The organism is Burkholderia pseudomultivorans (assembly GCF_902499075.1).
Taxonomy (GTDB): domain Bacteria; phylum Pseudomonadota; class Gammaproteobacteria; order Burkholderiales; family Burkholderiaceae; genus Burkholderia; species Burkholderia pseudomultivorans.
In genome coordinates this window covers 54,999-111,566 of sequence record NZ_CABVPP010000014.1, presented here as the reverse complement: position 1 = coordinate 111,566, position 56,568 = coordinate 54,999, and the positions used below count along the sequence as shown (strand labels likewise).

Here is a 56,568-nt window from a genome sequence, read left to right as displayed (position 1 = left end):
GGATCTCGCGACGCGTCGCTCCAGTCACGTCGATCGCACCACCGAGCAGTTCCGCCAGCCCGCGTTCCCGCGTTACGGCGAGGTATTTGTTAATCTGGCCGCGACGCATATCTCCATCGATCAACAGCACGCGCTTATCTGACATCGCAAACAACCCGGCCAGGTTCGCAGACACGAACGACTTGCCGACCCCAGGTGCAGGTCCGGTCACCATCACCACATTGTTGCGAGCGTCCAGCAACGAGAATTGCAGAGAGGTTCGCAAACTGCGAAGACTTTCGATGGCGGGATCGTCGGCGTGAGCGTTGACGAGCAGCAGCGACCGGCCAGCTGAATTATCGAGTTGGCCTGCAAGTTCAATTTGCGCCCTGCTATGAGGAACTGTCGTGATCACATTAAGGCCGCTATGCACTTCAAGCGCATGGGGATCCGTGACACCACGGAACAGCGTCTCGCGCAGTGCTGCGAGCCCGATACCGACCAGCAAACCCAAGATGCCCGATGCCGCAACGACAAGCAGCTTTTTCGGCTTAACAGGGCGTTCAGGCTGATAGGCCGTGTCAACGAGGCGTACGTTACCGATCTTGCCTGCCTTGAGCAGACGAAGCTGCTCGATGTTATTGCGCAAAGCAAGGTACAGATCGGTATTCACGCGCACATCACGCTCGAGCCGCAATTGCCCCTGCTCCTCAAGCGGCATGCTCTTGATGCGATCGGTGATCTGATCGAAGTTTGCCTGTACCGCGTTGATCTGGTCGTTGATTGCAACGACTGCAGGATGCGAGTCGCCAAATCGAGTCATCAACTCTTGGCGCTTTTGACGCAGCTCGAGCAGCTTGGTTTGAGCATCTGCCGATTGCTGGAGAATGATCTTGCCTTCAGCATCGAGCTGGAGGGTCGCATGCTTGTGACGATAGTCGTTGAGGAGCTCTTCCGAAGTGTCGAGTTCATGTCGGCGTTGCGGCTCCTGAATCATCAGGAACTGCAGCGACTGATCTGCCTGTGCTGCTTTGCGCTCCGCGTTCTGCTTCACATACTGATGGCCAAGTTCGTTCAGGGTTTTGGCCAGCAGCTCGGGATCGTCGCTCTGCAACGACGCGGAGATCACGTCCGAATCCTTGCCGAGCGATTGGACCTTCAGATTCTTCTGGAGCTCATCGATTGTTTGCTGACGGGAATATCGCTTTAGCAAGAACACGGCACCCGATTCCGCAGAGATGGACCGAACGTTGATCTGCAGCGCCCCACCACCAAATCGGATCGTTTCAAGCTTGCCCACCTTGCCGCGCACAGGCTGGTCGAGCCCATCGCCGGCCAGACTGTATTCGTCGTTACCCAAGTACGTCAGCGTATATTTGTGCTCATACAGATCAGACGGCACGTCGAACGTATCGACGTCGATCGATTCCCGCCCCCACGTATAGCCGCCCATGCCGAGAAAACCAGGACGCGACAGCGACTTTGAATGCCGGGAGATCCAGCCACCAATCAACGGGAAGCGCTTCGGCTCCGCCGTGATGTACAGCTTCAACGTATCGACGGCTCCGGACACGACGAGCCGCGAACCGAGAATCTGAGTTTCCGTATCGGCAGAGGACTTAACGTCGAAAATCGAAGACAGGTTGCCGAGCAGACTTTTCGCCGAGCTGTCCGGGCTGTCTTCGATCTGCGTGACAATGTTCGACTCGTAGATCGGCGTCGCAAGAAAGGCATAGAGCCCTCCAATCAACACAAACAGCGCAGCGACAATCGTAATCAGCAGTCGATTTTCGACGAGCAGATCCAGAACGCCGGTGAGGTCGATAGTGTCGGATTCGTTGTTCGGATCGTTGACGGGTTGATGAGTTGAAGACATGGTGACGACACATACTAGCGAGTTTCAAAATGCCGGCTACGTTCTTGCCGGCATCGCGGGCGACCGAATCATCCGAGTCCAATCGCGCGAAAGTCCTACGAGAGCGAACGAATCCTGGAAATCCAGCCGGACACCCCCTTCTCGATCAGTTGGCCGCTTGCGGCGAACTCTGCCTCGCTCCCCTTGTAGGGATCGGGCACGTCGAATCCTTCAAAGTGGCCGATGCGGAAGACACGGCCAAACGCGAATGGATACTTCTGCTGCACGACGCGCCGCTGCTCCTCGTCCATGACGAGAATCAGGTCGACCTCCTTACAGTGCGACGTCACAAGCTGGCGAGCCCTATGCGCTCCGATATCGATGCCCTGATCCGCCATCAACGAAACGGCATATGGCTCCGCAGACCGCCCGACAAGCGCAGACAACCCTGCCGACTCCACTCGCACGCCAGGTAATTGCGTACGCAACAGCCCCTCCGCCATCGGACTACGACAGATGTTGCCAATGCATACGACAAGGATCGATGCAACCATCAGTACCCTCCCACCGCTGCACGCCCGACGCTCGCCCCGGTAACACTCGGCAGTAGCAGCGACATCACGCGGCTCCAGCGAGTCAGTCCGGTTGCATCGACATAAACCACATCTTTCGGCTTCAACTGGAAGTGCTCGGCAAGTGCGAACCCGACTGGGGACGAACTGTCCAGCTTGAATACATCCGGCTTCGCAGGGTCCGGCGTTGCACGAATCACGTAAATCGCAGCCGGCTCAGCACTGGTCGGGTTCACGCCCGAGGCTGCACCAATCGCCTCGTTGAGCGAGAGCCGCCCGTCATGAAGGGAGACCGAGACCGGCCGCGAAACTTCACCCGTCACCAGTACCTGGTTGTATGTTTGTGGCGGAACACGCACGACGTCTTGGTCGGCGAGCATAATCTTCGACGCGTCGATTTGCTTTTCCGCAAGCTCAGGCAAGTTGATCAGATACGACTTGCCGCCACGCAGCAACTGAATCCGGCTGGTGTCCCCCGATCCGGGCACCACACCGTTTGCTTCGCTGAGCGCCTCGGCAAGCGACATCGGAATATTGGTGATCGGCTTGACGCCAGGCTGACCAACTTGCCCTTCGACGAAAATCCGCTTACTACGGTAAGCGATGACACTGACCGTCAACTGCGGATTACGCAAATATGGAACCAGTATCTTCTTCAAGTACGCCTGAAGTTGAGATGCCGTTTGCCCAACCGCTCGAACTTTGCCGACGTACGGATATTGAACAGTGCCGTCATCTCCAACAACAAAGCCCGGGATGGATTGCGTACTCAGTCCGGGGCCGCTCGGCAGCGTGCCCGCCGTATCACCAATCGTGTAGGTTAGGTTCGGTACCACCAGTTCGGGGTGATCCCATGCAATGATCGACAGCACATCACCGGGCCCAATCTTGTATGGCTTGGGCTCGCCCAGCAATTGCGTGACGCCGCTGCTTTCAGCCTCGCGCGCGGCTTGCTGCTCACGCACCAGCGCCGGCGTAATTTGCTGAACTTGGGGAACGGATTGGGCGTCGCCCGGGTCAACTGGCTTATCGGCTTGGAACCGCATACCCGGAGAGAGCGCGCAAGCACCGAGCGTCGTGGCCAAACATGCAGCGGTGAGCGTGACTCTTAAAGATCGGAGAAGCAACATGAACGATGAATCGATGGAAAGCGAGCGTATCCGACCTCGGATGGCACGCGATTATTATCAGTAGCAAGACGTCTAACGGATTCGCAGCACGAGGCCATCACCGATAGACAAGCAACGGCGGGAACCCGCCGGCTTGGCAATATCGTCCGCAGCGGATGCGCTGCCTATCGGCACTGCCCCCTCACGTCGGGAGTCTCCCCACGGAGATTGAGGAGGCTCATCTACCCCCACACATCTCGCCATCAATAGGGGACAAACCACCCCGACATAAACCGGTCGCATGCCAACCCCCTTCGCCCGCAGGCGCAAAGGCGCGTATCCCCGGGCTGCGTGCATGCTATCCGGGCGCACATTCTACGTTCATCCCTGTGCACCAATTGAGTCGCCCAGCTGCATGTTGCGCCCACACCACATCCCCGTTGCGAATAATGCCGCACAGCGAGGGGCACCCTTTCACCGCAACCAAATAGGGTCTCTGAACTTGACTATGGACGAGTACAGCCACACGTACACCACGGCAAAAAGTACCGCAAACCCCGCGAGCAACTCGGGATCATCCCAAAACAGCGTTGCCGGCGCAACAGCAAGGATGTTCAGCACCCACAAATACGATGAGGTCCGCGAATTGCAGATTAGGCGCGCATGCAAATTAGACTGATCCAGTTCTCGCCCGACAAATCGATGAAAAATGAGCGTATGCAAGTGGTCGGCATCAGGCGCTCCGACCGGCAAGCCGCGCAAAATCCGCCGTCGGTAGATAGAAAACAGCGTCTCAAATACCGGATAAAAAGTCACAAGCAGCGCATAAAGTGGCGAAATACGCGAATTGCGAACAGTGAGCAAGATCAGCAATTCCGCAGTTACAAATCCAATAAAATACGCCCCACCATCACCGAGGAAAACCTGAGCAACAGGGTAATTCCAAAGCAAGAAACCCAAAATCGCACCAACCATTGCCAGCGAGACAGCGACAACAAGAGGATCATCAACCTGATGAGCAACAAAACCGATGGAGGTTAGAATGACGATCGACACAACCGATACCAAGCCATTCATTCCATCGATAATATTGAACGCGTGAACCACGCCTGACACTGCAAAGACCGTAAATACCGTCGCAATGGGCGCGATTACCAGCAAGGCGTCGACATACGACACACCCACTCGACCAACCACTGCCTTCAGAGCATAGCAAGCGATCAACGCAGCGATCGCAGATCCAATAAGGCGCGCCCGGGCACTGACCCGCTTCGTCAAATCTTCGGTTATACCGAAGACGACCACGGGAACTGCACACCCCATCAGAACGAAATATTCGGCGCTGATCGTACGATGGATAACGAAGCTGACGACCGCACCAGCGAATACCCCCGATATCACGGCAATTCCACCCACCCGTGGAACTGCGATCGCGTGCACCTTTTGAACCCCATCCAAGTCCCGATCCATCGACAGGCGCGCATGCAGATGTTCATATCGAACAATCAACAAGGCCACGACAAATGAGATCACGAAAGAAATTAAAAGCGTCTCCATCTAACCCATCCGATTAGCAAGCTACCCTAGCCAACACCCAACCATCAATCAACCCTTGCCGGCAATTTTTACTTCATCAAAAATCATCAAAAAAACACACGACAAGACTTCAATTAATCTGCATCACACTCTCTATATCGCATTCCAGAAAAAGAGACGCAAACCGAAAAGCAAAAGGCCCACCACCACGCCGCGACACATGGCGCAACCCAGAAAATCAGGACAATCACAACAAAAAAGGAAGCGCTAACTCACCCGCAACCTCATCCGCCCTTTGCATCGAAGTCAATTGAGAAAAGTCACCCAATCGCGACGATATTATCCAGGGCGTATGACATTCATACAGTCGAACACTCACAAGCCAATCCATATCCCCCGTGCATCGCCCCCGCGCCTGGACCGCAAATTCAACGCCCAAGCTTTCGCAACCTGACATCCGAAATACTCAATCAAAATCGGTGCATTGACAAACCGACTCCGGTCTAAGGCTTATACCACGAGGATCTCACACTACAAGAATGGTGAGCATACTAGCCCCATACGGCGACCGGAGAAATTCGACACCTTCGGCTGACCGACATATGCGGCGATATTATCCTTCACTTACTTGCCACCGCCGGGATACAGCCCAAAATCATCGCTAGAGATCACCAAGAGACATCGGCGAAAGCCCGCACCTCACCTTCGGCGCCCAAACGATGACCATACTTTATCGTCGACCACCTCTGGCTTGCGCCAGACAGCGAATCGGTCAGTGAGATTGGATTTTCCACCCCTGCTCCGGCCCTCAAATAAATCATTTTGTCTGTCTTCTAACATTAGGCACAAGCGCAACCCATGCAAGAAGCGGGCCACTCTCCTGACCCGCCGCCTCACCCTCTCCGGAGTTGCAGAACTCGCGGAAACTCTGCCCCTCGGTGGGATTTTCACACACAATTGCGACTTCCATCGATCGACAGCCCGCGAACAACAGCATGTTACGTAGCGCGCAACGTAACGTCCGGCGTAACATACCGCCCCCGTAACCAGCAGTAAGGCCTGGAGCCTCCCCCTGCTGGCACAATTTTGCTTACACGCGATAAAAATCACATCACGACCGGAATTCGCATCATTGCGTCCGGTTCACCAGTAGCGAGGATTATTCGAAGAGGCTTACATTACAATTGCCGACGGGATATTACGCGGCTACATACCACTACGCAAGCGAAATTGCGCAACAGCCGCTCACCAGGTAAAAATTAGGTTCATCACGGATTAGCGTGAAGGCGGCGCCCAAAAGGAAAGCGGTGCCCGAAGGAATAGACCGGTTGTGCGACCAATCAGACGACTCCAACGACCACCGCTTTCATGGCCGATCATAAACTCGACCTCCCGTTCTGGAAAGGTTTTACCGTTTCCGAATTCGAACGTACGCCCGGGGTGACGCGCGTCACCTTGCTGCCGCATATCGGTCTTGCCGCGCACTGCTCGGGCTGCGGCCAGCGCAGCGAGCGCGTGCACGAACACGGCTGGCGCACGATTCGCGACCTGCCGATGTTGGGCGATGCGGTCTGGCTGCGCGTGCGTTTGCGTCGGGTGCGGTGCGACGGCTGCGGGCCGCGCATTGAGCGCGTGAGCTGGCTGGATCGCCACGCCCGGATCACCCGGCGCCTTGCGGAATTCGTCGCGCATTGGCGCGAGAAGCTGCCGGTCGCCCACGTCTGCCAGCTCTCAGGGCTGCACTGGGAAACCGTCCGGCGTATCGATGCAAAGCGCTTGCAGGCGCGGCTTGATGCGTTGCCCGAGGCGCAGCCGCGCCGGCTGGTGATGGACGAATTCGCGCTCTACAAGGGCCACCGTTACGCCACGGTGGTGATGGATGCCGACACACGCCGGGTGTTGTGGGTCGGCGAAGGCCGCAGCCGGGAAGCGATTCGCCCGTTCTTCGACTGGCTCGGCATCGAGCGGTGCGCGTGCATCGAGGCCGTCGCGATGGATATGAACACCGCGTTCGATCTGGAGGTGCAACAGCACTGCCCGAGTGCGCGTGTCGTGTACGACCTCTATCACGTGGTCGCCAAGTATGGTCGGGAGGTGATCGACCGGGTGCGCGTCGACGAAGCCAACCGGCTCAAGCATGATCGCCCGCAGCGGCGCGTGGTCAAACGGGCGCGCTGGCTATTGCTGCGCAACCGCGAGAATCTGTCGGCCGAGCACCAGATCAAGCTACACGAACTGCTGGAAGCCAATCAGGCCCTAATGACCGTCTACCTGCTCAAGTCAGTGCTCAAGGAACTCTGGCAGCCGATGAGCGCGTGGCAATGGCGTCGCGCCTGGCGCAACTGGCTGGCGCAGGCCCGCGCGAGTGCCATCGAACCACTCCAGCGCTTTGCAAACAAGTTGGCCGCGTACTGGCGAGGCATTCTCTCCCGCGTGCGCTGGCCGATGCACACCGGCCAGCTCGAAGGCATCAATAACCGCATCAAGGTCATGAAGCGCATGGCCTACGGCTATCGCGACAGCGCCTACTTCTTCCTCAAGATCAAGGCCGCCTATCCCGGCAATCCGTGAAGAACCAGAAATTACCCCCAGAATCCCATCCTTTGAGCCAACTCACTTCTTCTTGCACTGGATCGACCGGCCTCAACGATGACTTTTCGCCATACCCTTGCATCTACTGGCGCCCACCTTATGCAACATTTAAATTCAAATTTCATTCGAATCTAAATAAGCATGATTTTTATTTATAACCAAAAACCAACTTCAATTCCGCCTCGACGTCACTCTCACATACTTAATTTGCCCCCCTCCCCAGGGACGGGCAGAGGCGTGCCATTACGCATTCACCGAATACAGCCGGCGAGCACCGCCGTGCCAGCCCGCACAATGGCTCGCGTCGTCATTTCGTCAGGAGAACAATCATCCGCCAGTGGATTCAATTGAGCTGGCAGCGAAATATCTGGCTTTTGAAAAAATATGAAATAAGCATTGAACGCGATCCGCGCCGGTCAAGCAAGACTTACCCGCTGCAGCAGCAAACAGCCCAATCGCACGCTCCGCGACGAGCAGAGCCAAACCCGTTGTAGTCGCAAGATAATGCAGTGCTAGAGTTCACCGCCTTACCCGAGTGAGTACCTCCGAAGAGTTACATCACAAATAAGCGCCCGCCCCGGAAAAGGCTATCGAAAGATTTCCGACCCAGCGGAGGCTCGAACGCCCCCTTCACACCACCCATGAAACCATCACGATTGCCACCAACCGACCAAGACAACCTCATAGACGATGCAACGCCACCCCAAACGAAAAACCCCTTGATCCTTCCGGATCAAGGGGTTTCGTATTTTGGCGGAGAGGGTGGGATTCGAACCCACGGTACGGGGAAACCGTACGCCTGATTTCGAGTCAGGTACATTCGACCACTCTGCCACCTCTCCTTCCTTACTGCATTTCCCGGTTGGTCGTTTCCGGGAAAGAAAAGATTATAAGACGATCTCTTCTTGGCTCGCAAGCCCTTTTTTGCAAATTTTTTGCGAGGGCTGCGGAAATTCGTCGCCGCGCGCTTACGACGCGTGTGCCGGCGCGTCGATGCGCTCCATGCCGCCCATGTACGGACGCAGCGCCTCGGGCACCGTGACCGAACCATCGGCGTTCTGGTAGTTCTCGAGCACCGCGACCAGCGTGCGGCCGACCGCGAGACCGGAACCGTTCAGCGTATGCACGAGTTCCGGCTTGCCCTGCGCGTTGCGGAAGCGCGCCTGCATCCGGCGCGCCTGGAACGCCTCGGTGTTCGAGCAGCTCGAAATCTCGCGGTAGGTATTCTGCGCGGGGAGCCACACCTCGAGATCGAACGTCTTCGCAGCCGAGAACCCCATGTCGCCCGTGCACAGCGTGATCACGCGGTACGGCAGGCCGAGCTTCTGCAGGATCGCTTCCGCATGGCCGACCATCTCGTCGAGCGCCGCGTACGACGTTTCCGGCGCGACGACCTGCACCATCTCGACCTTGTCGAACTGGTGCTGGCGGATCATTCCGCGCGTATCGCGGCCGTACGAGCCGGCTTCGGAACGGAAGCACGGCGAATGCGCGGTCAGCTTGATCGGCAGCGCCGACGCTTCGACGATCGAGTCGCGCACGGTGTTCGTCAGCGAGATCTCGGAGGTCGAGATCAGGTATTGCGTGACCGTGTTTTCCGCGCCGCCCTTCTCGACGCGGAACATGTCGTCGGCGAACTTCGGCAGCTGGCCGGTGCCGTACAGGATCTCCGGGTTCACGATGTACGGCGTGTAGGTCTCGCTGTAGCCGTGCTGCTGCGTGTGCGTGTCGAGCATGAACTGCGCGAGCGCGCGGTGCAGGCGCGCGATCGGGCCGCGCAGCATCGTGAAGCGCGCGCCGGCGAGCTTCGCGCCCGTCTCGAAATCGAGGCCGAGCGGCGTGCCGACGTCGACGTGATCCTTCACGTCGAAATCGAACTGGCGCGGCGTGCCCCAGCGGCGCACCTCGACGTTGTCGGTTTCGTCCTTGCCGACCGGCACGCTGTCGTGCGCGATGTTCGGCATGCCCAGCATCAGGTCGGACAGGCGCTGCTGGATTTCGTCGAGCTGGGTCGCCGACGCCTTCATCTCGTCGCCGATTCCGCCGACCTCGGCCATCACGGCCGACGTGTCCTCGCCCTTCCCCTTCATCGCGCCGATCTGCTTCGACAGGCTGTTGCGGCGCGCCTGGAGCTCTTCGGTACGGGTCTGGATCGCGCGGCGTTCCGCTTCGAGGGCGGAGAACGCGGCGACGTCGAGGGTGTAGCCGCGATCGGCGAGGCGCTTGGCGACGCCGTCGAGGTCTTTGCGCAGCAACTGGATGTCGAGCATGGGAGGACTTGGAAAATCGTTGTGTAAGACGGGAATTCTAACGCACGGCGCGGCCGCCAACGCGTCGGCCCGACGGACGATGCCGGAAAACCACCGGTCGTGGCAGTATCGCACTGCCGGTGCACGTTGGGTCCACCGGCAAGCGGCGTGGCGCGGCTCCGGCGTACCGGCCCCGCGCCGGCCGATCGACAAACAGGAAACCCCGATGGCCATCGAACTCGACAAGGACGTACGCGACCGTGCGATCGCGTCGCTGCAACGCTATTTCACGGAAAACATGGACGAGCCGATCGGCAATATCCAGGCCGGCGCGCTGCTGCACTTCTTCGTCGAGGAAATCGCGCCGGCGATCTACAACATCGCGATCGCCGATGCGCAGGAACGCCTGCATGCGCGCATCGCCGAACTCGACATCGAATGCCACGAGGAACCGTTCGGCTACTGGAAAAAGCAGCCGGGCCGCAAACGCTGACGCACGCATCGTCGCCCACGCGCGGCAGCGGACAGCCGCCTTTCGCACGCCACGGGCGTCGCCGGCGGCGACAACCCCGCGGCGCCGCGCGCTAGTCCTTCTTGCCGGCCTCGCGATCGAGCTCGCGCAGCCACGCGAGCTTGTCCGCGATCTTCGATTCGAGCCCGCGCGGCACCGGCTTGTACCAGCGCGGCTCGCGCATGCCGTCCGGCAGGTACGTCTCGCCGGCCGCATAGGCGTTCGGCTCGTCGTGCGCGTAGCGGTACGCGTGACCGTAACCGAGCTCCTTCATCAGCTTGGTCGGCGCGTTGCGCAGATGCACGGGCACCTCGCGCGACTTGTCCTGCTTGACGAACGCCATCGCCTGGTTGAACGCGTTGTAGCCGGCATTGCTCTTCGCCGCGCACGCCAGATAGATCACCGCCTGCCCGAGCGCGAGCTCGCCTTCCGGCGAGCCGAGCCGCTCGTAGGTCTCGGCCGCGTCGTTCGCCATCTGCATCGCGCGCGGGTCGGCCAGGCCGATGTCCTCCCACGCCATCCGCACGATCCGGCGCGCGAGATATTTCGGATCCGCGCCGCCGTCGATCATCCGGCAGAACCAGTACAGCGCGCCGTCCGGGCTCGACCCGCGCACCGACTTGTGCAGCGCCGAGATCTGGTCGTAGAAATTGTCGCCGCCCTTGTCGAAGCGCCGTGCGTTCAGCGTCATCGCGCTGCTGACGAAATCGGCGTCGATCGTCGTCACGCCGGCCGACGCAGCCGCCGTCTGCGCCTGCTCGAGCAGGTTCAGGAAGCGCCGCGCATCGCCGTCCGCATAGCCGACCAGCGTGTCGACCGCCTTGTCGTCGAACGCGAGGCCGTCGAGCGCGATCTCCTGCGCGCGCCTGAGCAACTGGCGCATCTCGTCGTCGTTCAGAGACTGCAGCACGTACACCTGCGCCCGCGACAGCAGCGCCGAGTTCACCTCGAAACTCGGGTTCTCGGTGGTCGCGCCAATGAAGGTCACGAGCCCCGACTCGACGAACGGCAGCAGCGCGTCCTGCTGCCCCTTGTTGAAGCGATGGATCTCGTCGACGAACAGGATCGTGTGGCGGCCGGTGCGGTTCAGCGTGTCCTTCGCCTGCTCCATCGCCTCGCGGATGTCCTTCACGCCGCCGAGCACCGCGGACAGCGCGATGAACTCGCAGTCGAACGCCAGCGCGGTGAGCCGCGCGAGCGTCGTCTTGCCGACGCCGGGCGGCCCCCACAGGATCATCGAATGCGGCTTGCCCGATTCGAACGCGAGCCGCAGCGGCTTGCCTTCGCCCAGCAAATGCGTCTGGCCGATCACCTCGGCGAGCGTCTTCGGCCGCAGCGCCTCGGCAAGCGGACGGCGCGGCTCGACTTGAAACAGGTCGGACATGAACCCTCGCTCCACTTCAAACGGTAGCGGCCGAACGCGGCCGCCGGACCCGACATTATGACAGCCGCACGCCGCCGCCGCCGTGCCCGGCGCCCGGTGCCCGGCGCCCACAAACAACACGGGCCTGCCGTTGCCGGCAGGCCCGTCGGGAAAACGCGGCGCGCGGCGCCGGTCAGCCGTTGATCACGTCGGCGCCCTTCGGCACGACGAACTTGAAGGTATCGGCCTTCAGCGGCGGATTGGTCTGAATGTTCGTGAACGTCAGCAGCGTGACGTTGCCGAACACGTCGTGCAACTCCATCGCGGCGAGCGTGCCGTTCCTGAAGCCGATGCCGATCCGCTGGAACTGCGTGTCCTGCGCCTTCGGCAGCATCTCGAGCCAGTCGATGCCGCCCTTCTCGCCGGCATCGCGCAGCGTGTAGTTCTTGTCGAGATCGTTGCTGCCGAACAGGATCGCGGCCGGGCTCGCGCCGAGTGCGCCGTTCAGCTTGCGCTCGGTGACCTGGTTCAGGTCGCGGTCGTACACGTACAGCTTGTCGCCGTCGGCCTGCAGCACCTGCTGATACGGCTTCTGGTACGTCCAGATGAACTTGCCCGGACGCGAGAACACGAACGTGCCGCTCGAATTGTCGTTCGGCTTCGGCGCGGCCTGCGCGGCGCTCGCGCCCTTGCTCGGCGCCTTGACGATCTGCTGCGTGAACTCGCCCTTCGCCGCACGCACCTGCGACACGAAGGCCCTCAACTGCTCGGTGCCGCTCGCGAACGCATGCGTGGCCGCGAGCATCAGCGATGCGCCGGCCAGCGCCGCGCCGAACCAGCGCCGCGTCGAACGAAGGGACATTGCGAACGAATGTTGCTGCATATTGCGGTTTTCTCCCTGGATGGCCGGCGCCGCGAGCGCCGCGGACTCATTCCGCGTCGCGCGCCGGCACAAGAATTTCGCGGTTGCCGCTCGACGACATCGCCGATACGAGCCCCGACTGCTCCATCTGCTCGAGCAGCCGCGCCGCGCGGTTGTAGCCGATCCGCAGATGGCGCTGCACGAGCGAAATCGACGCGCGGCGGTTCTTGATGACGATCTCGACCGCCTGGTCGTACAGCGGATCAGACTCGCCGCCGCCTTCGCCGGTTCCCGCGCCGGCCGAGCCCTCGTCGCCGTCGGCGGTGCCGCCTTCGAGCAGGCCCTCGACATAGTTCGGCTCGCCCTGCTCCTTGAGTTTCTCGACGACGCGATGCACCTCGTCGTCGGCGACGAACGCGCCGTGCACGCGCACCGGCAGGCCGGTGCCCGGCGGCAGGTAGAGCATGTCGCCCATCCCGAGCAGCGATTCGGCGCCCATCTGGTCGAGAATCGTGCGCGAGTCGATCTTCGACGACACCTGGAACGCGATCCGCGTCGGCACGTTCGCCTTGATCAGGCCGGTGATCACGTCGACCGACGGACGCTGCGTCGCGAGGATCAGGTGAATGCCGGCCGCGCGCGCCTTCTGCGCGATCCGCGCGATCAGTTCCTCGACCTTCTTGCCGACGACCATCATCAGGTCGGCCAGCTCGTCGATCACGACGACGATGTTCGGCAGGCGGCCGAGCGGCTCCGGATCGTCCGGCGTCAGGCTGAACGGGTTCGGGATCTTCTCCTCGCGCTTGGCCGCGTCGTCGATCTTGTTGTTGTAGCCCGCAAGGTTGCGCACGCCCAGCTTGCTCATCAGCTTGTAGCGGCGCTCCATCTCGGCGACGGTCCAGTTCAGCGCATGGCCGGCCTGGCGCATGTCGGTGACGACCGGGCACAGCAGGTGCGGAATGCCTTCGTAGACGCTCATTTCGAGCATCTTCGGATCGATCAGGATCAGGCGCACCTGCTCGGCGGTCGCCTTGTACAGCAGCGACAGGATCATCGCGTTGATCCCGACCGACTTGCCCGAACCGGTCGTGCCGGCGACCAGCAGGTGCGGCATCTTCGCGAGATCCGCGCACACCGGCTTGCCGCCGATGTCCTTGCCGAGGCTCAGCGTCAGCGCCGACGACGCGGCCGCGTAGACCTCGGAACCGATGATCTCGGACAAATGCACCGTCTGGCGGCGCTGGTTCGGCAGTTCGAGCGCCATGTAGTTCTTGCCCGGAATCGTCTCGACGACGCGGATCGACACGAGCGACAGCGAACGCGCGAGATCCTTCGCGAGGTTGACGATCTGGCTGCCCTTCACGCCGGTGGCCGGCTCGATCTCGTAGCGCGTGACGACCGGGCCCGGGTACGCGGCGACGACGCTCGCCTCGACGCCGAAGTCCTTCAGCTTCTTCTCGATCAGCCGCGACGTGAATTCGAGCGTATCGGCCGAGATCGCCTCCTGCGCCTTCGGCGCGGGATCGAGCAGCGACACCGGCGGCAGCGTCGAGTCGCCGGGCAGGTCGGTAAACAGCGGCACCTGGCGCTCGCGCTCGACGCGCTCGGACTTCGCCGGCGTGACGACCGGCGGCACGATGGTCACGGGCTCGTGATCCTCGATGCGCACGCGCTCTTCCTCGACCTTGCCTTCGCGGCGCACGGCCGCGGCCTCGCCGAGGCGGCGGTCGCGCTCGGCCTCACGGCGCAGCTTCGCGACGTTGACGGCGGACAGGATCGCGCCGCCGACGCGCTCGGACACCGACAGCCACGAGAAGCGGAAATACAGCGACAAGCCGATCGCCAGCGCGATCAGCAGCGCGAGCGTGCCGCCCGTGAAGCCCAGCGCGTGCGACACCGCGCCCGCGACGGCCTCGCCGACGACGCCGCCCGGCGCGCGCGGCAGCTGCACCTTCAGCGACCACATCCGCAGCGCCTCGATGCCGTCGCACGCAAGCACGACCAGCACGAACGCGAGGATCTCGGTCAGCCAGCCGATCGGCCGCTCGGGTTCTTCGGCGAGCGCCTCGTGGCGCGTGATGCGGCGATAGTTGACCGCGATGCGCCGCGCGAGCGGCACGATCAGCCAGTAGGCCGACAGGCCGAACAGCAGCAGGATGATGTCGGCCGTCCATGCGCCGACGCGGCCGGCCCAGTTCGAGATGTGGTCCACCTGCGCGGCATGCGTCCAGCTCGGGTCGCGCCGGCTGTAGCTCAGCAGGGCCATCACCAGAAACGCGCACAGCGCGACCTGGAGAATCCAGCGGATCTCCGTGAGGAGCTTCGACATCCGGTGCGGCAACGCCTGTGCCTGAGCGGAATAAGGAGCTTTTGCCATGAATCCGTATAAAGAGAACGGGCCGCGCATGCCGCGCGCCCGCCTGTCGTTCGATCCCGCTTATTGTAAACGCTGCATCGGTCGCTCAAGTGTAAATGACGGTTACATCCGCGGGCGGGGCTGCCTGGCCGGCCGGACGACCGCGCCGACGCCTGCGGCAACGCGCCGCGCGAGGCCGCGCGATCGCGCTGGCCGCCGGTGCCGTCTGCCGCGCTTTGCCGGCGCGGTCGGTCCCACCAGAAACCCGAACGCTATCGCCGCGATTGAAACTCTCGTTCGGCAACGCAGCAACGGGGCCTTTATAATGCGCGTCTGATACCCATCTATGACGGCATCCCGGTCGACACCGACCGCCGGCGAGCCCTACCCCGGCCGCCACGGCCGCCTTTTACGGATTTCGCACATGTCCACGCCCAAACACGCCAAAGTCCTGATTCTCGGTTCCGGCCCCGCCGGCTATACGGCCGCCGTCTATGCAGCCCGCGCCAACCTGTCCCCGGTGCTGATCACCGGCATCGCGCAAGGCGGCCAGCTGATGACCACGACCGACGTCGAAAACTGGCCGGCGGACGCGAACGGCGTGCAGGGCCCGGAACTGATGGCGCGCTTCCTCGCGCATGCGGAGCGCTTCAACACCGAGATCGTGTTCGATCACATCCACACCGCGAAGCTGCACGAGCAGCCGATCCGCCTGATCGGCGACTCGGGCGAATACACGTGCGACTCGCTGATCATCGCGACCGGCGCGTCCGCGCAGTATCTCGGCCTGCCGTCCGAGGAAGCGTTCATGGGCAAGGGCGTGTCGGCCTGCGCGACCTGCGACGGCTTCTTCTATCGCGGCCAGGAAGTCGCGGTGGTCGGCGGCGGCAACACGGCCGTCGAGGAAGCGCTCTACCTGACCGGCATCGCGAAGAAAGTCACGGTGATCCACCGCCGCGACAAGTTCCGCGCGGAGCCGATCCTGATCGACCGCCTGCTGGAGAAGCAGAAGGAAGGCGTGGTCGAGATCAAGTGGGACAGCGTGCTGGACGAAGTGACCGGCGAGGATTCGGGCGTCACGGGCCTGCGCATCAAGAACGTGAAGACCGGCGCGACCGAAGACATCGCGGTGCAGGGCCTGTTCGTCGCGATCGGCCACAAGCCGAACACCGACCTGTTCCAGGGCCAGCTCGAGATGAAGGACGGCTACATCCTGACGAAGAGCGGCCTGCACGGCAACGCGACGTCGACGAGCGTGCCGGGCGTGTTCGCCGCGGGCGACGTGCAGGACAACGTGTATCGCCAGGCGATCACGAGCGCCGGCACGGGCTGCATGGCCGCGCTCGACGCGCAGCGCTACCTCGAAAGCCTGCACGACAAGAAGTAAGCCGAGCCTGTTCGCGCCGGGCGCTACAATGGCGTCCGCTGCCGCGAAGCAGGCCTGGCCGGAGCCGCTGCCGTCGCGCAGCGGCTTTTTTGTGCCCGCGCGCCCGAACGCGCCTGCCCTGCGACCGAATCATGGCGAAGAACCAGCCCCATCCGAGCGATCCCGCGAAGCGGCAGATCGCCGCCCGTCCCGCGAACCCCGCGCCCGCCACCCCGCCGCCCGCCGCCGATCCCGCCGCGCTGCGCGGCCAGGGCCTCGCCGCGCTCGGCGCGTTGCGCAAGACGCTACAGGGCGAAGCCGAACGGCGCGAACGCGCGCGCGTCGAAACCGCGAAGGCCGCGCGCCAGGCCGAGGCCGATGCGAACCTGTTCCGCAACGAGATCGGCGCGATCCAGCCGCTGAACGCGCCGCCGCGCGCGGCGTCCGGCCGCACGCCGCCCGATCCCGTGCCGAAGCAGACGCAGCGCGACGAGGAAGCGGTGCTGAGCGCGACGCTGTCCGACGAATTCGATCCGGAAACGCTGCTCGACAGCGACGAGTCGCTGTACTACCACCGCCCCGGCGTGAGCCGCGACGTCGTGCGCAAACTCCGGAGCGGCGCGTGGATCGTGCAGGCGCAGCTCGACCTGCACGGGATGCGGCGCGACGAGGCGCGCGACGCGCTCGCCGAATTCATCCGCGAAGCCGGCAAGAAAGGGCTGCGCTGCCTGCGCGTGATCCACGGCAAGGGGCTCGGCTCGATCGGCAAGGAACCGGTGCTGAAGGGCAAGGTGCGCGCGTGGCTCGTGCAGAAGGAAGAGGTGATCGCGTTCTGCGAGGCGCGCGGCCACGACGGCGGTGCGGGCGCGGTGCTCGTGCTGCTGCAGCCGCTCGCGGCGCCCGGCGAGCGGGGGCCGCGTGCCGCATCCTAGGCTGACGCTCGCGATCGCGATCCTCGAGGCGATCGCCACGCTCGCGTTCGCGATTTCGGGTTTCATCGAGGCGCGCAAGAACCGCCTCGACTCGGTCGGCACGTTCGTCGTCGCGCTGGCCACCGCGTTCGGCGGCGGCACGCTGCGCGACATCCTGCTCGAACGCCGGCCGTTCTACTGGGTCGTGCACGACGACTACGTGATCGCGATCTTCGTGCTCGCGCTGTTCGCGCCGTTCGTGCTGCGGATGCTGTCGCGACTGTCGGCCGAGCGCGTGCTGCTCGTCGCCGATGCGATCGGGCTCGGGATCTTCAGCATCTCGGGCACCGCGATCGCGCTCGACGCGGAAATGCCGCGCTTCATCGCCGTGATGATGGGCGTGATCACCGGCGTGGTCGGCGGGATCATCCGCGACGTGCTGTGCAACGACATCCCGCTGATCCTGCGCGACTCGCGACCGTACGCGACCTGCGCGTTCGTCGGCTGCTGGTTCTACCTGCTGCTCGTATGGCTGCAGTTCGACTCGGTGTACAGCGTGCTGCTCGCGACCGGCTTCACGCTCGTCGCGCGGCTCGCGACATTCAAGTTCGACGTGCGGTTGCCGCACTGAGGTCAATTTCCACCTGAAATGCGCGGGGCCGTTTCGACGGCCCCGTTTCATATGCGACGCTGCTCGCACTGCGAGGCAATCTGTTAGACACGGTTTTTTACAAATAGCTTTCAGCGATCGATGTGCCGTGCTACGTTCTGCCGACGCAGATAAATGCACGGAATCGACATGACGATCCTTTACGCGGTAGTTGAAGATGATCCGTTGGACAGTGGCGGTCGGGTCCTTGAGGGCGGTCGATGCACAACAATCATGGGCAGCGACGGTAAGCACCGGAGAATCGCGTTCCTCGGACAACGTGCGTGGTGCGACGCATGCGGGAGCACTGGAACGATCGAGGCCGCACCCGGGACTCTCAACGCCAACAGGATGCGCGACTTTACGTCTGCCGGGAGGCTTCAAGCCCTGAGTGGCGACTGGGTTCGATGCCGTTGTGAACGTCCACCCCGGATCATCTCCGTTTACGGGCGCAAATGGAAAATAAGCTGCGCGCCAAACCCTATCGGAGTGCAGCCCGTTGCCGCTGCAACGCCCGTCACAGCGGCATCTACGCCGCAAGCTTACGACGATCGCTTCGTACTTCGCGATATTGCAGGGAATCCACTGAACAACGTCGCTTATGCGTTGCAGCGTGAAACCGGGGAGTTTGAGTACGGCAAAACCGACGCGCACGGTCAAACGCACCTGCTCGCGGCCGTACCGCACGCCGAGAACATCACGATCTATCTCGCAGAATAGCCATGCCGGGACATACTCATATCTCGCCCGGCGGCAACCGATACAAGCGCGTCGCGGCACACACAACGACCCCAACAGGCGATACTTCACCGAAGATCGTCGTTGCGCAATTCAAAACATTCTGGAAAACACTCCGGGAGTGGACCGACGCGGACATCGACGAATACCACCGCACCGTCGAGCAACTGGCACGACAGATCCAAACGGAAACGTACTGGGATCGAAAAGGAACAACGCGCGCGAATAGATTTACGTGCGAGGACTTTGCGCTACGGATACTTATCCAGTTCTCCGCATTGAGAGGATTGCCGATCAAGCTGACAACCGGGGTGCGAAGTTATCGGAATGTGGAAATCTACGGCGAATCCGAGCACCACCGATACGATTCGACAATGTACGGTTATGCCGATATGGTGTCGCTAACTTTCGGCGCACCGGACATACAACGCACCGGTTCGAACACCACGCGACTTCAAACGCCCGAGTCGATCCTTCCTGGGGATATGCTGGTTCAGGCCAATGATCGGGCAGGTATCGGACACCACGTTCAATTGGTCACACGTGTCTCGCCGTCGTCGATTTCGATCATGCAGGGGAATTCGAGTGGCGCGATCGTTCGTCCGTTGACGACAATCATGCGGATAATCGGACGCAATCGTGCCGATCCACAAAACGCCAGTTACGCAGGTATGCGAGTCGAGGAGGGTCGCTATACGCTCAGCACAAGTGGGTGGGACTACAGAAACAACACGACGGGCGCCGAAGCCCAGGACTTTCTGAGGCAGTTCCAGCTATATCGCTGGAATTTCGCCGAATTCAACCGGTAGCCGAGGTGCGGAGATGCGGCCATTCTTTTCGGTAATCGCGGACAGCGACCTGTTCGGCACGCTCGCGCTTGTTTGCCTGCTCGTCGCCGTAGCGGGCCTGTTTTCCCGGGTGCGCGAGTCGAAGTTCTATTTTCCGGCCGTCTTCGTGTGCCTGCTGTTCATTCCCGTGCTGCATGCGATTGGTTCGTATTTCCTGTCGCAGCCGAGTCCCTGATCGCGACCTCTTCCCGGTGCATCGGCGAAGGACGCCGCCGTCATGGCGAAGCCAGCGCCGCCACCGGAGCCGGGGGCAATCGACGAGCGTCCCGATCAAATACGCCTCGGACGCATCGCCGATACCCCAAGCCCATTCACATCACGCGATCCGCTCTTCCGACGCCGGGTCGAACAACACCGCCTTCGACACATCGAACAGCAGCGACTGCGTCTGCCCCGGCTGCGGGTTCGCGGCCGGATGCACGCGGCTCACGATGCGCTTGCCGTTCACCTGCGCGAACACGTGCGTGTCGGGCCCGGTCGGCTCGGTCACGTCGACGCGCACGTCGACCGGCTGCAGTCGCGACGCCTCGCCGTTGTGCGCGCTGCGCGCGTCGGTGATGCGCTCCGGACGCAGCCCGAGGATCACTTCGCGGCCGACGTGCGACTTCAGCTTCGCCGCATCGAACGGCAGGTTCAGCGCGCTGCGCGCGAGGCCCGTGTCGATCTCGAGCGCGATCCCGCTGCCCTGCTCGACCAGCTTGCCGTTGATGAAGTTCATCGGCGGCGCGCCGATGAAGCCCGCGACGAACAGGTTCGACGGCGAGTCGTAGATCTCCTGCGGCGCGCCGAACTGCTGGACCACGCCGTCCTTCATCACCGCGATCCGGTCGCCGAGCGTCATCGCCTCGATCTGGTCGTGCGTCACGTAGACGATCGTCGTGCCCAGACGCTGATGCAGCAGCTTGATTTCAGCGCGCATCTCGATGCGCAGCTTCGCGTCGAGGTTCGACAGCGGCTCGTCGAACAGGAACAGCGCCGGATCGCGCGCGAGCGCACGGCCCATCGCGACGCGCTGGCGCTGGCCGCCCGACAGCTGGCCCGGCTTGCGGTCGAGCAGGTGCTGGATCTGCAGCATCTGCGACACGCGATCGACGATCTGCTGCTGCTCGCTCTTCGGCACCTTGCGGATGTTCAGGCCGAACGAGATGTTGTCGCGCACCGTCATCGACGGGTACAGCGCGTACGACTGGAACACCATCGCGATGTCGCGGTCCTTCGGCGACAGGTCGTTGACGACCTTGCCGTCGATGCGGATCTCGCCGCTCGTGACGGTCTCGAGCCCGGCGATCATGTTGAGCAGCGTCGACTTCCCGCAGCCCGAACCGCCGACGAGAATCAGGAACTGGCCGTCCTCGATGTCGATGTCGACACCCTTCAGGACCGGCACCCCGTTCGGGTAAGTCTTGTACACGTCACGGATGGAAAGGCTTGCCATGCTGTGAATCCTCTGTCTCTGGTGTCGGCCGAAGCGCGCTGCGCGCGCTCCGGTCCCGTGCAAGGTTCGGCGCGCATCCCGCGCCGCGTCCGGTTCGTTGCGATGCGCCGCGCGTCGCCCGCGCGGCAGCTCGGTCGTCTTCAGCCCTTCACCGCGCCCGCCGTCAGGCCGCGCACGAAGTAGCGGCCGGCGATCACGTAGACGAGCAGCGTCGGCAGCGCGGCGATGATCGCGCCGGCCATGTCGACGTTGTATTCCTTCACGCCCGTCGACGTGTTGACGAGGTTGTTCAGCGCGACCGTGATCGGCATCGAGTCGACGCCGGAGAACACGATCCCGAACAGGAAGTCGTTCCAGATCTGCGTGAACTGCCAGATCAGGCAGACCATGAAGATCGGCAGCGACACCGGCAGCAGGATCTTCGTGAAGATCGTGAAGAAGCCCGCGCCGTCGATGCGCGCGGCCTTCACGAGTTCGGCCGGCACGCTCACGTAGAAGTTGCGGAAGAACATCGTCGTGAACGCGATCCCGTACACGACGTGCACGAACACGAGGCCCGGAATCGTGTTGGCGAGCCCGAACATGCCCTGCAGCCGCGCCATCGGCAGCAGGATCACCTGGAACGGAATGAAGCAGCCGACCAGCATCATCGTGAACAGCGCGTCCGCGCCGCGAAAGCGCCAGTGCGTGAGCACGTAGCCGTTGAACGCGCCGATCAGCGACGAGATCAGCACGGCCGGAATCACCATCTGGATCGAGTTCAGGAAGAACGGCTTCATCCCGTCGCAGCGCACGCCGGTGCAGGCCTCGCTCCACGCCTTCACCCACGGCGCGAAAGTCCAGTGCGTCGGCGGCGTCAGCAGGTTGCCGGTGCGCAGCTGGTCGAGATCCTTGAACGACGTCGACAGCATCACGTAGATCGGGAACAGGAAGTACAGCGCGAACAGGATCAATGCCGCGTAGATCACCGCCCGGCTGATGGTCATCTTAGGCTGCATTGCGCGTGCTCCTCGATTCCATATACATCAGCGGCACGAGCACCGCGACCACGGTCGCCAGCATCATCACCGACGACGCCGCGCCCAGGCCCAGCTGGCCGCGGTTGAACGAAAACGTGTACATGAACATCGCCGGCAGCGACGACGACGTGCCGGGGCCGCCGGCCGTCAGCGCGACGACGAGGTCGAAGGTCTTGATCGTGATGTGGCAGAGAATCAGCAGCACCGAGAAGAACACCGGGCGCATGCTCGGAATCACGATCTTGCGGTAGATGGTCGGCAGCGTCGCGCCGTCGACCTGCGCGGCCTTGAAGATCTCCGCGTCGACGCCGCGCAGCCCCGCGAGGAACAGCGCCATCACGAAGCCGGTCGACTGCCACACGGCCGCGATCACCACGCAGAAGATCGCCTTGTCCGGATCGTCGAGCCAGCCGAACGAGAAGCTCGTCCAGCCCCAGTCGTGCATCACCTTCTCGAGGCCGAGGCCCGGGTTCAGGATCCACTGCCACGCAGTGCCCGTGACGATGAACGACAGCGCCATCGGATACAGGAAGATCGCGCGCAGCGCGCCTTCGTTGCGGATCTTCTGGTCGAGCAGGATCGCGAGGAACAGCCCGAGCGCGACGCAGATCGCGATGAACGGAATCCCGAACCAGCCGAGGTTCGCGGCGGAAGTCCACCACACGTCGTTCTGGAACAGGTCCGTGTAACGGCCGAAGCCGTCGAATTCGTAGTTCGGCAACAGCCGCGAATTGGTCAGCGACAGATAGCCGGTGATCAGGATGAAGCCGTAGATGAACACCACGGCGATCGCGACGCTCGGCGCAAGCACGAGCTTCGGAATCCAGCGATCGGCGAACGCCGACATCGGCGACGTGCGCCGCGCGGCGGCAGCGCCGGATCCGTTTCCGCTAAGAGGGGCAGCCACTTGATTCGACTCCTGGAACGAGGGCGGCGCAGGCCGAAGCCGGCGCCGGACACGGCACGGGCCCGCAGGCGAGCCCGTTTGCTGCACATGCAAGAACGCCCGGCCGATCCAGCGCGTGCGGCCGGGCGCCTGTCGCGCGTTACTTCACCTTCGCGGCTCGCGCGAGCGCGGCGACCGCGCTCTTCGAATCCTGCTGCGAGTTCATGAACTTCGTGACGACGTCGGTGATCGCGCCGGCCGTTGCATCGCCCTGCGCCATCCCGTGCGCGAGCGACGGCACGTAGCCGCCCGACTTGATCGCGGTCTGCTCGTCGGCGTACGACTTCTTCGCGCAGTCGTCGAACTTGTCCATCTTCACGCCGAGGCGGACCGGGATCGAGCCCTTCAGCAGGCTGAACTGCTCCTGGAAGTCCGGCGTCATGATCGTCTTCGCGAGCGCGAGCTGGCCCGGCGTCGCGGCCTTCTGGCCCTTCTGCTGGAAGAACACGAACGAATCGACGTTGAACGTATACGCATTGGTCGTGCCCGGCACCGGTGCGCAGATGTAGTCCTTGCCCGCCTTCTTGCCGGCGTTCTCGAACTCGCCCTTCGCCCAGTCGCCCATGAACTGCATGCCGGCCTTGCCGTTGATCACCATCGCGGTCGCGAGGTTCCAGTCGCGGCCGTTGCGGCCCGCGTCGAAATAGCCCTGGATCTTGCGCACCGTGTCGAACACCGACAGCATCTGCGGCGAGGTCAGCGTGGCCTGGTCGAGATCGACGAGCGCCTTCTTGTAGAAGGCCGGCCCCTGCGACAGCACGACGTCTTCCCACAGCGTCAGGTCCTGCCACGGCTGGCCGCCCATCGCGACCGGCTGGATGCCCGCGGCCTTCAGCTTGTCGGCGACCGCGAAGAACTCCGGCCAGGTGGTCGGCACCTTCGCGCCGACCTTGTCGAGCGCGGCCTTGTTGAGGTACAGCCAGTTCACGCGGTGCACCGAGAACGGCGCGGCGACGTAATGGCCCTTGTACTTCATGATCTTGTCGATTTCGGGCGGCAGGTTCTGCTTCCAGTCGCCGGCCACGGAATCGATGTTGACGAGCACGCCCTGGTCGGCCCAGTCCTGGATCAGCGGCCCCTTGATCTGCGCGGCCGACGGTGCGTCGCCGCTGATCACCTTGGTCTTCAGCGCGGTCATCGCCGCCGCGCCGGCGCCGCCCGCGACCGCGAAGTCCTTCCACACGTAGCCTTCTTTCTGTACGTCGTCCTTCAGCACGCCGACGGCCTTCGACTCGCCGCCCGAGGTCCACCAGTGCAGCACCGTCACATTCTCGGCCGCCTGCGCTGCCGCGGCGCCTGCCATCAGACCTGCGGCGCACAGCGCACCCATGATCGAGCGAACTTTCATTACCTATCTCCTCCAGACTGAATCAACTCGTGAAGTTCCCTCACCGGGAACGGCTTCTTGACGACGACGGGGAAATCGAGCCGCGAGACGCGTGTCGCGCACGGGGCCGATGACCGGCCGGGCTCTTACAGAAAGCGTGACTTGAGATTCAACTGCGTGTCTCCTCTTTGTGTTTCTGGCTCGCCGCGGTGCGGCACGAGCCCGGGGGCCGGCGGCGCGCGAACGATGCGCGCCGTCAATGTCCGATAACATTCGGCACAAGGCGTTCCCGGCGACGAAGCCCGCGCGTTGCATCGGCCGCGCTTCATTTTTTCTTCGTCCGGGTGCTACCCCTTTCGGCGGATTGTAGTTAAACTACAAATCAGTGTCAAAAATATTTTTATCGCACTACGGATCGCTTCCCAGCTACTTCAAACCGGGCGGAGACACATGCATACCGATTCCAGCTTTACCTTCGTACTTTTCGGCGGCACCGGCGATCTGTCGATGCGCAAGATCCTGCCTGCGCTGTTCGAAGCGCACCGCGCGCAGATGCTCGCGGAAGGCGGCCGGATCGTCGCCGTGGCGCGACACGAATCGGATCGCGCCGGCTATCTCGACTGGGTCGACACGCATGTGAAGCCGCACGCGGCAAAAGCGGCCGGCAAAGCCTTCGACGAAGCCGCGTGGAAGTCCTTCCTCGATCGCATCGAATACGTGAAGCTCGATCTCGGCCGCGCGGAGGATTACGTCGTGCTGCGCGACGCGATCGCGTCGCTGCCCGGCATCCGCGTGTTCTACCTGGCGACGGGCCCGTCGCTGTTCGTGCCGATCTGCAAGGCGCTCGCGTCGGTCGGGCTGAACGAAGGCTCGCGCATCGTGCTCGAGAAGCCGCTCGGCTACGACCTGCGTTCGTCGACCGCGATCAACGATGCGGTCGGCGAGATCTTCGCGGAAGGCCAGATCTACCGGATCGACCACTACCTCGGCAAGGAACCGGTGCAGAACCTGCTCGCGCTGCGCTTCGGCAATGCGCTGTTCGAGCCGCTGTGGCGCCGCGAATGGGTCGAGAGCATCCAGATCACGATCGCCGAGGAGCTCGGCGTCGAGGCGCGCGGCGATTTCTACGACAATACGGGCGCGCTGCGCGACATGGTGCAGAACCACCTGCTGCAGCTGCTGTCGATCGTCGCGATGGAGCCGCCGCATTCGATGGACTCCGACTCGGTGCGCGACGAGAAGCTGCGCGTGCTGCGGGCGCTGAAGCCGGTCGATCCGCGCGACATCGGCAAGGTCGCGGTGCGCGGCCAGTATCATGCGGGCGTGATCAAGGGCGCGCAGGTGCCGGCCTACGCGACCGAGCCGGGCGTGAAGCCCGACAGCCAGACCGAGACCTTCGTCGCGCTGAAGGCCGAGATCGAGAACTGGCGCTGGGCCGGCGTGCCGTTTTTCCTGCGCACCGGCAAGCGGCTCGCGGACCGCGTCGCGGAGATCGTCGTCAACTTCCGTCCGGTGCCGCACTCGGCGCTCGGGCCGACCGCGCTGCGGCCCGGCTCGAACCGCCTCGTGATCCGCCTGCAGCCGAACGAAACGATCCGCCTGTACTGTCTCGCAAAGCAGCCCGGCGAAGGGATGAATCTTGCCAGCGTGCACCTCGACCTCGCGTTCGACCAGTTCTTCAAGGAAGGGCAGATGGAGGCGTACCAGCGCCTGCTGCTCGACGTGATCAACGGTCGTCTCGCGCTGTTCGTGCGGCGCGACGAGCAGGAAGCCGCGTGGCAGTGGGTCGAGCCGATCCTGAACGAATGGGCGCGCTCGCTGAAGCCGCCGAAGCCGTACGCGGCGGGTACGTGGGGACCGGCCGCGGCGAGCGCGATGCTCGCGCAGCACGGCACGTGCTGGCTCGAGGAAGAGAACTGAGGTTTGCCGCCGCCGCGGCCGCGCGCCCGAACGCGCACGGCGGCGCGCCCCACGATTCGTACGATTTGAACAGACAAAGCAGTCCGGAGGAGATGTGATCGAGATCCACGCTTTCGACACCCAGGAAGCGCAAAGCGAAGCGCTCGCGCACGCCGTCGGCGACGCGCTGCGCGCCGCGCTCGCCGGCGCCGCGCGGCCGACGCTCGCGGTGTCCGGCGGCACCAGCCCGCGCCCGTTCCTGCAAACGCTGTCGCACGCGCCGCTCGACTGGGCCGGCGTCGACGTCACGCTGGTCGACGACCGCTGGGTGCCGGAGCACGACGCGGCCAGCAATGCGCAGCTCGTGCGCGACACGCTGCTGCAGCATGCGGCGGCCCCTGCCCGCTTCCTGCCGCTCGTCGACACGCGCACCACGCTCGACGCGCACGTCGCCGCGCTGAACGCGAACCCCGACTATCGCGTGCCGGACGTCGCGGTGCTCGGCATGGGCGAGGACGGCCACACCGCGTCGATCTTCGCGGACGCGCCCGAATGGGACCGCGCGATCGCGACGTCCGAGCGCTTCGTCGCCGTGCATCCCGGCGCCGCGCCGCACGCGCGCGTGAGCTTCTCGCTCGATGCGCTCAAGCGCGTCGGGCGCCTGTTCCTGCTGATCGCGGGCAGCCGCAAGCGCGACGTCCTCGACGCCGCGGCGGCCACGCTGCAGAAGAACGCGATTTCTCAACTGGCCAACGACAAGGGGACCAAGCTCGATGTCTACTGGTGCGCAAAGTAAGGCCGTCGTCGCGGGCCAGCATGCCGACGGCCCGCGCCTGCTCGCGGACGTCGGCGGCACCAACGCGCGCTTCGCGCTGGAAACCGGGCCGGGCGAGATCACGCAGATCCGCGTCCATCCCGGCGCCGACTATCCGACGATCACCGACGCGATCCGCAAGTATCTGAAGGACGTGAAGATCAGCCGCGTGAACCACGCGGCGATCGCGATCGCGAATCCGGTCGACGGCGATCAGGTCACGATGACCAATCACGACTGGAGCTTCTCGATCGAGGCGACGCGCCGCGCGCTCGGCTTCGACACGCTGCTGGTCGTCAACGATTTCACCGCGCTCGCGATGGCGCTGCCGGGCCTGACCGACGCGCAGCGCGTGCAGATCGGCGGCGGCACGCGCCGCCAGAACAGCGTGATCGGCCTGCTCGGCCCCGGCACCGGGCTCGGCGTCTCGGGGCTGATCCCGGCCGACGACCGCTGGATCGCGCTCGGCAGCGAAGGCGGCCACGCGTCGTTCGCGCCGCAGGACGAGCGCGAGGATCTGGTGCTGCAGTACGCGCGCAAGAAGTTTCCGCACGTGTCGTTCGAGCGCGTGTGCGCGGGCCCCGGCATGGAGATCGTCTATCGCGCGCTCGCCGCGCGCGACAAGAAGCGCGTCGCCGCGACCGTCGACACGGCCGAGATCGTCGAGCGCGCGCATGCAGGCGACGCGCTCGCGCTCGAGACGGTCGACTGCTTCTGCGCGATTCTCGGCACGTTCGCCGGCAATATCGCGGTGACGCTCGGCGCGCTCGGCGGCGTCTATATCGGCGGCGGCGTCGCGCTGAAACTCGGCGAGCTGTTCACGCGCTCGCCGTTCCGCGCGCGCTTCGAGGCGAAGGGCCGCTTCGAAGCGTATCTCGCGAACATCCCGACCTACCTGATCACCGCCGAATATCCGGCGTTCCTCGGCGTGTCGGCGATCCTTGCGGAGCAGTTGTCGAACCGCTCGGGCGGCGCGTCGTCGGCCGTGTTCGAGCGGATCCGCCAGATGCGCGATGCACTCACGCCGGCCGAGCGCCGCGTCGCCGATCTCGCGCTGAATCACCCGCGCTCGATCATCAATGACCCGATCGTCGACATCGCGCGCAAGGCGGACGTCAGCCAGCCGACCGTGATCCGCTTCTGCCGCTCGCTCGGCTGCCAGGGGCTGTCCGACTTCAAGCTGAAGCTCGCGACGGGCCTCACCGGCACGATTCCGATGAGCCACAGCCAGGTACATCTCGGCGACACGGCCACCGACTTCGGCGCGAAGGTGCTCGACAATACGGTCTCCGCGATCCTGCAGCTGCGCGAGCACCTGAACTTCGAGCATGTCGAGAACGCGATCGAGACGCTGAACGGCGCGCGCCGCATCGAGTTCTACGGGCTCGGCAACTCGAACATCGTCGCGCAGGACGCGCACTACAAGTTCTTTCGCTTCGGGATCCCGACCATCGCGTACGGCGACCTGTACATGCAGGCCGCGTCGGCCGCGCTGCTCGGCAAGGGCGACGTGATCGTCGCGGTGTCGAAGTCCGGGCGCGCGCCCGAGCTGCTGCGCGTGCTCGACGTCGCGATGCAGGCCGGCGCGAAGGTGATCGCGATCACGTCGAGCAATACGCCGCTCGCAAAGCGCGCGACCGTCGCGCTCGAAACCGATCACATCGAGATGCGCGAATCGCAGCTGTCGATGATCTCGCGGATCCTGCATCTGCTGATGATCGACATCCTCGCGGTCGGCGTCGCGATCCGCCGCGCATCGCCGAACGGCGAACTGTCCGAAGCCGTCGCGCAGGCGAAGGCGCGCGCGAGCGACGACGAAACCGCCGACGTGCTCGACTGGCTGAGCCACGGCGCATCGCCGGCGGTGAAGGACGTCACGCGCGACTGAGCACGCGGCGCCATGCCGCGTCGCACACCCGCCGGGTGTCGCGCCCGGCGCCCGCAGCCAAACAAAACGCCACCGGCGCATCGCGCACGGTGGCGTTTTTTCTTCGGCCGCGGCCGGTTCAGGCGCCCGCTTTCACCGGCCGGCCGTGCCAGCGCAGCACGAGCACGCGCCCGACGAAACACAGCACGCCCGACACGCCGATCGTGACGCCCATCGCGAACGGCGTGCCGTCCGCGAGCGCGCCGATTGCGACGCTCGCCAGCGCGCCGAGCGCGAGCTGCATCGCGCCGAACACGGCCGCCGACGCGCCCGCGTTGTGCGGATAGCGATGCATCAGGTCGGTCGTGCAGTTCGCGGACAGGATCCCGACCACGCCGACCACGAAGAACAGGCACACGACGATCGACCAGAGCCCGCCCCACCCCGTCAGCGCGACGAGCGCGACCGCGAGCGACGCGACGCAGCTCACCAGCGACGCGGCCGCGATGATCCGCAGCGAGCCGATGCGGCCGACCAGCCGCGTGTTCGCGAAGTTGCCGATCATGATGCCGACGACGTTCAGCCCGAACAGCAGCCCGTAGTGCTGCGGCGACACGTGGAAATACTCGATGTACACGAACGGCGTCGCGGTGATGTACGAAAACATCGACGCGAACGCCATCCCGCCGCACAGCATGTGGCCCCACGCGACCGGATCGGACAGGATGCGTCCGTACGCCGCGAACGACGCGAGCACGGCCGCGCTCTTGCGCCGCTCCTTCGGCCAGGTCTCGGGCACGCGCAGATACGCGGCCGCCGCGCACAGCGCACCGAACGCGGCGAGCACGACGAACACGCCGCGCCAGCCGGCGAAACGCAGGATCTGCCCGCCGATCAGCGGCGCGAGCAGCGGGCCGACCGCGGTGACGATCGCGACCATCGACAGCACCTTCGCCGCGTCGGTCGGCTCGTGCGCGTCGCGCGCGATCGCACGCGCGAGCACCGACGCCGCGCCCGCGCCGAGCGCCTGCAGGAAGCGCACCAGGATCAGCATGTCGATCGAGCCCGCGACGAAGCAGCCGACGCTCGCGAGCGTAAACAGCGCGATGCCGCCGAGCAGCACGGGGCGGCGGCCCCAGGTGTCGGACAGCGGGCCGTACAGCAGCATGCCGATCGAGAAGCCGGCCATGAAGCTCGTCAGCGTGCGCTGCGCGGCGCCGGGGCTGACCGAGAAGCCGTCGGCGATCGACGGCAGGCTCGGCAGGTACATGTCGGTGGCGATCGGCCCGCAGGCGGCGAGCGCACCGAGCAACAGGATCAGCCGGGCATCGGGCCGGCGCCGGACAGCGTGTGACATGGGAATCCGGGATGAAGCCCGCGCGCATCGGGGCGCGCGTGGCGGTGAAGACGGCAGACGGCGCCAAGGTCGGCGCGATCAGGCCCATGATTGTACGCGCAACTTGTTTACACAACCGGCGCGACACCCGCACGCGATCGGGCGCGGATTCGATTAAGCTTGCTTTCCTTGTCTGAACAATCTGCCGCACGACCGAACCGATGACCGCCTTCCTGCTGATCTGGAGCCCCAAGAAATGGCCGTGGCCCGAACTGCCCGACGTCGCCGCACGCGTGAAGGCCGGCGAGGCCGTGCACGACGTATGGGGTTGCGGCTTCGCGCGCAGCATCCTGCCGGGCGACCGCGTGTTCCTGCATCGCGTCGCGAAGGAGCCGAAAGGCGTGTTCGGCTCCGGCTACGTGACGCGCGCGCCCTATGAGGTGCCCGATCCGGCGACCAAACGCGGCTACCGGCTCTGCATCGACTTCGTGTACGACTGGCTCGTCGACGGCCATCAGGAAGTCGTGATCCCGCGCGACGCGCTGCGCGTGCATCCGTATTCGGTGCAGACCTGGGACGCGCAGACGTCCGGCACGTCGATCAAGCCGATGGTCGAAGGCCCGCTCGAGAAGCGCTGGGCCGAGCTGACCGGCGGCCGGCGCAAGCCGCCGCGACAAGAGAAGGGATAGGCGACGCGATAAGCGGGTCGCATCGGCTTTTCGGCGGACCGGCTGTACCCCTGCGCCGCCCAGCCCGCAACAGCGTCGCTGCGCAAGCGCCCCGCCCTTCCGCCTCCCGTCGACGCACCGGATCGCCCAATCCCGCCCGCGCCGAAAGGCCGCAATCCCGCCCGCGGGCCCGCCGCGCGCGTCTCCGGTACAATCGGACGATCGTTCCGCCCAGGCGCCGGCCCGTGCACAGGCCCCGCGCCGTTCTCTCGCAGGTTTCGCTCATGTCCAACAATCAGATCCTCTTCGAACGCGCCCAGAAGACCATTCCCGGCGGCGTCAATTCGCCGGTGCGCGCGTTCCGTTCGGTCGGCGGCACGCCGCGCTTCGTCGCACGCGCACAAGGCCCGTACTTCTGGGATGCCGACGGCAAGCAGTACATCGACTACATCGGCTCGTGGGGCCCGATGATCGTCGGCCACGTCCATCCGGACGTACTCGACGCCGTGCAGAAGGTGCTCGCCGACGGCTTCTCGTTCGGTGCGCCGACCGAAGCCGAGATCGAGATCGCCGAGGAAATCTGCAAGCTGGTGCCGTCGATCGAGCAGGTGCGAATGGTGTCGAGCGGCACCGAGGCCACGATGAGCGCGCTGCGCCTCGCGCGCGGGTTCACGGGCCGCAGCCGCATCGTCAAGTTCGAGGGCTGCTACCACGGCCACGCGGACAGCCTGCTCGTGAAGGCCGGCTCGGGCCTGCTGACGTTCGGCAACCCGACCTCGGCCGGCGTGCCCGCCGACATCGCGAAGCACACGACCGTCCTCGAATACAACAACGTCGCCGCGCTGGAAGAAGCATTCGGCGCGTTCGGCGACGAGATCGCCGCGGTGATCGTCGAGCCGGTCGCCGGCAACATGAACCTCGTGCGCGGCACGCCGGAATTCCTGAACGCGCTGCGCGCGCTGTGCACGAAGCACGGCGCCGTGCTGATCTTCGACGAAGTGATGTGCGGCTTCCGCGTCGCGCTCGGCGGCGCGCAGGCGCACTACGGGATCACGGCCGATCTCACCTGCCTCGGCAAGGTGATCGGCGGCGGGATGCCGGCGGCTGCATTCGGCGGCCGTCGCGACATCATGGCCCACCTCGCGCCGCTCGGCGGCGTGTACCAGGCCGGCACGCTGTCGGGCAACCCGATCGCGGTCGCCGCGGGCCTGAAGACGCTGCAGCTGATCCAGGCGCCCGGCTTCTACGACGCGCTGACCGCGCAAACGAAGCGCCTCGCCGACGGCCTCGCGGCCGAAGCGCGCGCGGCCGGCGTGCCGTTCGCGGCCGACTCGATCGGCGCGATGTTCGGCCTGTACTTCGCCGAGCGCGTGCCGACGAGCTTCGCCGAAGTCACGAAGAGCGACATCGAGCGCTTCAACCGCTTCTTCCACCTGATGCTCGACGAAGGCGTGTACTTCGCGCCGTCCGCGTACGAAGCCGGCTTCGTGTCGAGCACGCACGACGACGCGGTGATCGACGCGACGCTCGCGGCCGCGCGCCGCGCGTTCGCGGCACTCGCCGCCTGACCCGGGCCAACGCGCATGTTCTCGGATATCGACTTCGCCCACATGCAGCGCGCGCTCGCGCTGGCGGCGCGCGGCATGTATACGACCACGCCGAACCCGCGCGTCGGCTGCGTGATCGTCAAGGGCGGCGACGTGATCGGCGAAGGCTACACGCAGCCGGCCGGCCACGACCACGCGGAAGTGCAGGCGCTGAAGGATGCGCGCGCGCGCGGCCACGACGTCGCGGGCTCGACCGTCTACGTGACGCTCGAGCCGTGCAGCCATTTCGGCCGCACGCCGCCGTGCGCGAACGCGCTGATCGACGCGCGCGTCGCGAAGGTCGTCGCCGCGATGGAAGACCCGAACCCGCAGGTGTCGGGGCGCGGCCTCGGCATGTTGCGCGACGCGGGCATCGACGTACGCTGCGGGCTGCTCGCGCATGAAGCGGGCGAGCTGAACATCGGCTTCGTGTCGCGCATGACGCGCGGCCGCCCGTGGGTGCGAATGAAAAGCGCCGCGACGCTCGACGGGCGCACTGCGCTGCCGTCCGGCGAAAGCCAGTGGATCACCGGCGACGCCGCGCGCCTCGACGGCCATGCGTGGCGCGCGCGCGCGTGCGCGATCCTCACCGGCATCGGCACCGTGCGCGAGGACAACCCGCTGCTGACCGTGCGCGGCATCGACACGCCGCGCCAGCCGCAGCGCGTGCTGGTCGACAGCCGGCTCGAGCTGCCGCTCGACGCGCGACTGCTAGAAGGCGCGCCGCTGCTGATCTTCTGCGGTCAACTCGACGCTGCCGGCGAAGCGCGCGCGGCCGCGCTGAAAGCGCGCGGCGCGGAGATCGTGCCGCTCGCGAACGCGCACGGCAAGGTCGACCTGCCCGCGATGCTGGCCGCGCTCGGCGCGCGCGGCATCAACGAACTGCATGTCGAGGCCGGCCACAAGCTGAACGGCTCGCTGCTGCGCGAACAGTGCGTCGACGAACTGCTCGTCTATCTCGCGCCGAGCCTGCTCGGTGCCGACGCGGCCGGCATGTTCGATCTCGCTGCGCCGGCGAACCTCGACGCGCGCACGCGGCTCGTGTTTCACCAGATCGAGCGGATCGGCGACGATCTGCGGATCCTGGCGCGTTTTGCGCCGCCCCCCGCCACTCATTGAACGGAATCGTCACGATGTTTACCGGAATTGTCGCGGCCGTCGGCCGCATCGAATCGATCACTCCGCTCGGCGCATCGCCCGAGGCGGGCGTGCGCCTGTCCGTGCAGGCCGGCGGACTCGACCTCGCCGATGTCGCGCTCGGCGACAGCATCGCGATCCAGGGCGCGTGCATGACGGTGATCGAGAAGACCGACGCCGCGTTCGACGTCGAGGTATCGCGCGAAAGCCTGAACCGCACGGTCGGCCTCGCTGAACCGGGCGACGTCAATCTCGAGAAGGCGCTGCGCGCGCACGACCGGCTCGGCGGCCATATCGTGTCGGGACACGTCGACGGGCTCGGCACCGTGTCGCGCTTCGCGCCGGTCGGCGAATCGCACGAACTGCGCATCGTCGCGCCGCGCGAGCTCGGCCGCTACCTTGCGTACAAGGGCTCGATCACGGTCAACGGCGTGAGCCTGACCGTGAATTCGGTCGAGGATCTGGCGGACGGCTCCGAGTTCTCGATCAACCTGATTCCGCATACGGTCGAGGTCACGACGCTGCGTCATCTGAAGGCCGGTGACAAGGTCAATCTCGAGGTCGATATGATTGCGCGGTATGTGGAGCGGATGCTGTCATCGGCAACGCCCACACAACGTCGCTGACCGCTGCGGGAAGCAGCGTTCCGCGAGCACTCGCCCCATCGGCAACTGGGTAACTCCTTGGGCCCTTTGCGACCGTCGCGTCGCGTATCAGCCCTTCGGTCCGCTCAAAACGGACTACGCCGCGGCAACTCGCGATCAGGCGCCCACTCCCCCATCGCTGGCCAGCTCTTTCAATGCTCGCTCCGGCGACACGGGGCCCTTGTAAAGCGGGCTGCATGGTGTGCGCGCCAGTTTTAGCGACAGGTCGATGAGTTCGGTCGGTTTGCCGTGGGCGCGGTAGGCTTCAGCGAGATGTGCGAACTCCGTCATGATGCCAACAACGCTGCGATTTTGCGTCTTCGCGTATTTGACGACCTGCATTTCGCATACTTCCGAGTCGATGAACGAACGCGGCACTCCGTGGGCGGCCAGTATATCCACCAGCGCCCCCGGAAGCCTAACCGCTAGACTAGCCACCGGAGCCAACGGCATAAGCACAGGCAATAGCGTCCGCTCATTCACAAGCATCGCAACCTGCGGCCGCCATGGCAAAACAGTTGCATACCAGTTACCAAGCTTCGTGGTGCTACTTCCTACCTCGAGCACCTCAGGATTCAGGCGTTTGAGCAACTTGTGAGTGCAGTAAAGACACAGCATAGAAAAAGGGAACAGTCCTACCAAGAGAAGATGTACGCCGAGCGAACAAGCGTGGTTCGGCCCGGCCCGCTCGCCAGCGCATGCCCTTGAAATTATACGCAGGTAGCGTATAATTCGCCAATGCACGCGACCTTCATCGAACTGCCGCCATTTTCCCGTGAACGCGAGAACTACCTCGCGGATGATGAGTACGCGTGCTGCAGAAAGAGCTGTTGGCTAATCCCGAAGCCGGTGACTTGATCAAGGGAACCGGCGGTCTGCGGAAGCTAAGGTTCGCTGACAAACGCCGCCAGAAAGGCAAACGCGGTGGCCTACGAGTGATCTATTACTACTGGGTTAGCGGTTATCAATTCTGGTTGTTCACGCTGTACGACAAGGATGAAATGGCAGACCTAACCAGTGACGAGCGGAAAGCCTTCGCGAAGCTACTGGAAAGAGAGGTCACGATACGGAGCAAGCAATGAAGAAGCGAAATCTGTTTGCTGAATTGACTGAGGGTCTCGACGCCCTTGCTGCCGAGCGCAAAGAGAAAATCACACTGCGCAAGATCAAGGCCGAGGTGCCCGATGCGCTCGACGTCTCGCCGGCCGAAATCAAGGCTGTGCGCGAAGCATCTCACGCATCTCAAGCTGTCATGGCCCGAAGCCTGCGCATCAACGTGCGCACGTATCAGAATTGGGAACAAGGCAAGGCCAAACCCAACGCACAGGCCGCCACGCTGATCCGACTGGTCGCCAAGCACCCGGAAACGCTTCAGATGCTGAAAACGCTCTGAATGATGTCCGATTGCAGGCGCCGTCCAGCATCGCCTGTCATCGTCTCGTTACAAGCAGCGCGACACGACGGTATTGCTGACGGTATACGAGTAGCCTTTCTCGCCCCACCTATTTGGGACGTGGCTTTCCAGCCAGACTCAACATAATCGCGCGGTATGTGGAAAGGATGCTGTCGACCGCGCCCGATGGCGACAAGCCGTTGAAGTAATACGGCGTTCGGCCGGACCGGGTCGTCTCGTTGCGATCGACCTCGGCCCCTGTTGCGGGACGGCGTGCGTGACCATATGCCGTCGTTTTCCGCGCCGCATATATATAGAGCGATCGGGCTTCCGGAAAACGGCTTGCCCCGCCCGGCCCGATCCCCTGGGCGCCGACGCTCGCCTCCGGACAGCCGCCGCCATTCCCTGATTCCCGCAAAGGCCACAGCCGGCACTGCCGGCTGGCTCGCCTGACCTCACGCCGGTCAGGCTCCCCTCCTGCCTGTCGTTGCCCAAACCCGCCGCACCCGGGTTTGCATACCTCCGCTGCCGGCGGATCGACTCGACGCGCGCCAGAACACCTGCCCGTCGAAACCCGCATCGACAGTCGCCCCTCGACGATCGTCGCGCAAAACCACGCTTGCCCGCCCCGCCTTCAGCACCCGAAAGATCGTTTCACATTACGGAACCATCTCCGGATTTCCGTCGCTCCGCGCCCGCGCATTTTTTGGAAAGCCTGTTCCAAATCACGACATACTCGACCTATCTCATTGAAAAATAAAGAACAAATTAGTCCTATGTCTTATATAAGACATCGCCTTCACGCATCGAAAAGCCCCTACAATGCAGTCATGCAGTTCGCTGCGACAGACGTGGCAGTCCACTCGATCCGGTTCTCAAACACGCTTTCTTCTCAGGAGATTCACATGGCCCAGTATCAGGACGACATCAAGGCAATTGCCGCTTTGAAAGAAACGCACGGCAGCGCATGGGATGCGATCAATCCCGAGTACGCCGCCCGCATGCGCGCGCAGAACAAGTTCAAGACGGGCCTGGACATCGCCCGGTACACGGCCAAGATCATGCGCGCCGACATGGCCGCCTACGATGCGGATCCGTCCAAGTACACGCAATCGCTGGGTTGCTGGCACGGCTTCATCGGCCAGCAGAAGATGATCTCCATCAAGAAGCACTTCAACAGTACCGAGCGCCGCTATCTGTACCTGTCCGGCTGGATGGTCGCCGCGCTGCGCTCCGAGTTCGGCCCGCTGCCGGACCAGTCGATGCACGAAAAGACCGCCGTCAGCGCGCTGATCCGCGAGCTGTATACGTTCCTGCGCCAGGCCGACGCCCGTGAGCTGGGCGGCCTGTTCCGCGAGCTGGATGCCGCCGAAGGCGCTGCTGCCAAGGCCGCGATCCGGGAAAAGATCGACAACCACGTCACGCACGTCGTGCCGATCATCGCCGACATCGATGCGGGCTTCGGCAACGCCGAGGCGACCTACCTGCTCGCCAAGCAGTTCATCGAAGCGGGCGCATGCTGCATCCAGATCGAAAACCAGGTGTCCGACGAGAAGCAGTGCGGCCACCAGGACGGCAAGGTCACCGTGCCGCACGAGGACTTCCTCGCGAAGATCCGCGCGATCCGCTACGCGTTCCTAGAACTGGGCGTGGACGACGGCATCATCGTCGCGCGCACCGACTCGCTGGGCGCCGGCCTGACCAAGCAGATCGCCGTGACGCGCGAGCCGGGCGACCTGGGCGACCAGTACAACTCGTTCCTCGACTGCGACGAGATTTCGGCCGACGCGCTGGGCAACGGTGACGTCGTCATCAAGCGCGACGGCAAGCTGCTGCGTCCGAAGCGCCTGCCGAGCAACCTGTTCCAGTTCCGCTCCGGCACGGGCGAGGCACGCTGCGTGCTGGATTGCGTGACCGCGCTGCAAAACGGCGCCGACCTGCTGTGGATCGAAACCGAAAAACCGCACATCGCGCAGATCGGCGGCATGGTCAGCGAGATCCGCAAGGTCATTCCGAACGCGAAGCTCGTGTACAACAACAGCCCGTCGTTCAACTGGACGCTGAACTTCCGTCAGCAGGCGTATGACGCGATGAAGGCCGCAGGCAAGGACGTGTCGGCGTACGACCGCGCCCAGCTGATGAGTGTCGAATACGACGACTCCGAACTGGCCGCGCTCGCCGACGAAAAGATCCGCACCTTCCAGGCCGATGCATCGCGCGAAGCCGGTATCTTCCATCACCTGATCACGCTGCCGACGTACCACACGGCCGCGCTGTCGACCGACAACCTGGCCAAGGAATACTTCGGCGACCAGGGCATGCTCGGTTACGTGGCCGGCGTGCAGCGCAAGGAAATCCGTCAGGGCATCGCGTGCGTCAAGCACCAGAACATGTCCGGCTCGGATATCGGCGACGACCACAAGGAATACTTCAGCGGCGAAGCAGCGCTGAAGGCGGCGGGCAAGGACAACACGATGAACCAGTTCTGATCCCGGTCATCCGCCGCACGAAACGCCAACCTGTTCACACGGGTTGGCGTTTTTTTATCCGGCGGCGGCACGCATTGAAAGCCGGCCCGCCCGGGCATCGACCGGAACTCGCGCCCGGCGCTTCGTGTCTATCGGCTCTCGCCGATCCGATCAGGAGCCTGCGTGACAGTCGCCCGCCCCGATTCCACGCAACCTCGCCGCTTCACCGTCGACGACCTGCTGTCGCTCGACGATTTCCAGCGCAGCTATGGCCGCACCTGCGCGCTGTCGCCGGACGGCGGCTCGATCTGCTTCGCCGTCATCCGTCCGCTGGGCGACGCGCTGCGCTTCGACCGCCCCTACCTCGGCGGCCTCGATCGCGCCGAGCTGTACCGGTTCGTCTTTGCCGAGCGCACGCTGCGCCGGCTCGCCGGCGACGTGCGGACCGGCCGCGCATGCGGGTCGCCGTCGTGGTCGCCCGACGGACGATGGATCGCCGCGGTCGCGCTGTCGGCCGACGACGACGCCGCGCACGCGGTGCTGATCGATCCGGCGACCGCGGCCGTGACGCCGATCGCGACCTCGCGCAGCCTCGACCTCTCCCCGCTCGATCGCGACGGTCCGTTCATCTGGCTCGCGGACGGCCGGGTCGCGCTGCCGCTGCTGCCGCAAGGCGCCACGCCGATCGCGGCGCACCTGCACCGCCGCCTGTTTGCGAACGCGCGCCATGCATGGGAAGCCAACGCGCTCGGCCGGCGGCCGACGGCCGATGTGCTCGACAGCCGGTCGTTCGCCGGTGCGTCCGACGAACGGGCGCCCGACTGGTGGGCGTTCGACCCGGTCGCCGGCACGCTGCGCGCGCTGTCGCCGGACGAGTGCGCGCAGGCCGGGCTGTCGAGCGCGTCGACTCCGGACGAACCGCCCACCGCGCCTGACGACGACGACGGCGACGCACAACCGCCGGCCGCCGCCGACGGCGTACGCCGCGAACGCGTGCCGCCGGAACCGGACCGCCGATATGCCGCGTGCATCGAACACGGCCGCGACGCCACGCGGCTGACGGTGCGGCCGGCCGACGCGCAAGACGACGCGACGGTCGTATTCGAAACGAACCGCCAGCTGGCCGGCATCGCGACCGGCACCGCGCATCGGCTTCCGTGTCGCGGCGTGGAACCGGGCCGCCCGCGCTTCGTCGACGTGCTGCTGCCGCCCGATTGCGCGGGCGCGCCGCTGCCCGCGGTCGTCTGGGTGTATCCGCACGAGAAAACCGCGCGCCGTCCGCACATGTTCCACGAACCGGACTGCCCGCTGCCGTTCAACCTCCAGTTGTTCGCCGCCCACGGCTTCGCCGTGATCGACGTCAACATGCGCAGCGTGCTCGGCGTGGACCCCGCATCGATGGCGGACAGGATGCTCGACGACGTTCGCGCGGCCGTCGACGCGGCGGTCGACGCCGGATACGTCGATCGCGACCGGCTGCACCTGTACGGCCACAGCCTTGGCGGCTGGGCGGCGATGATGCTGCTCGCGCACACGCCGATGTTCCGCTCGGGGATGTCGAGCGCGGGCATCAGCGACGCGGCCGCGCTTTACGCGTCGCTCGATCCGCGCCTGCGCTACGAAACGGGCGGCGACGAGCGCCCCGAGCGCTTCGGGCTGCCCGGCAAGACGCTCGCCGACAACAGCTGGCGCCTCGATGCGGCCCCGTGGAGCCGCCCGGACGCCTATCACGCGCTCAGCCCGGTCATGCATGCGGCACGGATCACGACGCCGCTGCTGCTGATTCACGGCGATGCCGACTACGTGCCGCTCGAGCAAAGCGAACGGATGTTCGCGGCGCTCACGCATCTGAAGCGCGACGTGCGGCTGATCCGCTACTGGGGCGACGATCACGTGCCGCAATCGCCGGCCAACCTCGCGGACCGGCACCGACGGATGATCGACTGGCTGCGGCACGCGTGACCGCCGGCGCGTTGCACCGCCCCCGGCCGAACGGCCATCGACGCGCACGCGACACGCGGCCGCGCTAAGATGCGACGACAGCGGTTCCGACGCCGCAACGCATGGCGCGCCGCCGCTCTCTTCCACAAGGAGTCGTTCCCATGTCCATCTCGATGTACCAGGCCTCGCTGCCCGTGCTGATTCGTGGCCTGACCAATCTGCAGCACATCCTCGGCAAGGCGCAGGCGCACGCGGCCGAAAAGCAGATCGACCCGTCGGTATTCGCCGGCGCGCGCCTCTATCCGGACATGCTGCCGCTCGTGCGCCAGGTGTACATCGCGACCGACACGGCCAAGGGCTGCGCCGCGCGGCTCGCCGGCGTCGAGATCCCGAGCTATCCCGACGTCGAGCAGACCTTCGACGAACTGCACGCGCGCATCCAGAAGACGATCGACTACCTGAAGAGCTTCGACGCCGCGCAGATCGACGGCAGCGAAGCGCGCCAGATCGTGCTCAAGATGCGCGTCGGCCCGATCGAATTCACCGGGCAGTCGTACCTGCTGAACTTCGTGCTGCCCAATTTTTTCTTCCACGTCACGACCGCGTACGACATCCTGCGCCACAACGGCGTCGAGCTCGGCAAGCTCGACTACCTCGGCGGCCGCAACGAGCACGCGTGACGCCCGGCCGGGCGCGGCCCGGCACCGCTGCCGCCCGCGCCAGCGTGCCGGCGGCGCAGGCGGCAGCCCCCTCGAACCCGCCGCACAGGCCGGCCGGAGCGCGTTCCGGCGCATTCGCGGGCCGTGCGCGGCCCGCGCCAGCCGAAACGCCGTCCGGCTAGCGTAAAATACGCACTTTCCTCTTTCTCGCCCCCTTATGACGCTCGCCTCCACGCCCGACATCATCGCCGAGCTGAAAGCCGGCCGGATGGTGATTCTCGTCGACGAAGAAGACCGCGAAAACGAAGGCGACCTCGTGATCGCCGCCGAATTCGTCACGCCGGAAGCGATCAACTTCATGGCCAGGTACGGCCGCGGGCTGATTTGTCTGACCTTGACGCAGGAGCGCTGCAAGCAGCTGCAACTGCCGCTGATGACCTATCGCAACGGCACGCAGTACGGCACCGCGTTTACGGTCAGCATCGAAGCGGCCGAAGGCGTGACGACCGGCATCTCGGCCGCCGACCGCGCACATACGATCGCCACGGCGGTCGCGCACGACGTGCGTCCCGAGCACATCGTGCAGCCGGGCCACGTGTTCCCGATCATGGCGCAGCCGGGCGGCGTGCTGGTGCGCGCCGGCCACACCGAGGCCGGCTGCGACTTCACGGCGCTCGCCGGTCTCACGCCGGCCGCGGTGATCTGCGAGATCATCAAGGACGACGGCACGATGGCGCGCCTGCCCGACCTGATCGAGTTCGCGCAGCAGCACGACCTGAAGATCGGCACGATCGCCGACCTGATCCATTACCGCAGCCGCACCGAATCGATCATCGAGCGGATCGCCGAGCGCACGATGCAGACGGCCCACGGCACGTTCCGCGCGGTGCTGTACCGCGACCAGCCGACCGGCTCGCCGCACATCGCGCTGGTGCGCGGCACGCCGTCGCCGGAGCTCGACACGCCGGTGCGCGTGCACGAGCCGCTGTCGGTGCTCGACCTGCTCGAAACCGGCGTGTCGACGCACTCGTGGACGCTCGACGCCGCGATGCGCGAGATCGCCGAACGCGACCTCGGCGTGATCGTGCTGCTCAACTGCGGCGACACGAAGGAACATCTGATCGACGTCTTCAAGGCGTTCGACGAGGAAGAGAAGGCCGCCGCGCTGAAGCGCCGGCCGGTCGATTTCAAGACGTTCGGCATCGGCGCGCAGATCCTGCGCGATGTCGGCGTCGGCAAGATGCAGGTGCTGTCGAATCCGCGCAAGCTGGGCAGCATGTCCGGCTACGGCCTCGAGGTCACGGGCTTCGTCCCGATGCCGGGCGCCGAAGCCAAGTCCTGCCCGGCGCCGCACGCGTAACCCGCCACGGCGCTTTCGCCCTATAACCGTTCCTCCTAACCACGGACCAGATCATGGAAATCGGACAATACCAACCGAATCTCGAAGGCGACGGCCTGCGTATCGGCATCGTGCAATCGCGCTTCAATGAGCCCGTGTGCAACGGCCTCGCCGACGCGTGCGTCGAAGAACTGGAACGCCTCGGCGTCACCGGCGAGGACGTCCTCCTCGTGTCGGTGCCCGGCGCGCTGGAAATCCCGCTCGCGCTGCAGAAGCTCGCCGAAAGCGGCCAGTTCGACGCGCTGATCGCGCTCGGCGCGGTGATCCGCGGCGAGACCTACCACTTCGAACTCGTGTCGAACGAAAGCGGCGCGGGCATCACGCGCATCGGCCTCGACTTCAACCTGCCGATCGCGAACGCGGTCCTGACGACCGAAACCGACGAGCAGGCCGTCGCGCGCATGACCGAAAAGGGTCGCGACGCCGCCCGCGTCGCGGTCGAGATGGCCAACCTGACGATGGCGCTCGACCAGCTCGGCGACGACGAGGATGAAGAAGAGGACGAAGACGACGAAGAGGAGCGCGCATGAAGAAGAGCGCCCGCCGACAATCGCGCGAGCTGGCGACGCAGGGCCTGTATCAGTGGCTGCTGTCGAACGCGTCCTCCGGCGAGATCGACGCGCAACTGCGCGGCGCGCTCGGGTACGACAAGGCTGACAAGGCGCTGCTCGACGCGATCCTGCATGGCGTGATCCGCGAGCACGCAACACTCGTCGAAGCGCTCACGCCGTCGCTCGACCGCCCGATCGACCAGTTGTCGCCGGTCGAGCGCGCGGTGCTGCTGATCGCGACGTTCGAGCTCACGCACCACGTCGAAACGCCGTATCGCGTGATCATCAACGAGGCAGTCGAGCTCGCCAAGACGTTCGGCGGCTCCGACGGCTACAAGTATGTCAACGGCGTGCTCGACAAGCTCGCCGCGAAGCTGCGCCCCGCCGAAACGCAGGCGCGCCGCAACGGCTGATTCCGCTGATCTGGAACGGGCGCGCATGCGCCCGTTTTTTCTTTTGTCCCGCCCTCCCCGTCCCACCCGATGAATACCACCGCCGAGTCGCTCGTCAAGCTCGCGTCACGCGTCGACGCGATCCAGCCCTTCTATGTGATGGAACTGATGAAGGAGGCACAGCAGCTCGAGTCCTCCGGGCGCGATGTTATCCACATGGGGATCGGCGAGCCGGACTTCACGGCGCCGGAGCCCGTCGTCGAGGCTGCCGCCGCCGCACTGCGGCGCGGCGTCACGCAGTACACCAGCGCGCTCGGCATCGCGCCGCTGCGCGAAGCGATTGCCGCGCACTATGCGCGCGCCTACGGCCTGACGATCGGCCCTGAGCGGATCGTCGTGACGGCCGGCGCGTCGGCCGCGCTGCTGCTCGCATGTCTCGCGCTCGTCGGCCGCGACGACGAAGTGCTGATGCCCGACCCGTCGTATCCGTGCAACCGGCACTTCGTCGCGGCGGCCGAAGGCCGTCCGGTGCTCGTGCCGAGCGGCCCCGACGCGCGCTTCCAGCTGACTGCGGGCGACGTCCGCACGGGCTGGAACGACCGCACGCGCGGCGTGCTGCTCGCGTCGCCGTCGAACCCGACCGGCACATCGCTCGAGCCCGACGAGATGAAGCGGATCGTCGAGGCCGTGCGCGCGCGCGGCGGCTTCACGATCGTCGACGAGATCTATCAGGGGCTCAGCTACGACGCGCCGCCCGTATCGGCACTGTCGTTCGGCGACGACGTCGTCACCGTGAACAGCTTCTCGAAGTACTTCAGCATGACCGGCTGGCGGCTCGGCTGGCTCGTCGTGCCGCCGGCGCTGGTCGGCACGTTCGAGAAACTGTCGCAGAACCTGTTCATCTGTCCGTCCGCGCTCGCGCAGCATGCGGCGCTCGCCTGCTTCGAACCGGCCGCGCTCGACATCTACGAAGCGCGCCGCATCGAATTCAAGCGCCGCCGCGACTTCATCGCGCCCGCGCTCGAACGGCTCGGCTTCACGGTGCCCGTGATGCCGGACGGCGCGTTCTATGTCTACGCGCACTGCGGCGGCGTCGCGCACCCGGCGGCCGGCGACAGCGCGGCGCTCACGCAGGCGATGCTGCACGACGCGGGCGTCGTGCTGGTACCGGGGATGGACTTCGGCGTGCATGCGCCGCGCGACTATATCCGGCTGTCCTATGCGACCGCCTACTCGCGCCTCGAAGAGGCCGTCGAGCGGCTCGCCACGCTGTTCGGGCAACGCTGAACCGCCGCCGCCCGCACGCCGGGCCAGACCATGCGCGCAAAGAAAAAGGCACCGCTCGGTGCCTTTTTCAATTTGATGCCGCCGGAACCGCGCGTTACGCGCCCAGATCCGAATGATCGTCGTGGGCCTGCTTCACCGTGTCGACGCTTGCGTCGGCCTGTTGCGGCGCCTTCGGCGCGGCCGTCTTCGCCGACAGCGGCTGCGCGGCGTCGAGCGTCGCGTGCACGCGCTTCGCGCCGCCCGCGGCCGCTGCCGTCACCGCGGCGGTGACGATCGGCTTGGCCGGCTGCGCCGGCGCCTGCGGCGCATTGATCGGCACGCTGCGGCCGCGCGACACGTCCCGCAGGCGGCTGCGCTCGGCCATCACCTTCGCGCCGTAGGCGGTGTCGTCGGGGTTGGTCGAACCGTTGTACAGGCGCAGGCCGTTCGCGAGCGAGCCGCCGCGCGCGATGCAGTCCTTCAGCACCAGCGCGCCGACCTGCAGGTTCGCGAGCGGCTGTAGCGCGGTGTCGGTGCCGCCGAAATACTCGAACTTGTCGGAATGGACCTTCGACATGACCTGCATCAGGCCCTGCGCGCCGACGCCGCTTTCCGCGTACGGATTGAAGCCCGATTCGATCGCCATCACCGACAGCAGCAGCAGCGGATCGAGACCGACGTCGTGGCCGGTCTGGAATGCCGCCTTGACCAGCTGGCCGAGCGGCTCCTGGGCGACGCGATAACGGCGCGACAGATAGGTCGCGACCAGCGCCTGTTCACGGTTCGACGCGAGCGCGCGATCGTCGCGCGCATCGGCCGGCACGCGCTGGGTCGGGATCAGCTTCGCGAGCGCGACGGGCGACGTGCCGCTGCGGGCCGCGTCGGACGCATCGTTCTGCGCGGCGGCGTCCGGCGCGACGTCGAGGCCGACGGCCAGCGCATCCGTTTCGGGGCCGTCGTCCTGCTGCGGCTGCGCGCCGGCAGGCGCGAAATTCGGCAGCGGATGGCCGGTCAGCAGACGGGCCGGCCCGGCCTGCACGGCCGCGGACACGACCGGCATCAGCTTCGCGGCGAGCGTGCCGCGCACGGTCGGCAGCAGCCACAGCGCAAGCGCGACGGCAACAGCGCAACAACCGACAACGCTGAATAGATGGTGACTGACACGCGTCCCGCGACGCAGCACGTTGCGCACGAACTGCGCATGCTGCTCACTGGGACGCCACGATAACCAAGCGTTCATTCAGATCATCTCCCATGAACATGACTCATGCGGCTCGCTCAGCTCGATGGCGAGACAGATGACGCGCCGCGGAATCACGACGCCGCACGCCTTGGTTGGGGCGTACGGGCATCGGGGAAACGGTATAAGTACCGTTCGAGGCCACGGTGTAGGACTGGGCCGGCGCCTTCGCACATTGGGCGAGGCGGGCATACGCGGTGGCACCCACGCAAAAAACCAGCGTCAGGAGGCGCTGGCCGGGACTACGACTAAGACCGTCGAATACGCCGTGCAGGTTGCGGCGGACGGTGACGCGCTGCGTCAAAGATCGGTGATTGGCGGCTCAAAGCCTTTACCCTGCAGCCAATGTGAGCGGATTCTAGCAGGGTTTTATAGATCGTCAACACTATAAACCGTCAAATCTATAACAAAAAGTAATTTACGATCCCCCTTCAGATCGCCGGCCCCGTGCCGAAGGGGGTTTGCGCGCGATCGACTTTTTTCTCGTTCGGGCGGCCGCGCGGCGGCCCGGGTAAAATCGTCGGTCGATTCGGGGCCGCAGCCGGCCGCTGCGCCCGCCCATCGCTGCCCGTCATCCGGGCAGCCCGGACCTTGTTCATGAAATACAAAGACTTACGCGATTTCATCCAGCGCCTCGAGGCGCTCGGCGAACTGCGGCGCGTCACGCAGCCCGTGTCGCCCGTGCTCGAAATGACCGAACTGTGCGATCGCGTGCTGCGCGCCGGCGGCCCCGCGCTGCTGTTCGATGCGCCGACCGGCTATGCATTCCCGGTGCTCGGCAACCTGTTCGGCACGCCGCGGCGCGTCGCGCTCGGGATGGGCGTCGACGCGGGCGACGACGCCGCGCTCGACTCACTGCGCGATCTCGGGCGCCTGCTGTCTGCGCTGAAGGAGCCCGATCCGCCGAAGAGCCTGAAGGACGCCGGCAAGCTGCTGTCGCTCGCGAAGGCCGTGTGGGACATGGCGCCGAAGTCGGTGTCGTCGCCGCCGTGCCAGGAAATCGTCTGGGAAGGCGCCGACGTCGACCTGCACAAGCTACCGATCCAGACCTGCTGGCCCGGCGATGCGGGGCCGCTCGTCACGTGGGGCCTGACGGTCACGCGCGGACCGAACAAGCCGCGCCAGAACCTCGGCATCTACCGCCAGCAGTTGATCGGCCGCAACAAGCTGATCATGCGCTGGCTCGCGCATCGCGGCGGCGCGCTCGACTTCCGCGAATTCACGCTGCGCAATCCCGGCAAGCCGTATCCGGTCGCGGTCGTGCTCGGCGCCGATCCGGCGACCACGCTCGGCGCGGTGACGCCGGTGCCCGATTCGCTGTCCGAATACCAGTTCGCGGGCCTGCTGCGCGGCAGCCGCACCGAACTCGCGAAGTGCCTGACGCCCGGCGTCGATCTGCAGGTGCCGGCGCGCGCGGAAATCGTGCTCGAAGGCTTCATCCATCCGCAGCAGGGCGCGCCTGCACCGGCGCCGGCCGGCGCACCGCCGCGCCCGGCCAGCACGTACGAGCACGCGCTCGAAGGGCCGTACGGCGACCACACCGGCTACTACAACGAGCAGGAGTGGTTCCCGGTGTTCACGGTCGAGCGCATCACGATGCGCCGCGACGCGATCTACCACTCGACCTACACCGGCAAGCCGCCCGACGAGCCGGCGATTCTCGGCGTCGCGCTCAACGAGGTGTTCGTGCCGCTGCTGCAGAAGCAGTTCGCGGAGATCACCGACTTCTACCTGCCGCCCGAAGGCTGCAGCTACCGGATGGCGATCGTCCAGATGAAGAAAAGCTACGCGGGCCACGCGAAGCGCGTGATGTTCGGCGTGTGGAGCTTCCTGCGGCAGTTCATGTACACGAAGTTCATCGTCGTCGTCGACGAGGACGTGAACATCCGCGACTGGAAGGAGGTGATCTGGGCGATCACGACGCGCGTCGACCCGGTGCGCGACACCGTGATGGTCGACAGCACGCCGATCGACTATCTCGACTTCGCGTCGCCGGTCGCGGGCCTCGGCTCGAAGATGGGGCTCGACGCGACCAACAAGTGGCCCGGTGAAACGAATCGCGAATGGGGCCGGCCGATCGAGATGGACGCAGCCGTGAAGGCGCGCGTCGACCGGCTGTGGCAGGAGATCGGACTGTAAGCCCGCGCGGCCGGCGCGTGCCGGCCTGCCTGCCGCCTTCCCCATATCCCCACCCCGCTACGAACGACGATGAGTTTCCCGCCCGCCTCGATGCTGTCCGACGGTTTCTTCCTGTCGCTGTCGCTGTGTCTCGACATCGGCCTCGTCAATGTCGCGATGCTGTCGCTGACGCTGTCGCACGGCTTCCGGCCGGGCTTCTGGCTCGGCGTCGGCTCGTGCGTCGGCGATCTCGTCTACGCGGCGCTCGCGCTCGCGGGGATGGCCGTGCTGCTGCAGTTCGAGGCGGTCCGCTGGATCGTCTGGATCGGCGGCGGCGCGGTGCTGCTGTTCCTCACGTACAAGATGGCGCGCGAAGCGCTGACGCCGGCAGCCGGGCCCGCCGACGACGCGGACGCCGCGCCGCCGCCGCGCGCCAGCGCCCGGCGCAGCTTCATGCGCGGGATGCTGCTCGCGATGTCGTCGCCGAGCGCGATCCTGTGGTTCGCGGCGGTCGGCGGCGCGCTGATCGCGAAAGCCGGTGCGACCACGCCGGCGACGGCGTCGGTGTTCCTGTCGGGTTTCTTCCTCGGCGGTCTCGCGTGGACGCTGTTCATGTGCACGCTCGCGAGCCAGGGCCGCAAGCGCGCGGGCGCGGGGCTGATGCGCGCGTGCCATGTCGCATCGGCGCTGCTGTTCGCGTATTTCTCGTACAGCGTGATCGTCGGCGGCTATCGCGACCTGATCGCGCACGCGGCCTGAGCGGACGCGCGCGGGCCGCGCCCGCGGCGGCGTCCCCAATGAAAAACGGCGCAGCGCCCCTCGCGGAGCGTTGCGCCGTTTTGCCGCGCGCGGTCAGGCCGCGGGGGACAAATCAGCGACGCCAGTAGCCGTGGTGCCAGCCGCGATGCCAGTACGGACGGCCGTAGTACCCGCCGCCCACGACCACCGCGGGCGGGCCGTAGTAGGCAGGCGCGGGTGCGTAGTAGACCGGCGGCGGCGGCGCGTAGTACACGGGCGGCGGCGGTGCGTAGACGGGATAAGCGGGTGCGACCGGAACACCGATGCCGACCCCGATCGACACGTGGGCCTGCGCGGCGCTTGCGGCACCCAGGCCCAGCGCGGCGGCGGCAATCAACGGAATGAGCTTTTTCACTTCGATTCTCCTGCTGGAGCGGTATTTTAGGCGCTCCTGTCGGCAACGGCGGGCGTGCACGTCGCATGAGAGCAATGTAGCGAAAACGCACCCCGCGCGTGTCGTGCATTTGTTGCAAATTGCAATTGCACGCGGCTGCGATCGCGCTGCGGCGCGGCTTCCGGAGCACGCGACGCCCGGCGCAGGCCGCGCAGTTTCGTCCGGTCTGACATATCGCGGCGACCTCGCCGGTCAGTCTTACCGGCCGCCACGCGCGCGCGGGCCGCGCTTCCGTAATGAACGATTACAAATTTGAGACAAGACGCCGACAATTCAAGACGGCGACCGCCACGAATGTTTCGGGGTCTGATTCCGTAAGCTCGCGCGAGCGCCGGGCCGCCGCACCATTCCTGCGATACTGGCGGCTGTCCCGCTTTTCGCTTCCCGTGCTGCCATGTCCCTCCCCGACACACCCCGCCTCGGCTTCATCGGCGCCGGCCGCCTCGCGCGCTGCGTCGCGCGGCGCTTCGCGCAGGCCGGTTTTCCCGTCGTCGCGGTCGCGAGCCGCAGGCCCGAGTCTGCGCGCGCGCTCGCCGCGCACATCGACGGCTGCATCGCGGTCGACACGCCGCAGCAGGTGGTCGACGCCGCCGACCTGATCTTCCTGACCGTGCCCGACGACCATCTCGGCGCGACCGCCGCCACGCTGCGTTTCGACGCGGCGCGCGCCGCACGGCAGGCGCTCGTCCATTGCAGCGGCGCGTCGGCCGTCGACCTGCTCGATCCGGCGAAACGGCAGGGTGCGGCCACCGGCGGCTTCCACCCGCTCTACCTGTTCGGCGGCAGCGATGCCGATCTCGCGCGCATCGACGGCTGCTCGGTCACGATCGAAGCCGACGGCGCGCTGCACGCGACGCTGCTGCGTCTTGTCGCCGCACTCGGCTGCCATCCGCTGTCGATCCCGGCCGGCGGCCGGATGCTCTATCACGCGGCCGCGCATTATGCGGCGAGCTTCGCGCTGTGCGGACTCGCGGAAGCGGTCGAGCTGTGGCGCGGCGTCGGCTTCGACGAGCAAGCCGCACTGCGCGCGCTGCTGCCGATGCTGGCCGGCACGATCGAGACCGCCCGCGACAAGGGACTCGCGAACGCGCTCGCCGGCCCCGTGTCGCGCGGCGATACGGGCATCGTCGAGCGGCAGCTCGCGCTGCTCGACGCGCGCGGCGGCGATCATGCGACGCTCTATGCGCTGCTGACGCGCCGCGCGATCGCGCTCGCGGCGAAGCGCGCGGTGCCGCCGGCATCGCTGCCGGCGCTGGCCGAAGTCGTCGAGGCGTCGCTCGCGCGCGCGGCTGCGCGCCCCTCCCCGCCGCGCGACGAGGCGTGATAAGGTGTCGGCCGATGCGCCGCCATCCGGCGTTGGCGGCCGCACGCTACTCGACTGTATAAAAAGGATGCCAACGATGTTCGGCGAGATCGCCCGTTTTCTGCTCAATACCGTCTTCACGCTCTTCGGCGCCGCGCTGATCCTGCGCGTGTGGATGCAGGCCGTTCGCGTGCCGCCGTACAACCCGGTCACGCAGGCCGTGCTGCAGGCCACCAACTGGCTCGTGCTGCCGCTGCGCCGCGCGATCCCGGGCGTGCGCGGCATCGACTGGGCCAGCGTCGTGGCCGCGCTGCTCACCGCGCTCGTCTATGTCGTGCTGATGGTCGTGATGGCCGGCTTCGATCCGGCCGCGGTGATCGCGACGCTCATCGTCGTCGCGCTGCTGACCGTCGTGAAATGGGCGCTCAATCTCGTGATCTGGATGACGATCCTGATGGCGCTGCTGTCGTGGCTCAACCCGCGCTCGCCGGCGATGCCGATCCTCTACCAGCTGACCGCGCCGTTCCTGAACCCGCTGCGCCGCATCATCCCGAACCTCGGCGGCATCGACCTGTCGCCGATCCTGCTGTTCGTGATCGTGCAGGTGCTGATCATGATCGTCACGCGCGCGGCCGTGTCGCTGACGATGTTCGGCATCTGACGCGACGGCCGGCTCCCGCCGGCAGCCGGCCTTACGGCTGCGGCCCGGCCGGCGCGTGCAGCGTGTCGATCACGCCGAAGCGCGCCGGAATCAGCGCGTAGCACACGCGCACCTTCTCGTGCGACAGCCGCTCGAGCAGTTGCTGCGCTTCGTCCTCGGTGACGATGAATTCGACCTCGATCGCAAGCGTGCCCTGCAGTTCGAAGAAGCGGTCCTCGTGCAGCACGCGATGCTGACCGAATCCCGCCATCGCGCGAAACGCGGAGCCGCCCGCGATCCCCATCCGGTTCGCTTCTTCGAGCAGCCATTCCCACAGCGGCTTCCGGTGCAGGCGATGCTGCTCGTGCACGTAAAAGCGCAGAAAAACCCTGTTCATCGCTCCCTCCGGTGCCGCCCCGCTCAGGCTGCGGCGAGCCACGCACGCGCGGTCCACATGCCGAGCGCCGTCAGCGTGAACGATCCAGTCAAGTGTAGGGCAGCCACTGCAATTGCCCATCCGAATTCGCCCTGCAGCGCATGCGTCATCACCTCGACCGAATAGGTCGAGAACGTCGTGAGGCCGCCGAGGAAACCGGTGATCACGAACAGGCGCCACTCGGGCGGCAGCCCGACGCGGGTCGTGAACACGACGGCGGCGACGCCGATCACGTAGGCACCGAGCAGGTTTGCGGCGAGCGTGCCGAGCGGCACGGCCGGAAAGAATGCGTTGAGCGCGAGGCTCAGAAACCAGCGCAACAGCGCGCCGAGCCCGGCGCCGACGAAGATCGCGACGATCGAATAGAACAAGGACGCTCCCGGTCGTTGAGGCGGCTGCGTTCGGCCGCCGGGCTCCGGTCGCCCGGAGCGGTGCGCATGCCCGCGCGCGGGGCGCGCACGGGCGGCGTAGCCAGAACTGTATGCGGATTCGCGGCGCGCCGGCAACGGCGGCGAGCCCGCGCATGCGTGCAGCGCCGCGCAATGGCCATGCGGGATCGACGCAACCGGCATCGCATGTTTCGGCAATCGCCGCGCGTTCGCACGGCCGCCGCTATTCGCGGCGCCACGCCGCGTCGAGCGCCGTCAGCGTCGCGAGCGCGCCGCCCTTCAGCCCGATCGCGTCCGCGCGGCGCGCGTGGGCTTCGCGTGCGTTGATGCGGATCACGTCGGCGCCGAGCCGCTCGCTCGACAGGCGCACGGTCGGGATCGCGGTACCCGCGCCGATCTCGACGACCGCCACGCGCCCCGCTCGCGCGAGCCAGTCGTTCAGCGCGCGCTCCTGTGCGTCGTAGCGGGCGCCGAGCCAGCCCGAATCGCCGAACATCAGGATGTTCGGCCGCGCGAGACCGCCGCAGCGCGGACAGCGCGGCGGCGCCCCGACCAGCCGGCACGCGGCTTCGTCGACGTCCGGCACGAACGACGCGGCATCCCACGTTTGATCCGAACACGGTCGCAGGCATTGCAGCGCGTGGATCGACCCGTGAATCTCGACGATGCGCGCCGGATCGAAGCCGGCTGCCTGGAACTGGCCGTCGACATTGCTCGTCAGCACGAAACCGCCGTTCGGCATCGCGTCGATCCAGCGGCGCAGGATCGCGAAGCCCGCGTGCGGCACCGTCGACCGATACAGCGAAAGACGGTGCCCGTAGAACCCCCACGCGAGCTGCGGGTGCGCGCGAAACGCCTGCGGCGACGCAATCTCGTGGAATTCGAAACGCTCGTGGCGCAGCGCCGGATACGCGCGCCAGAAGCCGTCCGTGCCGCGAAAATCGGGCAGCCCCGAATCGACGCCGAGGCCGGCGCCGGCGGTGACGAGCAGCGCGTCGGCGCGCGCGAGCGCCGCGACCGCGGACGCGACGAGATCGGCCGGCAACGGCGCGGCAGGGGCGGTTGAATCGGAAGGCGACATGATGATTCGGCAGAGGGCGTGGCACGTTGCGCGAGCGCGCGTCGCGATCATACGCCGGTTCGCGCGCGGCGACGCACGTGCAACGCATGCCGAACGTGTGCACCGCTGCGACGCTGCCGCGCAGTGCAGCGCCGTCGCCCGACCGGCTCAGTCCGCCGCCACGGCGAGCGGCAACGATACCCACTCGCCGATCATCGGCACATGCCCGCGCCGGTGCACGGCGAGCGCCGCCGCCTCGAGCCGGCGCAGATTGGCGGCGATTCGCGCGGGGGCGCCGTCGGTCCCGCTGCGATACGGACCGGCGACCAGCACGAGCTGCGGCGTCATGCCGGGTGCGCACTCGCGGTTTCCCGCAGCGCGACGTATTGCAGCAGCATGATCGTCTTCGCATCGACGATCTCGCCGCGCTCGACCGCATCGAGCGCCGCCTGCAGCGGCATCTCGACGACCTCGAGATCCTCGCCCTCGTCCGCAACGCCGCCGCCGTCGCCCGTGCGCAGCGACGCATCGTATTCGCCGACGAAGAAATGCAGCTTCTCCGTCACGGAGCCCGGGCTCATGAACGCCTCGAACACCTTGCGCACGCCGCGCACGCGGTAGCCGGTTTCCTCCTCGGCCTCCGCGCGGATGCGCGCGTCGGGCGTCGCGTCGTCGAGCAGGCCGGCGGCGGCTTCGAGCAGCATCCCGTCGTGCCCGTTGACGAACGCCGGCATCCGGAACTGCCGCGTCAGCAGCACGTCGCCGGTCGTCGCGTGGCGCAGCAGGATGGTCGCGCCGTTGCCGCGATCGTAGGTCTCGCGGCTCAGGCGCTGCCACGTCCCGTCGCGGCGCAGGAAATCGAACGTCACCTTCTTCAGCACATACCAGTCATCGGACAGCACCGTCGTATCGACGATGCGCACGCGGTCCCGCGTGGCGGTCATGGCGGTCTCCCATTCGACAAGAACCGGCGCCCATGGTAACGTGCAAATTCGTGCAACTTCAAGAAATTTCGTGCAACCGCGATGCTGACGACTCAACGCAAGAAAGCGATCCTCGATGCGCTCGCGCGCGACGGCCAGGTGCTGGCCGTCGAACTGAGCGCGCAATTCGGCGTGTCCGAGGATACGGTGCGCCGCGACCTGCGCGAACTCGCCGCCGAAGGGCTGCTGCAGCGCGTGCATGGCGGTGCGCTGCCGGCGTCGCCGGCCGTTGCGCCGTTCGCGCAGCGCGAGGCGCTCGAAACCGCCGAAAAACGGCGCATCGCCCGACGCGCCGCGCAAATGATCGGCCCCGGGCAGGTCGCGATCGTCGACGGCGGCACGACGTCGGCGCTGCTCGTCAGCCAGTTGCCGGCCGACCTGCGCGCGACGATCGTCACGCACAGCCCGAGCGTCGCGGTCGCGCTGGCCGCGCATCCGTCGATCGACGTGATCCTGATCGGCGGGCGGCTCTACAAGCATTCGATCGTCGCGGTCGGCGCCGCGGCGATGGAGGGCATTGCGCGCATCCATGCGGACCTGTACTTCATGGGCGTCACCGGCGTCCATCCGGTCGCCGGGCTGAGCACCGGCGACTTCGAGGAAGCGGCGATCAAGCGCGCGCTGGCCGGGCGGGCCGCCGAGACGGTCGTGCTCGCGTCGCAATCCAAGCTGCGCGCCGCATCGCAGTTCGTGATCGGCGACATCACGCTCGCGCAGACGGTCGTGGTTGAGAAGGAAACCGATGCCGCACTGACGCAGCCGATCGAGGCGGCCGGCGTGACGGTCGTGACGGCCTAGCGGCGCAGGCATGCGGGCGCGCGGGTCGGTCACGGTCACTGACATCCGCGCCGACCGGCCGTCAGCCTGCCGACAGCGACTGCTTGCTAACATGGGCGCCCGCCCAACCGCCACGCCCTGTCCGTCCGATGCCCCTGTCCCCCGTCACGCCCCCGCCGGCGCCGCCCGAAGGCGACGCGCCGCCGCCCGGCATGCTCGCGTTGTTCGTCGCGTTCGCGCAGATCGGCCTCACCAGTTTCGGCGGCGGGCTCAGCGGCCGGATCATGCGCGACTTCGTGCACGAGCGGCGCTGGCTCGACGAAGAGGCGTTCCTCAACGGTCTCGCGCTGTCGCAGGCGCTGCCGGGCGTCAACGTGAAGAATCTCGCGATCTGGATCGGCTACCGGCTCGCAGGATGGCGCGGCGCGGTGGCAGGCTTCACCGGCATCATCGCGCCGCCGGCGGTGCTGATCGTGCTGTTCGGCGTCGCGTTCTCGCGCGTCACCCGCTTTCCGCTCACGCATGTCGCGCTCGCGGGCGCGGCAGCCGCAGCGATCGGGCTGTCGGTGTCGATGGCGATCACCGCCGTGCGCCGCCTGCCGCGCCGTGTGCTGCCGTTCGCGGTGATGGCGCTGACCTTCGTGTCGGTCGCGGTGCTGCACTGGCCGCTCGTGTGGACCGTGCTGATCGGCGGCACGCTGAGCGTCGCGCTCGAATACCGCCGCGCTGCGGCCCGTGCCGGGAGCGACGGCCGATGAGCGTCGCGCAGCGCTACGCCGCGCTGTTCGGCGTGTTCGCGCCGCTGTCGATCGCGACGATCGGCGGCGGGCAGGCCATCATCGCCGACATCCAGCGGCAGGTCGTCGACGTCCATCACTGGATGACGGCCACGCAGTTCGTCAACGACTTCGCGATCGCGCGAATGGCGCCGGGCCCCGGCTCGCTGCTCGCGACGCTGATCGGCTGGCAGGTCGCGGGGCCGTGGGGCGCGGTGATCGCGACGCTCGCGCTGTTCGGGCCGACCGCGTTCCTGATCTACGGCATCGCGCACCTGTGGCGGCGGCATCAGGGCGCGCGCTGGCAGGTCGCGCTCGAGGCCGGCCTGCGGCCCGTCGCGGCCGGCATGATCCTCGCGTCGGTGTGGGTGCTGCTGCAGGCGCTCGACGGCGGCTGGCCCGCGCGGGCGATCGCGATCGCGTCGACGCTGTGCGTGATGTATACGCGCCTGCACGCGCTGCTGCTGATTGCGGCTGGCGCGCTGCTGCTGGTCGGCGTGCATGCGATCGGCGCCTGACGTCGGCTGGCCCGGTGCTTGACGGCAGCGGCTGACACGGCGGCCGACCTTCGGGAGGCAACGCACGCGTGATGCGCTCTGCATGCGGCGTGCGGCATGAGACATATAGCGTCGTCGACCGCACCCGCCATCCGCACCTCGACACCTACACCCCACGAAACACCGGCGCCCGCCGCTCCGCGAACGCGCGCAGCCCTTCGCTGAAATCCGCGCCTTCGCACGCCTGCCGGCGCAGCTCGGCGACGCGCTCGAACGCGTCGGCCGGCAGCGGCCGCGCATCCTGCAGCACGCGCAACTGCTCCTTCACGGCCTGCACCGCGAGCGGCGCCTTGGCCGCGATCGTGCGCGCGACGTCGAGTGCGGCCGCATCGACGCCGCCCGCATCGGCCAGCCGGTTCACGAGCCCGTGATGCGCGGCGCGCTCGGCGTCGAGCGGCTGCGCGCAGAAGAACATCTCCTTCAGCACGTGGATCGGCAGGTTGTCGTAGAAGCGCAGCAGCCCGCTCGTCGAATACGGCAGCCCGATGTTCGCGGGCGTCATCGCAAACCGCGCGTCGCGCGCCGCGACCACCAGGTCGCAGCTCATCACGAGATCGACCGCCCCGCCCCACGCCGATCCCGACACGGCCGCGATCACCGCGCCCGGATAGGTCCGCACGCGCCGCAGCGCGCGTTCGAGCGGCTTGCCGTACGCGAGCGGATCGCGATCGTCGGCCAGCTCGCGCAGGTCGTGCCCCGCGCTCCAGACGTCGCCGCGCCCGTCGTTCGACAGGATCACGACCGGCGGCGGACGCTGCCCGGCGAGCGCGTCGAGACGCTCGACCAGCGCGTCGAGCAGCGGCGCATCGAGCGCATGCCGGCGCGCCGGGTTCGCGAAGCGCACGCATGCGATC

At 66.0% G+C, this 56,568-nt stretch carries 53 protein-coding genes, 1 tRNA gene and 1 pseudogene (2 of these 55 running past the window's edge); 32 read left to right on the top strand and 23 right to left on the bottom strand.

The window, feature by feature from the left end:
- The 4 genes from BST28156_RS12740 to BST28156_RS12725 form a co-directional block, all read right to left on the bottom strand.
- Positions 1–1,855, bottom strand: the 5' portion of a protein-coding gene (locus BST28156_RS12740) for a polysaccharide biosynthesis tyrosine autokinase (protein ID WP_174902335.1). 380 nt of this gene lie to the left of the window's left edge; the window shows 1,855 of its 2,235 coding nt (coding positions 1–1,855); it begins with the start codon at positions 1,853–1,855; its stop codon lies beyond the left edge, outside the window.
- 95 nt (positions 1,856–1,950) lie between these two features.
- Positions 1,951–2,388, bottom strand: coding sequence for a low molecular weight protein-tyrosine-phosphatase (locus BST28156_RS12735; protein ID WP_174902334.1), 438 nt, complete (start codon positions 2,386–2,388; stop codon positions 1,951–1,953).
- Complete coding sequence (locus BST28156_RS12730; RefSeq protein WP_174902333.1) at positions 2,388–3,536, bottom strand: polysaccharide biosynthesis/export family protein; 1,149 nt, start codon at positions 3,534–3,536, stop codon at positions 2,388–2,390. Before BST28156_RS12730 ends, BST28156_RS12735 begins: the two co-directional genes overlap by 1 nt.
- A 453-nt stretch (positions 3,537–3,989) precedes the next feature.
- The gene (locus BST28156_RS12725) at positions 3,990–5,072 is read right to left on the bottom strand and encodes an MraY family glycosyltransferase (RefSeq protein ID WP_174902332.1); all 1,083 of its coding nucleotides are present in this window, start codon (positions 5,070–5,072) and stop codon (positions 3,990–3,992) included.
- A 1,347-nt stretch (positions 5,073–6,419) separates the two neighbouring features.
- Here BST28156_RS12725 and BST28156_RS12720 point away from each other — a divergent pair.
- On the top strand, positions 6,420–7,622 hold the full coding sequence (locus BST28156_RS12720) for an ISL3 family transposase (RefSeq protein WP_174902331.1): 1,203 nt from the start codon (positions 6,420–6,422) through the stop codon (positions 7,620–7,622).
- A gap of 772 nt (positions 7,623–8,394) precedes the next feature.
- On the opposite strand, the gene BST28156_RS12715 is transcribed toward BST28156_RS12720, so the two are convergent.
- Both BST28156_RS12715 and serS read right to left on the bottom strand, forming a co-directional pair.
- Positions 8,395–8,485, bottom strand: a tRNA-Ser gene (locus BST28156_RS12715).
- Between the two features lie 126 nt (positions 8,486–8,611).
- Entirely contained in the window at positions 8,612–9,913 is a 1,302-nt protein-coding gene (serS, locus tag BST28156_RS12710) for a serine--tRNA ligase (RefSeq protein WP_174902330.1), read from the bottom strand.
- Positions 9,914–10,118: 205 nt separating this feature from the next.
- Between serS and BST28156_RS12705 the strand changes: the two genes are divergently transcribed.
- Positions 10,119–10,385, top strand: coding sequence for a DUF2164 domain-containing protein (locus BST28156_RS12705; protein WP_009688220.1), 267 nt, complete (start codon positions 10,119–10,121; stop codon positions 10,383–10,385).
- Positions 10,386–10,476: 91 nt separating this feature from the next.
- Here the strand turns inward: BST28156_RS12705 and BST28156_RS12700 are convergent, their stop codons facing one another.
- The 3 genes from BST28156_RS12700 to BST28156_RS12690 all read right to left on the bottom strand — a co-directional run bounded on the left by BST28156_RS12700 (position 10,477) and on the right by BST28156_RS12690 (position 15,005).
- Positions 10,477–11,787, bottom strand: coding sequence for a replication-associated recombination protein A (locus BST28156_RS12700; protein WP_040126850.1), 1,311 nt, complete (start codon positions 11,785–11,787; stop codon positions 10,477–10,479).
- Positions 11,788–11,959: 172 nt separating this feature from the next.
- Complete coding sequence (lolA, locus tag BST28156_RS12695) at positions 11,960–12,649, bottom strand: outer membrane lipoprotein chaperone LolA (protein WP_009688223.1); 690 nt, start codon at positions 12,647–12,649, stop codon at positions 11,960–11,962.
- Positions 12,650–12,695: 46 nt separating this feature from the next.
- The gene (locus tag BST28156_RS12690; RefSeq protein WP_060242521.1) at positions 12,696–15,005 is read right to left on the bottom strand and encodes a DNA translocase FtsK; all 2,310 of its coding nucleotides are present in this window, start codon (positions 15,003–15,005) and stop codon (positions 12,696–12,698) included.
- Here BST28156_RS12690 and BST28156_RS12685 point away from each other — a divergent pair.
- From BST28156_RS12685 to BST28156_RS12655, 7 genes are all read left to right on the top strand, one after another.
- Positions 15,004–15,321: a hypothetical protein gene (locus tag BST28156_RS12685; protein WP_174902329.1), complete on the top strand. Its 318-nt coding sequence runs from the start codon at positions 15,004–15,006 to the stop codon at positions 15,319–15,321. The two genes, BST28156_RS12690 and BST28156_RS12685, sit on opposite strands and share 2 nt — an antisense overlap.
- An 87-nt stretch (positions 15,322–15,408) precedes the next feature.
- Positions 15,409–16,371 (top strand): thioredoxin-disulfide reductase, encoded by a 963-nt coding sequence (gene trxB, locus BST28156_RS12680; RefSeq protein WP_009689886.1) that lies wholly within the window; start codon positions 15,409–15,411, stop codon positions 16,369–16,371.
- A 131-nt stretch (positions 16,372–16,502) separates the two neighbouring features.
- Positions 16,503–17,282 carry a Smr/MutS family protein gene (locus tag BST28156_RS12675; protein ID WP_174902328.1) on the top strand — a complete coding sequence of 260 codons (780 nt, stop codon included), beginning with the start codon at positions 16,503–16,505 and terminating at the stop codon, positions 17,280–17,282.
- A complete protein-coding gene (locus BST28156_RS12670; RefSeq protein WP_060242516.1) occupies positions 17,269–17,892 on the top strand; it encodes a trimeric intracellular cation channel family protein in 624 nt (207 codons plus the stop codon). Before BST28156_RS12675 ends, BST28156_RS12670 begins: the two co-directional genes overlap by 14 nt.
- 168 nt (positions 17,893–18,060) lie before the next feature.
- A complete protein-coding gene (locus BST28156_RS34735; RefSeq protein ID WP_230960480.1) occupies positions 18,061–18,630 on the top strand; it encodes a PAAR domain-containing protein in 570 nt (189 codons plus the stop codon).
- 2 nt (positions 18,631–18,632) lie between these two features.
- The gene (locus BST28156_RS12660) at positions 18,633–19,457 is read left to right on the top strand and encodes a hypothetical protein (protein WP_174902281.1); all 825 of its coding nucleotides are present in this window, start codon (positions 18,633–18,635) and stop codon (positions 19,455–19,457) included.
- Positions 19,458–19,470: 13 nt separating this feature from the next.
- Positions 19,471–19,671, top strand: coding sequence for a hypothetical protein (locus BST28156_RS12655; RefSeq protein ID WP_060242514.1), 201 nt, complete (start codon positions 19,471–19,473; stop codon positions 19,669–19,671).
- A 141-nt stretch (positions 19,672–19,812) separates the two neighbouring features.
- Here BST28156_RS12655 and BST28156_RS12650 read toward each other — a convergent pair whose 3' ends face one another.
- The 4 genes from BST28156_RS12650 to BST28156_RS12635 all read right to left on the bottom strand — a co-directional run bounded on the left by BST28156_RS12650 (position 19,813) and on the right by BST28156_RS12635 (position 24,244).
- Entirely contained in the window at positions 19,813–20,931 is a 1,119-nt protein-coding gene (locus BST28156_RS12650) for an ABC transporter ATP-binding protein (RefSeq protein ID WP_060242512.1), read from the bottom strand.
- Positions 20,932–21,071: 140 nt separating this feature from the next.
- Entirely contained in the window at positions 21,072–21,929 is an 858-nt protein-coding gene (locus BST28156_RS12645; protein ID WP_009692579.1) for a carbohydrate ABC transporter permease, read from the bottom strand.
- Positions 21,919–22,857: a carbohydrate ABC transporter permease gene (locus tag BST28156_RS12640; RefSeq protein ID WP_060242511.1), complete on the bottom strand. Its 939-nt coding sequence runs from the start codon at positions 22,855–22,857 to the stop codon at positions 21,919–21,921. The genes BST28156_RS12645 and BST28156_RS12640 overlap by 11 nt, the downstream gene beginning before the upstream one ends.
- A gap of 139 nt (positions 22,858–22,996) precedes the next feature.
- Positions 22,997–24,244, bottom strand: coding sequence for an ABC transporter substrate-binding protein (locus tag BST28156_RS12635; RefSeq protein WP_060242509.1), 1,248 nt, complete (start codon positions 24,242–24,244; stop codon positions 22,997–22,999).
- A gap of 429 nt (positions 24,245–24,673) precedes the next feature.
- Here BST28156_RS12635 and zwf point away from each other — a divergent pair, with 429 nt between their 5' ends.
- The 3 genes from zwf (at position 24,674) to BST28156_RS12620 (ending at position 28,824) form a co-directional block, all read left to right on the top strand.
- Positions 24,674–26,143, top strand: coding sequence for a glucose-6-phosphate dehydrogenase (gene zwf / locus BST28156_RS12630; RefSeq protein WP_060242507.1), 1,470 nt, complete (start codon positions 24,674–24,676; stop codon positions 26,141–26,143).
- A gap of 94 nt (positions 26,144–26,237) precedes the next feature.
- Positions 26,238–26,918 (top strand): 6-phosphogluconolactonase, encoded by a 681-nt coding sequence (gene pgl / locus BST28156_RS12625; protein ID WP_174902327.1) that lies wholly within the window; start codon positions 26,238–26,240, stop codon positions 26,916–26,918.
- The gene (locus BST28156_RS12620) at positions 26,896–28,824 is read left to right on the top strand and encodes a bifunctional transcriptional regulator/glucokinase (RefSeq protein WP_174902326.1); all 1,929 of its coding nucleotides are present in this window, start codon (positions 26,896–26,898) and stop codon (positions 28,822–28,824) included. Before pgl ends, BST28156_RS12620 begins: the two co-directional genes overlap by 23 nt.
- Positions 28,825–28,942: 118 nt before the next feature.
- On the opposite strand, the gene BST28156_RS12615 is transcribed toward BST28156_RS12620, so the two are convergent.
- A complete protein-coding gene (locus BST28156_RS12615) occupies positions 28,943–30,160 on the bottom strand; it encodes a Bcr/CflA family multidrug efflux MFS transporter (RefSeq protein WP_060242500.1) in 1,218 nt (405 codons plus the stop codon).
- A gap of 200 nt (positions 30,161–30,360) precedes the next feature.
- Between BST28156_RS12615 and BST28156_RS12610 the strand changes: the two genes are divergently transcribed.
- From BST28156_RS12610 to BST28156_RS12595, 4 genes are all read left to right on the top strand, one after another.
- A complete protein-coding gene (locus BST28156_RS12610) occupies positions 30,361–30,828 on the top strand; it encodes a hypothetical protein (RefSeq protein ID WP_174902325.1) in 468 nt (155 codons plus the stop codon).
- Positions 30,829–31,091: 263 nt separating this feature from the next.
- On the top strand, positions 31,092–32,375 hold the full coding sequence (hemL, locus tag BST28156_RS12605) for a glutamate-1-semialdehyde 2,1-aminomutase (RefSeq protein WP_060242495.1): 1,284 nt from the start codon (positions 31,092–31,094) through the stop codon (positions 32,373–32,375).
- A gap of 15 nt (positions 32,376–32,390) precedes the next feature.
- Positions 32,391–33,512, top strand: a complete 1,122-nt coding sequence (gene ribD, locus BST28156_RS12600; protein ID WP_060242493.1) for a bifunctional diaminohydroxyphosphoribosylaminopyrimidine deaminase/5-amino-6-(5-phosphoribosylamino)uracil reductase RibD — start codon at positions 32,391–32,393, stop codon at positions 33,510–33,512.
- Positions 33,513–33,526: 14 nt separating this feature from the next.
- Positions 33,527–34,156, top strand: a complete 630-nt coding sequence (locus BST28156_RS12595) for a riboflavin synthase (protein WP_174902324.1) — start codon at positions 33,527–33,529, stop codon at positions 34,154–34,156.
- Between the two features lie 135 nt (positions 34,157–34,291).
- Here BST28156_RS12595 and BST28156_RS12590 read toward each other — a convergent pair whose 3' ends face one another.
- Positions 34,292–34,792, bottom strand: coding sequence for a DUF6933 domain-containing protein (locus BST28156_RS12590; protein WP_174902346.1), 501 nt, complete (start codon positions 34,790–34,792; stop codon positions 34,292–34,294).
- Between the two features lie 194 nt (positions 34,793–34,986).
- Here BST28156_RS12590 and BST28156_RS12585 point away from each other — a divergent pair, with 194 nt between their 5' ends.
- The 9 genes from BST28156_RS12585 (at position 34,987) to BST28156_RS12545 (ending at position 44,264) form a co-directional block, all read left to right on the top strand.
- Positions 34,987–35,256, top strand: coding sequence for a type II toxin-antitoxin system RelE/ParE family toxin (locus BST28156_RS12585; protein ID WP_080430594.1), 270 nt, complete (start codon positions 34,987–34,989; stop codon positions 35,254–35,256).
- Positions 35,253–35,567: a helix-turn-helix domain-containing protein gene (locus BST28156_RS12580; RefSeq protein WP_174902323.1), complete on the top strand. Its 315-nt coding sequence runs from the start codon at positions 35,253–35,255 to the stop codon at positions 35,565–35,567. Before BST28156_RS12585 ends, BST28156_RS12580 begins: the two co-directional genes overlap by 4 nt.
- Positions 35,568–36,472: 905 nt before the next feature.
- Positions 36,473–38,056: an isocitrate lyase gene (locus BST28156_RS12575; protein WP_174902322.1), complete on the top strand. Its 1,584-nt coding sequence runs from the start codon at positions 36,473–36,475 to the stop codon at positions 38,054–38,056.
- 162 nt (positions 38,057–38,218) lie between these two features.
- Complete coding sequence (locus BST28156_RS12570; RefSeq protein ID WP_174902321.1) at positions 38,219–39,997, top strand: S9 family peptidase; 1,779 nt, start codon at positions 38,219–38,221, stop codon at positions 39,995–39,997.
- A gap of 140 nt (positions 39,998–40,137) precedes the next feature.
- Positions 40,138–40,656: a DUF1993 domain-containing protein gene (locus BST28156_RS12565; protein ID WP_009693893.1), complete on the top strand. Its 519-nt coding sequence runs from the start codon at positions 40,138–40,140 to the stop codon at positions 40,654–40,656.
- Positions 40,657–40,852: 196 nt separating this feature from the next.
- Entirely contained in the window at positions 40,853–41,995 is a 1,143-nt protein-coding gene (gene ribBA, locus BST28156_RS12560; protein ID WP_060242479.1) for a bifunctional 3,4-dihydroxy-2-butanone-4-phosphate synthase/GTP cyclohydrolase II, read from the top strand.
- A gap of 53 nt (positions 41,996–42,048) precedes the next feature.
- Positions 42,049–42,564 (top strand): 6,7-dimethyl-8-ribityllumazine synthase, encoded by a 516-nt coding sequence (gene ribH, locus BST28156_RS12555; protein ID WP_034206641.1) that lies wholly within the window; start codon positions 42,049–42,051, stop codon positions 42,562–42,564.
- Positions 42,561–42,998 carry a transcription antitermination factor NusB gene (nusB, locus tag BST28156_RS12550; protein WP_009690766.1) on the top strand — a complete coding sequence of 146 codons (438 nt, stop codon included), beginning with the start codon at positions 42,561–42,563 and terminating at the stop codon, positions 42,996–42,998. Before ribH ends, nusB begins: the two co-directional genes overlap by 4 nt.
- A 69-nt stretch (positions 42,999–43,067) precedes the next feature.
- A complete protein-coding gene (locus BST28156_RS12545) occupies positions 43,068–44,264 on the top strand; it encodes a pyridoxal phosphate-dependent aminotransferase (RefSeq protein ID WP_174902320.1) in 1,197 nt (398 codons plus the stop codon).
- Positions 44,265–44,358: 94 nt separating this feature from the next.
- Here BST28156_RS12545 and BST28156_RS12540 read toward each other — a convergent pair whose 3' ends face one another.
- Complete coding sequence (locus BST28156_RS12540) at positions 44,359–45,483, bottom strand: lytic transglycosylase domain-containing protein (protein ID WP_174902319.1); 1,125 nt, start codon at positions 45,481–45,483, stop codon at positions 44,359–44,361.
- Positions 45,484–46,080: 597 nt separating this feature from the next.
- Between BST28156_RS12540 and BST28156_RS12535 the strand changes: the two genes are divergently transcribed.
- Positions 46,081–47,622, top strand: coding sequence for a UbiD family decarboxylase (locus tag BST28156_RS12535; protein ID WP_060242472.1), 1,542 nt, complete (start codon positions 46,081–46,083; stop codon positions 47,620–47,622).
- A gap of 69 nt (positions 47,623–47,691) precedes the next feature.
- Positions 47,692–48,360, top strand: a complete 669-nt coding sequence (locus BST28156_RS12530; protein WP_060242470.1) for a LysE family translocator — start codon at positions 47,692–47,694, stop codon at positions 48,358–48,360.
- 112 nt (positions 48,361–48,472) lie between these two features.
- Here BST28156_RS12530 and BST28156_RS12525 read toward each other — a convergent pair whose 3' ends face one another.
- On the bottom strand, positions 48,473–48,754 hold the full coding sequence (locus BST28156_RS12525) for a hypothetical protein (RefSeq protein ID WP_009695183.1): 282 nt from the start codon (positions 48,752–48,754) through the stop codon (positions 48,473–48,475).
- 433 nt (positions 48,755–49,187) lie between these two features.
- On the opposite strand from BST28156_RS12525, the gene BST28156_RS12520 reads away from it, so the two are divergent.
- A complete protein-coding gene (locus tag BST28156_RS12520) occupies positions 49,188–50,117 on the top strand; it encodes a Rossmann-like and DUF2520 domain-containing protein (RefSeq protein ID WP_174902318.1) in 930 nt (309 codons plus the stop codon).
- Positions 50,118–50,193: 76 nt separating this feature from the next.
- Positions 50,194–50,757, top strand: a complete 564-nt coding sequence (locus BST28156_RS12515; RefSeq protein ID WP_040126829.1) for a YggT family protein — start codon at positions 50,194–50,196, stop codon at positions 50,755–50,757.
- A gap of 31 nt (positions 50,758–50,788) precedes the next feature.
- On the opposite strand, the gene BST28156_RS12510 is transcribed toward BST28156_RS12515, so the two are convergent.
- The 5 genes and pseudogenes from BST28156_RS12510 to BST28156_RS12490 all read right to left on the bottom strand — a co-directional run bounded on the left by BST28156_RS12510 (position 50,789) and on the right by BST28156_RS12490 (position 53,565).
- Positions 50,789–51,133, bottom strand: coding sequence for a DUF190 domain-containing protein (locus BST28156_RS12510; RefSeq protein WP_174902317.1), 345 nt, complete (start codon positions 51,131–51,133; stop codon positions 50,789–50,791).
- 23 nt (positions 51,134–51,156) lie between these two features.
- Entirely contained in the window at positions 51,157–51,543 is a 387-nt protein-coding gene (gene crcB / locus BST28156_RS12505) for a fluoride efflux transporter CrcB (protein WP_174902316.1), read from the bottom strand.
- 241 nt (positions 51,544–51,784) lie between these two features.
- Complete coding sequence (locus tag BST28156_RS12500) at positions 51,785–52,642, bottom strand: SIR2 family NAD-dependent protein deacylase (protein ID WP_174902315.1); 858 nt, start codon at positions 52,640–52,642, stop codon at positions 51,785–51,787.
- Positions 52,643–52,795: 153 nt separating this feature from the next.
- Positions 52,796–52,969 (bottom strand): annotated as a pseudogene (locus BST28156_RS12495) (DUF4406 domain-containing protein); the annotation flags it as partial.
- A complete protein-coding gene (locus tag BST28156_RS12490) occupies positions 52,966–53,565 on the bottom strand; it encodes an NUDIX domain-containing protein (RefSeq protein ID WP_174902314.1) in 600 nt (199 codons plus the stop codon). The pseudogene BST28156_RS12495 and the gene BST28156_RS12490, both read right to left, overlap by 4 nt.
- Positions 53,566–53,646: 81 nt before the next feature.
- On the opposite strand from BST28156_RS12490, the gene BST28156_RS12485 reads away from it, so the two are divergent.
- The 3 genes from BST28156_RS12485 (at position 53,647) to BST28156_RS12475 (ending at position 55,675) form a co-directional block, all read left to right on the top strand.
- Complete coding sequence (locus BST28156_RS12485; protein WP_060242462.1) at positions 53,647–54,402, top strand: DeoR/GlpR family DNA-binding transcription regulator; 756 nt, start codon at positions 53,647–53,649, stop codon at positions 54,400–54,402.
- Positions 54,403–54,530: 128 nt separating this feature from the next.
- Positions 54,531–55,139, top strand: coding sequence for a chromate transporter (locus tag BST28156_RS12480; RefSeq protein ID WP_174902313.1), 609 nt, complete (start codon positions 54,531–54,533; stop codon positions 55,137–55,139).
- Complete coding sequence (locus tag BST28156_RS12475) at positions 55,136–55,675, top strand: chromate transporter (protein WP_174902312.1); 540 nt, start codon at positions 55,136–55,138, stop codon at positions 55,673–55,675. Before BST28156_RS12480 ends, BST28156_RS12475 begins: the two co-directional genes overlap by 4 nt.
- Positions 55,676–55,820: 145 nt before the next feature.
- Here the strand turns inward: BST28156_RS12475 and scpB are convergent, their stop codons facing one another.
- A protein-coding gene (scpB, locus tag BST28156_RS12470; RefSeq protein ID WP_174902311.1) for a methylmalonyl-CoA decarboxylase crosses the window boundary here: on the bottom strand, positions 55,821–56,568 show its 3' portion. 62 nt of this gene lie beyond the right edge of the window; the window shows 748 of its 810 coding nt (coding positions 63–810); the start codon falls outside the window, past its right edge; its stop codon occupies positions 55,821–55,823.

Excerpts from the sequence above, each read along its gene's own strand:
- lolA (WP_009688223.1), bottom strand. The coding sequence starts at position 12,649 with ATGCAGCAACATTCGTTCGCAATGTCCCTTCGTTCGACGCGGCGCTGG.
- BST28156_RS12490 (WP_174902314.1), bottom strand. The coding sequence starts at position 53,565 with ATGACCGCCACGCGGGACCGCGTGCGCATCGTCGATACGACGGTGCTG.
- BST28156_RS34735 (WP_230960480.1), top strand. The coding sequence starts at position 18,061 with ATGACGATCCTTTACGCGGTAGTTGAAGATGATCCGTTGGACAGTGGC.
- BST28156_RS12575 (WP_174902322.1), top strand. The coding sequence starts at position 36,473 with ATGGCCCAGTATCAGGACGACATCAAGGCAATTGCCGCTTTGAAAGAA.
- ribBA (WP_060242479.1), top strand. The coding sequence starts at position 40,853 with ATGACGCTCGCCTCCACGCCCGACATCATCGCCGAGCTGAAAGCCGGC.
- BST28156_RS12590 (WP_174902346.1), bottom strand. The coding sequence starts at position 34,792 with ATGCTGTGTCTTTACTGCACTCACAAGTTGCTCAAACGCCTGAATCCT.
- BST28156_RS12475 (WP_174902312.1), top strand. The coding sequence starts at position 55,136 with ATGAGCGTCGCGCAGCGCTACGCCGCGCTGTTCGGCGTGTTCGCGCCG.
- serS (WP_174902330.1), bottom strand. The coding sequence starts at position 9,913 with ATGCTCGACATCCAGTTGCTGCGCAAAGACCTCGACGGCGTCGCCAAG.
- trxB (WP_009689886.1), top strand. The coding sequence starts at position 15,409 with ATGTCCACGCCCAAACACGCCAAAGTCCTGATTCTCGGTTCCGGCCCC.
- BST28156_RS12655 (WP_060242514.1), top strand. The coding sequence starts at position 19,471 with ATGCGGCCATTCTTTTCGGTAATCGCGGACAGCGACCTGTTCGGCACG.
- BST28156_RS12565 (WP_009693893.1), top strand. The coding sequence starts at position 40,138 with ATGTCCATCTCGATGTACCAGGCCTCGCTGCCCGTGCTGATTCGTGGC.
- ribD (WP_060242493.1), top strand. The coding sequence starts at position 32,391 with ATGTTCTCGGATATCGACTTCGCCCACATGCAGCGCGCGCTCGCGCTG.
- BST28156_RS12500 (WP_174902315.1), bottom strand. The coding sequence starts at position 52,642 with ATGTCGCCTTCCGATTCAACCGCCCCTGCCGCGCCGTTGCCGGCCGAT.
- BST28156_RS12685 (WP_174902329.1), top strand. The coding sequence starts at position 15,004 with ATGAATCCGTATAAAGAGAACGGGCCGCGCATGCCGCGCGCCCGCCTG.
- BST28156_RS12645 (WP_009692579.1), bottom strand. The coding sequence starts at position 21,929 with ATGCAGCCTAAGATGACCATCAGCCGGGCGGTGATCTACGCGGCATTG.
- BST28156_RS12545 (WP_174902320.1), top strand. The coding sequence starts at position 43,068 with ATGAATACCACCGCCGAGTCGCTCGTCAAGCTCGCGTCACGCGTCGAC.
- BST28156_RS12660 (WP_174902281.1), top strand. The coding sequence starts at position 18,633 with ATGCCGGGACATACTCATATCTCGCCCGGCGGCAACCGATACAAGCGC.
- BST28156_RS12635 (WP_060242509.1), bottom strand. The coding sequence starts at position 24,244 with ATGAAAGTTCGCTCGATCATGGGTGCGCTGTGCGCCGCAGGTCTGATG.
- BST28156_RS12675 (WP_174902328.1), top strand. The coding sequence starts at position 16,503 with ATGGCGAAGAACCAGCCCCATCCGAGCGATCCCGCGAAGCGGCAGATC.
- BST28156_RS12615 (WP_060242500.1), bottom strand. The coding sequence starts at position 30,160 with ATGTCACACGCTGTCCGGCGCCGGCCCGATGCCCGGCTGATCCTGTTG.
- BST28156_RS12510 (WP_174902317.1), bottom strand. The coding sequence starts at position 51,133 with ATGAACAGGGTTTTTCTGCGCTTTTACGTGCACGAGCAGCATCGCCTG.
- BST28156_RS12540 (WP_174902319.1), bottom strand. The coding sequence starts at position 45,483 with ATGAACGCTTGGTTATCGTGGCGTCCCAGTGAGCAGCATGCGCAGTTC.
- BST28156_RS12725 (WP_174902332.1), bottom strand. The coding sequence starts at position 5,072 with ATGGAGACGCTTTTAATTTCTTTCGTGATCTCATTTGTCGTGGCCTTG.
- hemL (WP_060242495.1), top strand. The coding sequence starts at position 31,092 with ATGTCCAACAATCAGATCCTCTTCGAACGCGCCCAGAAGACCATTCCC.
- BST28156_RS12480 (WP_174902313.1), top strand. The coding sequence starts at position 54,531 with ATGCCCCTGTCCCCCGTCACGCCCCCGCCGGCGCCGCCCGAAGGCGAC.
- BST28156_RS12485 (WP_060242462.1), top strand. The coding sequence starts at position 53,647 with ATGCTGACGACTCAACGCAAGAAAGCGATCCTCGATGCGCTCGCGCGC.
- ribH (WP_034206641.1), top strand. The coding sequence starts at position 42,049 with ATGGAAATCGGACAATACCAACCGAATCTCGAAGGCGACGGCCTGCGT.
- BST28156_RS12595 (WP_174902324.1), top strand. The coding sequence starts at position 33,527 with ATGTTTACCGGAATTGTCGCGGCCGTCGGCCGCATCGAATCGATCACT.
- BST28156_RS12580 (WP_174902323.1), top strand. The coding sequence starts at position 35,253 with ATGAAGAAGCGAAATCTGTTTGCTGAATTGACTGAGGGTCTCGACGCC.
- BST28156_RS12700 (WP_040126850.1), bottom strand. The coding sequence starts at position 11,787 with ATGTCCGACCTGTTTCAAGTCGAGCCGCGCCGTCCGCTTGCCGAGGCG.
- BST28156_RS12535 (WP_060242472.1), top strand. The coding sequence starts at position 46,081 with ATGAAATACAAAGACTTACGCGATTTCATCCAGCGCCTCGAGGCGCTC.
- BST28156_RS12690 (WP_060242521.1), bottom strand. The coding sequence starts at position 15,005 with ATGGCAAAAGCTCCTTATTCCGCTCAGGCACAGGCGTTGCCGCACCGG.
- BST28156_RS12530 (WP_060242470.1), top strand. The coding sequence starts at position 47,692 with ATGAGTTTCCCGCCCGCCTCGATGCTGTCCGACGGTTTCTTCCTGTCG.
- zwf (WP_060242507.1), top strand. The coding sequence starts at position 24,674 with ATGCATACCGATTCCAGCTTTACCTTCGTACTTTTCGGCGGCACCGGC.
- BST28156_RS12705 (WP_009688220.1), top strand. The coding sequence starts at position 10,119 with ATGGCCATCGAACTCGACAAGGACGTACGCGACCGTGCGATCGCGTCG.
- BST28156_RS12620 (WP_174902326.1), top strand. The coding sequence starts at position 26,896 with ATGTCTACTGGTGCGCAAAGTAAGGCCGTCGTCGCGGGCCAGCATGCC.
- BST28156_RS12720 (WP_174902331.1), top strand. The coding sequence starts at position 6,420 with ATGGCCGATCATAAACTCGACCTCCCGTTCTGGAAAGGTTTTACCGTT.
- BST28156_RS12650 (WP_060242512.1), bottom strand. The coding sequence starts at position 20,931 with ATGGCAAGCCTTTCCATCCGTGACGTGTACAAGACTTACCCGAACGGG.
- BST28156_RS12730 (WP_174902333.1), bottom strand. The coding sequence starts at position 3,536 with ATGTTGCTTCTCCGATCTTTAAGAGTCACGCTCACCGCTGCATGTTTG.
- nusB (WP_009690766.1), top strand. The coding sequence starts at position 42,561 with ATGAAGAAGAGCGCCCGCCGACAATCGCGCGAGCTGGCGACGCAGGGC.
- BST28156_RS12515 (WP_040126829.1), top strand. The coding sequence starts at position 50,194 with ATGTTCGGCGAGATCGCCCGTTTTCTGCTCAATACCGTCTTCACGCTC.
- BST28156_RS12520 (WP_174902318.1), top strand. The coding sequence starts at position 49,188 with ATGTCCCTCCCCGACACACCCCGCCTCGGCTTCATCGGCGCCGGCCGC.
- BST28156_RS12735 (WP_174902334.1), bottom strand. The coding sequence starts at position 2,388 with ATGGTTGCATCGATCCTTGTCGTATGCATTGGCAACATCTGTCGTAGT.
- BST28156_RS12610 (WP_174902325.1), top strand. The coding sequence starts at position 30,361 with ATGACCGCCTTCCTGCTGATCTGGAGCCCCAAGAAATGGCCGTGGCCC.